Source organism: Nocardia sp. NPDC051030 (assembly GCF_040683015.1).
Classification (GTDB): Bacteria; Actinomycetota; Actinomycetes; order Mycobacteriales; family Mycobacteriaceae; genus Nocardia.
In genome coordinates this window covers 227,844-282,798 of sequence record NZ_JBFBCD010000013.1, presented here as the reverse complement: position 1 = coordinate 282,798, position 54,955 = coordinate 227,844, and the positions used below count along the sequence as shown (strand labels likewise).

The window sequence follows — 54,955 nt, the reverse complement described above, 5'->3', positions numbered from 1 at the left end:
GCCGAACTCGGCTGGATCGACGAGGTCTTCGACCCGCGCGTGCTGACCGTCGGCTTCGCCCGGCGCGTGCCTACTTATAAGCGGCTCACCCTCATGCTCCGCGATCCGGAACGACTGCGCGCCATGCTGCTCGATCCGGACAATCCGGTGCAGCTGGTGGTGGCGGGCAAATCCCATCCGGCCGACGACGGCGGCAAGGCCCTCATTCAGCAGGTGGTGCGCTTCGCCGACGACCCGGCCGTGCGCCATCGCATTGTCTTCCTGCCCGACTACGACATGTCCATGGCCCGCTACCTCTACTGGGGTTGCGATGTGTGGCTGAACAATCCGCTGCGCCCCCTGGAAGCCTGCGGCACCTCCGGCATGAAGTCGGCGCTCAATGGCGGCCTCAATCTCTCCATTCGCGACGGCTGGTGGGATGAGATGTACGACGGCGAGAACGGCTGGGCCATCCCGACCGCCGACGGCGTCCGCGACGACAATCGCCGCGACGACCTGGAGGCCTCGGCCCTCTACGAACTCCTCGAACGGTCCGTGCTGCCGCGCTTCTACGACCGCGATCACGACGACATCCCCGTCCGCTGGATGGAAATGGTCCGCCACACCCTGCGAACCTTGGGCCCGAAGGTCCTGGCCTCCCGTCAGGTTCGCGATTACGCCGTCGACTACTACGCCCCCGCCGCGGCCGCCTACGCTGCCGTCTCGCAGAACGATTTCAAGGGCGCGCGCGATCTCGCCGAGTACCGTCGCCGTATCGAATCCGCCTGGCCCACGGTCAAAGTCGTCCAGGTCGACAGTTCGGGCTTGACCGGCACTCCGGTCATCGGCTCGACCCTGTCCCTGCACGCCCGCATAGATCTCGGCGGCCTTACCCCCTCGGACGTCTCCGTGCAGGCGGTGCTCGGCCGGGTCTCACCCACCGACGACCTCTCCGACGTCCACGCCATCCCCATGGCACACACCGGAACAGACTCCGGCACACACCTTTTCACCGTAGAGACCCCGGTCCCGCTGTCCGGCGCGGTCGGCTACACCATCCGCGTGCTCCCCGACCATCCCTTGCTCGCCTCGCCCGCCGAGTTCGGCCTCGTCGCCACCCCCAGCCCGTAACGCGGCTCAGCCCGGTTGGGCGAGAATGCGTTTGAGGATCTTCCCGGTGGCATTGCGGGGCAGCGCTTCCAAGAAGGTCACGTCGCGCGGCACGGAGAAGCGGCTGACCCGGTGCCGGATGTAATTGCGGACCATATCGGAGTCGAGGCCGGAGCCGGGGCGCTTGACCACGAAAGCCGCCAGGCGCTGGCCGAATTCGTGATCGGGCACGCCGACCACCGCTACCTCGCTCACCTGCGGGAGGTGGGAGAGTGCTTCCTCGACCGCGCGCGGGAAGACGTTCTCGCCGCCGGAGATGATCATCTCGTCATCGCGGCCCGCCACGAAGAGCTTGCCGGTGGCGTCGAGGTAGCCGATATCGCCGGTATCGAGCATGCCGTCGGACTCATCGGGCGGCGTGGCGTCGGTGTAGCCGTCGAAGAGCATGTGATTGCCGACGAAGATGCGGCCCACGACGCCGACCGGCACCGGCCGCCGATTCGCGTCCAGCACACCGATTTTGGTGCCCAGCGGCGGGCGGCCCGCCGTGGTGGGGGAGATGCGCAGGTCGGCGGGATCGGCGATGGAGGCCCAGGACACCTCGGTGGAGCCGTAGACGTTGTAGAGGGTGTCGCCGAAGGTGTCCAGGAAGCGCACCACCGTCGCCCCGGCGATGGGCGCACCGCAACTGGCGACGATCTTCAGGCTGGACAGGTCATAGCGCGCCCGCACATGGGTGGGCAGGTCGAGAATGCGGTTCACCATGACGGGCACGACGACCAGCGCGGTCACCCGGTGTTCGGCGATCCGCCGCAGGCAGTCCTCGGCGTCGAAGCGGTCGCCCAGCACCACGGTCGCGCGAATGGGGGTGGAGATCTGCAAGGCCGCCAGTCCCCAGGTGTGGAACAGAGGAGCCGGAATGAACATGGTCTCGTTGGTGCCGAACGGGATTCGCGACAGCAGCGCCGCCACCGTGCCGAAGCCCTTGGGGTGCGGCCGCCGCGCACCCTTGGGCGTACCGCTGGTGCCGGAGGTGAGCACGACCAGGCGGCCCGACTTCGGCGGCTTGCGCGGCGGATCCTGCCGCATGGCGATCAGGTCCTCGATGGTGGTGCGCCCGGGTTCGGGCGGTCGATCATCGGTGGTGAAGCGCGGCAGCTCCGGCGGCAGATACCGGACCAGATGCTCGAATTCACTGTCCACGAAGACCGCCGAGAGCCCGTGCCGGTACACGATCTCCTCGATCTGCCGGGCGGCCAGACCGGTATTGAGCAGCACGCTGTCCACGCCCGCCTTGCCGACGCCGACCATGCACTCGACCATGCTGAGGTTATTGCGGCACAGCAGTCCGACCGAGCTCCCGGCGAAGCCGAGCTGGGTGAGCGCCCCGGCCAGTGCGTTGGTCCGCGCGTGCAATTGCTCGAAAGTGCTCGAGTAGCGGTCGTCCACCACGGCCAGCCGCTGCGGTGAATGCCCGGCCGCCGCCGCGTACCCGCCCGCCAGGCTGAATCCCCATTTGGCTATGCCGCCAAGCTGTTTGAGCCCCTTGTCGGGCCGGAAGGTGAGCACGACCCCGGAGGTGACCATCTGCCTGGCCACCCCGGCTTGCAGCTTGACCTGCGAATCCTCGCCATTGATGATCACCGAGGTCGGTGCGCCCGTGATCAACTCGGCGACGCGCTTCAGCCCGGCCTGTGTCCAGGCGACCACCGCCGCGTTCGGCAGCTGGGTGAGCATCGGATGCACCGGAGCGGCCTTGAAGTAGGTGACCATAATCCGCGTGTGCTCACCGTCCCCGCGCAGCCGGACGGCGGCGAAGCTGCCGGTGGCCGGGCAGTGCACCTCGAAGCTCTCGTACTCGCGCGCGATCCGCAGTTGCACGCGCAGGGTGCGAATCTCGGTGCCGTCACCGCCGACCCGCAGATTCAGGGCCGGATGCTCCTCGACGGTGTCGACTTGTTCGCAGGCCCCGATCCCGGGGAAAAGGCGCGGGTAGGTCTGCGGCTCGATGAGCACATCCCAGATTGCTTTGCGGGCGATCGCGAATTCAGCGACTGCGTCGATGACGTCAGTGACCATGCGGTGCAACTTCTTCGATGGCCGGTTCCCCAAAATCCCCCGGCGGATTACGTATTTGTAACGTCCCAGACAATTGCGGTCAAGGCCCCGTAATTACCGGCGAGTAGTTAGTTAAATTGCCCCCTGATTGCGCTGGTGAAGATCGCAAATCAAGCGTGTGGCAGGTGCGATTGCTCACGGTTCGCCAGACCGGGTGAAGTTCCGGCGAACGAGACAAGCTACCGTTCCCAGGCATCCTTCTACCCTCCCGCCGACTGGAGACACCACACCTATGAGCACCGACGTCCTCACGCGCACCAAGGGGCGCGTCGACGCGTACTTCGGCATCAGCGACCACGGGTCCACCGTCAAGCGCGAGTTGATGGCAGGCACCATCACCTTCCTCGCGATGTCCTATGTGCTCGCCGTGAACCCGCGCATCCTCGGTGACCAGGGCGACCTCGGCAGCAAGGGCATGCCGATCCAGGCGGTGTTCACCGCGACCGCCGTGGCCGCCGTCTTCGGCACGCTGGTCATGGGGCTGTGGGCCCGGTACCCGGTGGCCCTCGCGCCGGGCATGGGCCTGAACGCCTTCTTTGCCTACACGGTCATCCTGACCATGGGAATCCCGTGGGAGGAAGCACTTTCCGGCACTCTGCTGTCCGGCATCATCTTCTTCGTCCTCGCCATCACCAAGGTGCGCGAGAAGATCATCGACGCCATCCCCATGCAGATGAAGCTCGCCGTCGGCGCGGGCATCGGCATGTTCGTGGCCTTCCTCGGACTCAAGAGCGCGGGCATCGTGGTCTCCAGCCCCGCGACCTTCGTGCACCTCGGCGACTTCCACAAGGGCACCACGCTGCTGGCGCTGTTCGGCCTGCTGGTGACCGTGATCTTCCTGGTGATCGGCTGGCACGGCGCGGTGCTCTACGGCATCCTGTCCACCACCGTCCTGGGTATCGTCTGCGGGCTGGTGGAGCTGCCGGACTCGGTGGCGGCGCTGCCGCACGGGCTCGACAAGACCTTCGGCCAGGCCGTGATCCATCTGCCGGACGCGTTCACTGGGCAGATGATCATCGTGGTGCTGACCATGCTGTTCGTCGATTTCTTCGACGCCTCGGGCACTTTGATCGGCGTCGCCAATCAGGCCGGGCTGTTGACCAAGGACGGCAAGCTGGAGCGTGCCGGTCAGGCGCTGGCCGCCGACTCGGTGGGCACGGCCGCGGGCGCGATCATCGGCACCTCGACCACCACCGCGTATGTCGAGTCCACCGCGGGTGTTTCGGCGGGTGGGCGGACCGGTCTCACGGCGGTGTCCACGGCGGGCTGGTTCCTGGTCGCGCTCTTCTTCTTCCCGGTGTTCTCGGTGTTCGCGAGCGTTCCGGCGGTGACCGCCCCGGCGCTCATCGTGGTCGGCGTGCTCATGTCCCGCGCCTTGGGTGAGATCGACTGGAGCCGCCTGGAATACGCGGTTCCCGCCTTCATCACCGTGATCATGATGCCGCTGACGTACTCCATCGCGAACGGTATCGCCCTGGGCCTGCTGTTCTATCCGGTCGTCATGGTCGCGAAGAAGCGTGCGCGCGAGGTGCATCCGGTGATGTGGGTGTTGATGCTGGTGTTCCTGTCCTACTTCTGGTTCCTGGCCGAGTAGTGGGCCGATCTCCGGCGGGTTGTCCCGGAGTGTGAGATTTTCGGGCGGCGGGGGAATTCCCCGCCGCCCGCTCCAGTTGAGCCCCACTGTCGGCCGCGATACGGACTATGGTCCGCTTGAGTATCGCGCCGGAGCCGCAGCACCGACAGATGAGGATCGAAAAGCTATGACCACTGCATTTGCCACCGAAGGAGTCGCCGTGACCGAGAACGCAACGGCCGCGCCCACTTCCGCGCTCGGCTCGCAAGTGAATGCCACCGCTTCCGATATCGGCCTGCTGGCGCTGCGCGTCGGCTTCGGCGGACTGCTCGCCGTGCACGGCACCCAGAAACTGTTCGGCTGGTTCAACGGCTACGGCTGGACCGCCACCACCGCGGGCTTCGAGCAGATGGGCTACAACCCGGGCAAGGTCTTCGGCACCCTCGCGGGCCTGAGCGAGCTGACCGGCGGCGTGCTCCTGCTGCTCGGCCTCTTCACGCCGCTGGCCGCGGCGATCGCGCTCGGCACCATGCTCAATGCGGTGAACGCGACCTGGCACGGGGGACTCGCGGCCTGGGAGCCCGCGGCGCTGTTCGGAATTCTGGCCGCCGGACTGGCTTTCGCGGGACCGGGGCGGTTCTCGCTGGATGCCGGGCAGCCGTGGCAGCGGCAGGGAATCGTGTGGGGTGCGGGAGCGGTGGCGCTGGCCGTCGTGGCGGCGCTGATCACCCTCGTCTTCAAGTGGGCTCTGTAGGAAGAGGGCACCGTAAGAAGAAGTTTCGTGTCCCCGCGCCGCGTGCAGGGCTTGGCGCGGGGACTACGGATACGTCCGATGTGGGAATTGGGGGTACACCGGGGTATCGCAAGCCAATTTACTTCTGTTCGGAAGTAAGGACCACCCGTGTGACTGTTTTCACACGGGTGTTTTGTTTATGGAAGGACTTTGGGTAAGGCGCTCCAAAGCCTTTGTCACCACTTGGGGATCGGACGTTTCCCAATACGGCGGCAACGAGGATCGCAGATATCCGCCGTAGCGAGCCGTCGCGAGACGCGAATCCAGAATAGCGATAACCCCGCGATCGTCCACACTGCGCAGCAGACGGCCCGTGCCCTGCGCGAGCAGCAGCGCGGCGTGATTGGCCGCGATCGACAGAAAACCATTGCCGCCCCGCGATTCCACCGCGCGCTGCCGGGCCACCAGCAGCGGATCATCCGGGCGCGGGAACGGAATGCGGTCCAGGATCACCAGACTCAGCGACGGGCCCGGGACATCCACGCCCTGCCACAGCGAAAGCGTCCCGAACAGTGAGGTTTCCGGGTCGTCGGCGAACTTGCGGACCAGCGCGCCGGTGGCGTCGTCACCCTGGCACAGGACCGGGGTGTCCAGGCGCTCACGCAGAATCTCGGTGGCCGCCTTGGCCGCTCGCATGGAGGAGAACAGGCCCAGGGTGCGACCGTTCGCGGCATTGATGAGCCGCTCGATCTCATCCAGATAGGACTGCGGCAGGCCGTCGCGGCCCGGCGCGGGAAGATGCTTGGCCACGTACAGGATTCCGGATTTCGCATGGTCGAAGGGGGAGCCCACATCGACCGAATTCCAGCGCAGCGACTTCTCGTCCGCGGGCGCCTCCGCGCCATTGGCCAGCGCCGGATCCACCTTGCCCGGCGACTGCGGCGGTAGACCCCAGGTGACGGCCAGATTGTCGAACGAACCGCCGATCTGCAAGGTCGCCGAGGTCAAAACCACTGTGGCCGTACCGAACAGGCGGCTGCGCAATAGCCCGCCCACCGACAGCGGGGCCATATGCAGCGTGCGCCGCGGTATGCCGCGCACCTCATCGGAGGCCAGCCAGATGACATCGCGGTGTGCCGCCGGATCGGATTCCTCATAGGTGGTGAGCACTCGCACCGCGGCATCGTGCACCTCTTCGACCGCCGCGACCGCCTGATTGCGGGCCGCCGCACCCTCCGGATCGGCTTGTGCCACAGCGGCTCCCTGCGGTGCGAGCGCGGTCCTGGCATTCCACGCGGCATCGCGGATCAGCGCCAGCACCGGCGCGGCCCCATCGGGCATCCGATCCCAGCGCCCCGGCTGGAGTTCATCGAGCAGCCCGTGCCACGCCTCGGCCGCGCCTTCGAGCCGGTCCACCTCCCGCTCGTCGATCAACTTCACGCACCGCTTCGCCGCGGCCGTGATCCCCGCCGTCGACAACTCGGCCGTGGCCACCCCCGTGACCCGATCAACCAGCTCATGCGCCTCGTCGATCACCACCACATCGTGTTCCGGCAGCACCTGAATCCCGCTGATGGCATCGATGGCCAGCAGCGCGTGATTGGTCACCACCACATCGGCCTGGCCCGACTCCGCCCGCGCCTTCTCCGCGAAGCAGTCCTGCCCGAACGGACACCGAGACTTCCCGAGGCACTCCCGGGAACTCACACTGACCTGCCGCCAAGCCCGATCGCTCACCCCCGGTGTCAGCTCATCCCGATCCCCCTTCTCGGTATCGGACACCCACTCATGCAGCCGCTGCACCTCCCGCCCCAACCGAGAGATGGCAAACGCATCGAACAGCTCCGCCTCGGCAGGCTCGTCCGGAATGGCGCTATTGATCTTGTTCAAGCACAAATAGTTATTGCGCCCCTTGAGAATCGCGAACTGCGCCACCCGCCCCAGCGACTCCGCCAACGCCTCCGACAACCGAGGCAGATCCCGATCCACCAACTGCCGCTGCAAAGCAATCGTCGCGGTACTCACCACCACGGTCCGCCCCGTCCGCACCGCATGCCGCAAACTCGGCACCAGGTACGCCAGCGACTTACCCGTACCGGTCCCCGCCTGCACGGCCAGATGCTCCCCGGTATCGATGGCATGCGCCACGGCGGCCGACATAGTCTGCTGCCCCTTGCGCTCCTTACCCCCGAGCGCCTGCACTGCGGTGGCCAACAGGTTCGGGACTGGAGGGAGTTCAGGCACGGCGGCCAGCGTACTGCGCCCCGCTGACAACCTTCGCGCAAACCAGGCCGCCACCCGCAGCGAGGTCGGGAGGCTCACAGCCGAGCAGTCGCGGGTCCGCCGGTGACGGCAGCCGGGCAGCGTCGGAGGAGCGGTCAGGGCTGTGTAGTTGTTGCACATCCGCCGTGTCGTTCGGCAGCTGTTGTCGCCCGCCGGGATCCGGTGATCAGGTCTCGAGGGTTCCTGCCAGCTCGACGCCTGCCGCGCGGAGTTTGTCGAGGGCGGTTTGCAGGGTGGTGGGGGAGACTGCGGCGGTGAGGCCCAGGAGGACTCGGGTGTCGAAGCCTGCGGTGCGGGCGTCGAGGGCGGTGGCCCGGACGCAGTGGTCGGTGGCTATGCCGCAGACGTCGACCGCTTGGATATCGCGGGCGCGGAGCCAGTCGGCGAGGGTGGTCTCGCCGTCGGTGGCGGTGCCTTCGAAGCCGGAGTAGGCGGCGGTGTACTCGCCCTTGGAGAAGATTTCCTGGAAGGGGGCCGTGTTGAGGTTGGGGTGGAAGTCGGCTCCGGGGGTGCCCACCCGGCAGTGCGGGGGCCAGGAGTCGATGTAGTCGGGGGTGTCGGAGAAGTGAGGGCCGGGGTCGATGTGGAAATCGCGGGTGGCCACAACGGCGGTGTAGTCGGAGACTGCGAGGTAGTCGGTGATCCGGTCGGCCACGGCCGCGCCGCCGGTGACGGCCAGGGATCCGCCTTCACAGAAATCGTTCTGCACGTCGACGACGATCAGGGCTCGACTCATGGACGGCCTCCCGGTGCCTGCGGATGAACCACGGTGGTTCGCGCCTCGTATTGCATTGTGCCGCCCGGCCGTCGGATGGGTCCATGCCGGTGGCGGCGGGGAGTCAGCTCACGAATGTCGTCGGAATCGCCGGTTCCCCATCCGACAGTTTCAGACCTTCCCACGGAAGACTGACCAGTCCGCGGGCCACCAGGTCGCGGCTGTCTTGCAGGCTGGGGCGGTCGGAGAGGACCTCGCCCTTGGATACCAGGGGGGTCTGGAGGTCTCGGACGTCGTAGCCATTGGGCTCGGGGCGCGGGCCGGAGGCCTGGTAGACGATTTCCTCGACGATGGTGCCGGTGCGGCGGGATAGGCGAACCGCCTGCTTGGTGCCACCCCGAGATTCCTTGTGCGAGCTGCGTTTCGCGACCGGCACCCCCTCGACCTCGACCAGCTTGTACACCATTCCCGCAGTGGGAGCACCGGATCCGGTGACCAGCGACGTGCCCACACCGTAGACATCCACCGGTTCCGCGCGCAGCGAGGCGATGGCGTATTCGTCCAGGTCCCCGGACACCACGATCTTGGTGCGGGTAGCGCCCAGGCCGTCCAGCTGTTCACGCACCTGCCGGGCCAGCACCCCGAGATCACCGGAATCGATACGCACGCCACCCAATTCGGGCCCGGCCACCTCGATGGCGGTGGCCACCCCGCGCGTGATGTCGAAGGTATCCACCAGCAGCGTGGTACCCACACCGAGCGCCGCCACCTGGCTGCGGAAGGCCTCGGCCTCGTGCTGCCCGTCGGCCCCGCTGTGCAGCAGGGTGAACGCGTGCGCGCTGGTCCCCGCGCTCGGCACGCCGAAACTGCGGGCCGCCTCCAGATTCGAGGTGGCGTCCAGCCCGGCCAGGTACGCGGCCCGGGCGCTGGCGGGCGCGGCCAGCTCATGGGTTCGGCGCGAACCCATTTCGATCATGCGCCGTCCGCCCGCCGCGCTCACCATGCGGGCGGCGGCCGCGGCAATCGCGCTGTCGTGGTTGTAGATCGACAGGATCAGCGTCTCCAGCAACACGCATTCCGCGAAGCTGCCCCGCACGGTGAGGATGGGTGACCCGGGGAAGTACAGCTCGCCCTCCCGGTATCCGTCGATATCCCCGGTGAACCGGTACTCCCGCAACCACTTCAGGGTCCGCTCGTCCAGGAACTTCGCCACCACCGCGAGTTCGGCCTCCCCGAACCGGAATTCGGCCAGGGCATCCAGCAATCGCCCGGTCCCCGCCACGATGCCGTAGCGCCGCCCGTGCGGCAATCGGCGGGCGAATACCTCGAAAGTGCAGCGCCGGTGCGCTGACCCGTCGGCCAGCGCCGCCGCCAGCATGGTCAGCTCGTACTGGTCGGTCAGCAGCGCTGTGCTGGAAACACCGTCGGTGATCTTCACGATTCCCACTGTAGGCATACCCGCGCCGAGCGCCGCGCCGCTGTCCGTACACCGACACGTCGGCCGGGATCACGGCGCGCGTCGGCGTGTCACCTGGGCTGTTGTTTCTCAGGTGTCGAGTCGTACCCTGGACGTTATGGGTCTGTGTAATGAAGACGCTGTCCGGATCGCCGCCGGTCCGGTCGGCGCACTCGGGACAACGTCGGCGGCACAGAACACACTGTCGGTGGCGCAGAGCGCGATGCCAGCGGTCAAGAGCGCGATGGCCGCGCCGCAGGCGACGCCCGAGGCGGTCGAGTACACCGAAATCCTGGAGGCCGAGGATCGGCCCTGGGTAACGGTCGTTTGGGACGATCCGGTCAACCTCATGCACTACGTCACCTACATCTTCCAGAAGCTGTTCGGCTACAGCAAAGGCAAGGCAACCGAGCTCATGTTGAAGGTGCACAACGACGGCAAGGCCGTGGTGTCGTCCGGCTCGCGCGACAAAATGGAACACGACGTCCAACGCCTGCATGCGGCCGGATTGTGGGCGACCATGCAACGTGACAACTGATCCGACCGACTACGGTTACCCCGTGCGGAAGTGGAGCAGGAAGAACTCCCTGGGCGGGTTGAAACTGCGCTCGGAAATGGACGCCCACGAGGCGGAGGTATTGCGCTCGCTGGTCGGGGCAGTCACCGGTCTGCTCACCGACCGCGCTCGCTCGGCCCCCGAGGATGACCTCGCGGCCCTCACCGGGCTACAGCTGGGCAACTCCACCCCGCCCGACGATCCGCGCCTGCACCGCCTGCTTCCCGACTTCCACCGCAGCGAGCCCGGTTCCCCCGACGCCGACCGCGCCGACCTCAATAGCGCCCTGCGTAGCCTGCACGAACCGGAGATCATCGACACCAAGGTCTCGGCGGGCCTGGTCATCCTGGAAACCCTGCCCCCGCAGGGCGGCAAGATCGTCCTGACCCCCGAGCAGGCCGACTCCTGGCTCAATGCCCTCAATGACGTCCGCCTGGCCCTGGGCACTGCCCTGGACATCGATGCCGACACGCCCGAATTCCTGGACCCCGACGACCCCCGGGCCCCCAGCCTGGACGTCTACCACTGGCTCACCTGGATGCAGGACTCCCTCCTGCAGGCCCTCACTCCCTGAGAGGACGCAGCCGTGACAAGTGCTGTGGGACCACGCAATTCGATCACGGATGTCGCCGGAGTACTGGTGGGGCACCACCACAAGCTGGACCCGGGAGCCACCCTCGGATCGGGAGCAGCCACCGGTTGCACCGTGGTGCGGGTACCGGGCGGTGCGACGGCCGCGGTGGATGTGCGCGGCGGCGGACCCGGCACGCGGGAAACCGATCTCCTCGATCCGGGTAACACCGTGCGACAGGTGAATTCGGTGCTGCTGACCGGCGGCAGCGCCTACGGCCTGGCCGCCGCCGACGGTGTCATGCGCTGGCTGGAGGAGCATAAGGAAGGCATCCCGATGGATCCGGCCGATCCCTCCCGGGTGGTGCCCATCGTGCCCGGCGCGGTGATCTTCGATCTTCCGGTGGGGGACTGGGATATTCGGCCCGACAGCGATTTCGGATTTCTCGCGGCCGACGACGCGAGTGCCGACTTCGAGCGCGGTTCGGTGGGTGCGGGCGTGGGTGCGCGCGCCGGTTCCATCAAGGGCGGAATCGGTACGGCGAGTGTGCGATTCACCGATGGCCCGGCTGCGGGCATGACGGTCGGTGCGCTCATCGTCGCCAACCCTGTGGGCTCGGTATTTGATCCGCGCACCGGATTGCCTTGGGGCACCGGCACGGACGGCCCCGAATACTTCGGCTTGCGCCCCGCCTCAAACGAACAACTTGCCGCCGCCAATGCCCTCCCGGTCAAAGGCACCGTCCTCAACACCACCATCGGCGTGATCGCCACCGACGCCGCCCTGGACCCCTCGGCCTGCCGTCGCCTGGCCACCACCGCCCACGACGGCCTGGCCCGCGCCATCCGCCCCGCGCACTCCCCCCTCGATGGCGACACCCTGTTCGCCCTGGCGACCGGAAGCGCCGAGCCCGCACCCGGATTCCCGCTGCCACCCGCCTTCCCCGCCGACCTGCTGATCCTGGATCAGCTGTGCACGGCCGCCGCGGTCTGTGTGGAACGCGCGATTGTCGATGCGATCCTCTCGGCCGCCCCGGTCGCGGGCATCCCGTCGTACTCGGATCTCTTCGGCGGATAGCCGGGGGTGTGATCCGGTGTGCCGGGAATAGCCGCATATTCTGACCAGTTGACGACAGCGTTCGACCCTTACGGGTAGAGCCATGTCGGCGAGCGGAAGGATGCGACTGTGCTGGTGATCAGGGCCGACCTGGTGGAGGCGATGGTCGCGCACGCGCGCGCCGACCACCCCGACGAGGCGTGCGGCGTCATCGCCGGTCCCGAGGGTTCCGATCGCCCGGAGCGGTTCGTGCGGATGGTGAATGCCGAGCGCTCGCCCACCTTCTATCGCTTCGACTCCGGCGAACAGCTGAAGGTCTGGCGCGCCATGGACGATGCCGACGAGGAGCCGGTCGTCGTCTACCACTCGCACACCGCGACCGAGGCCTACCCGAGCCGCACCGACATCTCCTACGCCTCGGAACCCAATGCCCACTACGTGCTGATCTCGACCCGCGATCCCGAACGGCACGAACTGCGCAGCTACCGCATCCTCGATGGCGAGGTCACCGAGGAACCCGTCGAGATCGTCACCGCCTACCCCGCCGAAACAGCAGGCGCCTGAACCACTTCCGCCGGAAACAGCAAGGAGTCCCCCATGCCGGTCACCGTCTCCATCCCGACCATCATGCGTCCCCTCACCAAGGGTGAGAAGCGCGTGCAGGCCGAGGGCGCCACCCTCGCCGCCGTCATCGACGACCTGGAGGCCAACTACACCGGCCTCAAGGAGCGACTGCTCAAGGACGGCAAGCTCAACCGCTACGTCAATATCTATGTCGACGACGAGGATGTGCGATTCTCGGGCGGGCTCGAGGCCGAGGTCGGCGAGGGCAGCAGCGTCACCATCCTCCCGGCGGTCGCCGGCGGCTCGCGCTGACGTGGCCCGCTATGAGTCGCTGATCGCGACGCTCGGCAACACCCCCCTGGTAGGCCTGCGCACGCTGTCCCCGAAATGGGACGGCGACGACCATATCCGGCTGTGGGCTAAACTCGAGGACCGCAATCCCACCGGCTCCATCAAGGACCGCCCCGCGCTGCGCATGATCGAGGCCGCCGAGGCCGACGGCCGCCTCACCCCCGGCTGCACCATCCTCGAGCCCACCAGCGGCAATACCGGCATCTCCCTCGCCATGGCCGCCAAACTCAAGGGCTACAAGCTGGTCTGCGTCATGCCCGAGAACACCTCGGTCGAGCGCCGCCAGCTGCTCACCATGTTCGGCGCGGAAATCATCGACTCTCCGGCCGCGGGTGGCTCCAATCAGGCTGTGGCCCTGGCCAAACAGATCGCGGCCGAGCACCCCGACTGGGTCATGCTCTACCAATACGGCAACCCCGCCAACGCCCTCGCCCACTTCGAGACCACCGGCCCCGAAATCCTCGCCGACCTCCCCGAGATCACCCACTTCGTCGCGGGCCTGGGCACCACCGGCACCCTCATGGGCGTAGGCCGCTTCCTCCGCGAGAAGCTCCCCGCCATAGAAATCGTGGCCGCCGAACCCCGCTACGGCGAACTCGTCTACGGCCTCCGCAACCTCGACGAGGGCTTCGTCCCCGAGCTCTACGACGAGTCGGTCCTGACCTCCCGCTTCTCGGTAGGCCCCTACGACGCCGTCCGCCGCACCCGCGAACTCATCCTCGAGGAGGGCATCTTCGCGGGCATCTCCACCGGCGCGATCCTGCACGCCGCCCTGGGCGTAGCCAAAAAAGCCCAAAAAGCAGGCAAGGCAGCCGATATCGCCTTCGTAGTAGCCGACGCAGGCTGGAAATACCTCTCCACAGGCGCCTACGACGGCACCCTCGAGGAAGCCGAAGACCGCCTGGACGGCCAACTCTGGGCGTAATCCCCGCGAGTGTTCAATGGTGCAGCCGCTTCTCGGCGTTTCCCTGCACCATTGAACACTCGACGCGGAATTACGCTGTGGGGAACTCGAGTTGGGGTTCTTGGTCTGTGGTCAGCAGGAAATACGCCAGGAAGGTGACGTCCGTGTCCAGGGCGTCGAAGCGGGCTATGCGGACTGCTTCGGGTTCGAAGAAGGCGTCGCCGGGGGCCAAGATCTGTACGGGTTCGCCTTCGATCTGATAGGCCACACTGCCTTCGACAATGCTGCCCACGACGGGGCCATTGTGGATATGCAGACCGGCGATCATGCCTGCGGGCATGTGGATGCGGCGGATCTCCACTCGTTCGACGGTGGGCGCCGGGGATAGTTCGGCATTCATCACGATGGTGCGGGTGAGCCCGGACAGTCGATCCTTGGTCATACAGGTCAGCGTATGGCGGCGGTACGCTCGGGGCAGGCCCATGAGAGAGGTGCTTGCGATGAGCGGTGGCGTGGGGTCCTCGTTCGACCCGGATCGGATTTCGCGGTTGCGGGGGCAGTTGGCGAATCCGGGGGCGACTTCTCAGGGGACCAGTGCCGTGAAGCTGCTGTGGCAGCGGGCGATTGCGATCATTCTTGCGTTTACGGCGCTGTTGTACGGGGTAGAGGCGGCGGATTCAGTCTCGGGCGGCGAGCTGGACCGCAATGGCGGGGTGCAGCCGCGATCGGTCGAGGGGCTGGACGGGATCGTGTTCGGGCCTGTGCTGCATGCCAATTGGGAGCACCTGATCGGGAACACGCTGCCGGTGCTGGTGCTCGGGCTGCTGACCTTGCTGACCGGGATCGGGCGCGGGCTGGCGGCGACCGCGATCATCTGGGTGATCGGGGAGTCCGGGACCTGGTTGATCGGGCCGAGCAACTCGGTGCATGTCGGCGCCTCGGTGCTCGTGTTCGGGTGGCTGACCTATCTGATCTCGCGCGGATTGTTCGCGCGCAATGTGGCGCAGATCGCCATCGGGCTGGTCGTGGGGTTGCTGTACGGCTCGATTCTGTGGGGAGTGCTGCCGGGACAGCCCGGAATCTCTTGGCAAGGACATCTTTTCGGGGCGGTGGGTGGCCTGATTGCCGGGTGGGTACTCTCTGGGGATGAACGTCGTCATCGTCGCGGGGCTGACGCCGGCCGTCGCGTGTCGTAGGGGTGGCGCTGGACGCGGTCGGCGATTTGGGGGATCCCTCCTTGACTGAGACAGCAGCGTGGCAGCATGGGGGAATGCGCCTCACCGTAATCGGGTGCTCGGGCAGCGTGTCCGGCCCTGATTCCCCAGCGTCGGGGTACCTGCTCACCGGCCCGGATATGACGCCGACGGTCATCGATTTCGGCCCCGGAGTGCTCGGCGCGTTGCAGCGCTATCTCGATCCGGGTGAGGTGGACATCTTCCTGACCCACCTGCATGCCGATCATTGCCTGGACCTGCCCGGTCTGCTGGTGTGGCGGCGCTATCACCCCAATCCGCCGACCGGTAAGGCCATTGTGCACGGCCCCTCCGACACGTCGCTGCGCATCGGCAATGCCTCCGCGGAGATCGGCGGCGAGACCGACGACTGGTCCGACGTCATCGATATGCGCACCTGGGTCACCGACGAGCCGATTCCCTTCGGCCCCGGCCACACCGTCGAAGCGCGCCGCATGTTCCACCCCCCGGAGTCCTACGGCCTGCGCATCAATACCGCCGCCGGTCGCACCTTCGTCTACACCGGCGACACCGCCCTCTGCGACGACGTCTACGAACTGGCCCGCGGCGCAAACGTTCTCCTCGCCGAAGCCTCCTGGACCCACGACCCGGCCAACCGCCCCCCGGGCATCCACCTCTCCGGCCACGAAGCAGGCCTCATCGCCGCCGAAGCCGGAGTAGGCGAACTGTTGCTCACCCACATCCCCCCGTGGACCTCCCGCGAGGATGTAATCGCCGAGGCCAAAGCCGTATTCACCGGCCCCGTCCACGCCGTCTCGCCCGGCGAGACCTTCGATATCTGACGTTCGAATCGCTGAGGGAGCGATGGTGGCGGTAATCGGTCGCAAAGGCCGCCACCATCGCTCCTTCGCCATCTCTGTGGGCAGTGGACATTCGCTATGAGTTCCCGGTTAGGCTGAGGCACGTGTCTAAACGAGCCGATGGCAGGGCGGATGACGAACTCCGCGAGGTACGGATCACCCGTGGGTTCACCACGCATCCGGCGGGGTCGGTGCTGGTGGAGTTCGGGGGGACTCGAGTGATGTGCACGGCGAGCGTCACCGATGGTGTGCCGCCGTGGCGGCGGGAATCCGGATTGGGCTGGCTGACCGCCGAATACGCGATGCTCCCCGCGGCCACGCACACCCGGTCGGGGCGAGAGTCGGTGAAGGGCAAGGTCGGTGGGCGCACCCAGGAGATCTCCCGGCTGATCGGGCGCTCGCTGCGGGCCTGCATCGACCTGTCGACCATCGGCGAGAACACCATTGCCGTGGACTGCGATGTGCTCCAGGCCGACGGCGGTACCCGCACCGCCGCCATCACCGGCGCGTATGTCGCGCTCTCGGATGCCATCACCTACCTCGGCGCGGCGGGCAAGCTGGCCGATCCGCAGCCGATCTCCTGCGCCATTGCCGCGGTGAGCGTCGGTGTGGTGGACGGCCGGGTGCGCCTGGACCTTCCCTATGAGGAGGATTCGCGCGCCGAGGTCGATATGAACGTGGTCGCCACCGACACCGGCACCCTGGTCGAGATCCAGGGCACCGGCGAGGGCGCGACGTTCCCGCGCTCCACCCTGGACAAGCTCCTGGACTCCGCTCTCGCGGGCTGCGAGCAGATCTTCGCCATCCAGAAGGCGGCGCTTGCCCTCCCGTACCCGGGCATCCTCCCGGAGCCGGTCGAATCGAAGCGGAAGTAATGCCGCGCCGCGTCCTGGTCGCCAGCCGTAATGCCAAGAAGCTGAACGAGCTGCGCCGCATCCTCGACGAGGCGGGTATCGCGGGCATCGAAATCGTCGGCCTGAACGACGTGCCGCCCTACGACGAGGCGCCCGAAACCGCCCCGGACTTCGAGGGCAATGCCCTCGCCAAGGCCCGCGACGGCTTCGCTGCCACCGGAATGCCGTGTGTCGCAGACGATTCCGGCATCTCCGTGGACGCCCTCAATGGCATGCCGGGCGTTCTCTCGGCCCGCTGGTCCGGCACCCACGGCAATGACGAGGCGAACAACACCCTCCTGCTGGCCCAGCTCGGCGACGTCCCCGACGACCGCCGCGGTGCCCAGTTCGTCTCCGCCTGCGCCCTCGTCGCCGACGGCGTGGAGGTCGTGGTTCGCGGCGAATGGCCGGGCACCATCGCCCGAAAGCCGGTGGGCGACGGCGGTTTCGGCTACGACCCCCTCTTCGTCCCCGAAGGCGGCACCGTTTCCTCCGCCCAACTCACCCCGGCCGAAAAGGACGCCGCCTCCCACCGAGGCCGCGCCCTCCGCCAGCTCCTCCCAACCCTGGCGGCCCTGGCCGAAGGCTGAATCCGCTTCCGCTACAACAAGAAACGCGCTCCCTTCCGGACCGGAAGGGAGCGCGTTCTCGTTGTGTGAACTGTGCGGCTCAGAGGCCGAAGGCCGTCTTCACTTCGCGGGTGCGCCAGTGCTCGAACACGAAGGACAAGAAGGGGATGGTTCCCGCCAGGCAGGTGAGGGCCGTGGTGGCGGGCTTCCAGCGCGCCTTGATGCCGAGGTCGATGGTGAAGACCAGGTACAGCATGTAGAAGAGGCCGTGGATCTGGCCGATGTAGAACAGCCAGTGCGGGGCGGTACTGCGGTCATCGAGCAGGATGTACTTGTAGATCATCTCGCCGGTGAGGACCAGCAGCCAGAGGCCGGTGATCCACGCCAGGGTGCGATAGCGCAGCAGTGCGCCGCGAATCTTCTCGGGCGCGGCCGCGCCGAGCGGGCGGGGTGCGAGGGTGGTTTCGGAGTTGTCGCGGGCGGTCACCCGGCGCTCCTCTCGGGGTCGGGGGTGCGCAGCCCGGCGGTGCGGACCTGCTCGTCCATATCGGAAGCGTGCAATTCGGCCAGGTACCTGTTGTATTCGGCGAGTTCGGGATCATCGTCCGGGACCGCCTTGGGCCGCTCCGGCAGCAGTCCCGCCGGAATCTCGCGCGGCGCGACCGGCTTCGGCCGCTTGGGTCGCGGAGCCGATGCCGACTCGTCCACGGGTTGCGGGTGGGCTTCCTGCTCGGCGTCCTTCTCCAGACGCACGAACCGCAGATACGCCCACACCACGAAGCCCGCGAACAATGGCCACTGCAAGGCGTAGCCGAGATTCTGATACGTGCCGCCGCCCGATTCGAAGCGGGTCCACTGCCAGTACCCCAGGCCCAGGCAGGCCGAGAATGCCACGACCACGAACACGATCAGGGCCGGGCGGCGATGGGGAGCGGACACGCCCTCAACGGTACCTCCCTACTACGGCCCGCGTAGTAGGGAGGTCCGACCTGCTCAGAACTTGTAGGCGACCCCGGTCAATCGCTCCGATTCCTCCCACAGCCGCCGCCACAATTCCCGATTCTGCGACAGCTTGGAGGATGCCGCCGGTTCGACCGGACCCTGCATGCCGCGCAGCCGGTTCGGGCCCCAGTAGACGGTCGGATCGGCGTCGGGCTCGGTGGCCGCGAACAGTGAGGAGTGCGCGGCGTGGGCGGGGGAGTGGCCCACCAGTCGCACGAACGGCTTGGAGATCTTGTCCAGCGGAGTCTCGGTGCGCGCGAACAAATCGGTGGCCGCGACGCCCGGGTGCACCCCGTAGGAGCGCTTGGCGGAACCGGCCTCGGCGAGCCGCCGCTGGAGTTCACGGGCGAACATGAGGTTGGACAGCTTGGACTGCGCGTAGGCGAGATTGCGCTGGTAGCGCCGGTTCTCGTAATTGAGGTCGTCGATCCACAGCTTGGGGGTCTGCTTATGCGCGATGGACGCGAGGGTGACCACGCGGTCGCGCATCTTGTCCAGCAGCAGCCCGGTCAGCGCGTAGTGGCCGAGATGGTTGACGCCCCACTGGGTTTCGAACCCGTCCTTGGTGCGCGAGAACGGAATGTTCATCAGCCCGGCATTATTGATCAGCACATCGAATTCGCCGGTGGACTCGGCGAACTTGCGCACCGAGGCGAGGTCGGCGAGGTCCAGCCCCGCGACCCGCACATCACCCTCGATGCCGTCGGCCACTTCCTGCGCCGTGGTGGTATTGCGGCAGGCCATGATCACGGTGGCGCCCTTGCCCGCGAGCTCCTTGGCGGTGTGCTTGCCGATCCCGCCATTGGCTCCGGTGATCACGAAGGTGCGCCCGGACTGGTCCGAGATTTCGCTTGGCTTCCATGCCATGGCTGTTGACCTCACAGGTTCGGCGGCGACGTGCTTGTTCGCACTCGTTTCCGCTGACCTTACTCCAGAGTAAGTTCCGGCGGTAGATCAGGCGGTATAGGTCGCTGGAAGAGTCAGCCCAGTAGGTCTTCCAGCACCTTGGCGCGGGCCGGTTGCCGCAGCTTCTGCATGGCCTTCGCCTCGATCTGCCGGATCCGCTCCCGGGACACGCCGAACAGTCGGCCCACCTCTTCCAGGGTGCGTGGATCGTAACCGTCCAGACCGTAGCGCAGGCTGATCACCTGCGCCTCGCGCTCGGGCAGTGTGGCGAGCGCCCGGCCGAGCTGGCCGCCCAGTGCCGCCTCGGTCACCGTCACCGACGGGTCCGGTGCGCTGTCCGCGATCAGCGCGCCGAGTTCGCCGTCGCCGTCCTCGCCGACCGGGGTGTACAGCGAAATCGGTTCGCGCCCATGCTTGAGCACGTCGCGCACCTGCTGGGCCGGTAGGTCCAGTTCGGCCGCCACCTCTTCGATGCTGACGTCGCGCCCGAGCTGCTGGGTCAGCGCCCGCTGGGTGCGCAGGGCCCGGTTCAGCACCTCCACCACATGCACCGGGATGCGAATGGTGCGGGCCTGATCGGCCAGCGCCCGGCCGATGGACTGCCGGATCCACCAGGTGGCATAGGTGGAGAACTTCAGCCCGCGCCGATGCTCGAACTTCTCCACCGCCCGCATCAGTCCGAGCGTGCCCTCCTGCACCAGGTCCAGCAGCGACATGCCGGTGGGGGTCGGGTAGTGCTTGGCGATGGAGACCACGAGCCGCAGGTTGGCGCGCACCATATGGTCCTTGGCCTGCCGTCCGTCGGCCGCGGTGCGTTGCAGCGCCCGGCGCTCAGCGTCGGTGAGAGTGCTTGCCGCGCTGTCGTTCTCGTCGTTCTCGTCGAGCCGCTGCTGGGCGAGCAGCCCCGCCTCCATGCGCTCGCCGAGCGCGTATTCGTCTTCACCGGTGAGCAGTGCGGTGCGCCCGATCGCCCGCAGGTAGTCCTTGATGCCGTCTTCGCTGACAGTGGCGGTGCTGTTGGTCATGGAGGTGGTTCCCTTCTGGCCGGTGAAGACAAAATTAGATCAAACCTAAAAATATGTCAACGATGAATTTGGGACGGAATCATCTATGATCGTCGACATGAGCGCACAGACCTCCATGGCGTCCTCGGGCGAAACCACTCGCACATTGGGCCTGCGCGAGCGGAAGAAGCAGCAAACCAGGCAGAACATCTCGAACACCGCCACCCTGCTCTTCCTCGAACGCGGCTTCGACAACGTGACCATTGCCGAGATCGCAGCCGCCGCGGACGTGGCCAAGATGACCGTTACCAACTACTTTCCTCGCAAAGAGGACCTCGTGCTCGACCTTCACGATGTCTTCGTCACCGGACTCGCCCGTACGGTCCGCGAACGGCCGCCCGGCGAGTCCGCCTTCACGGCGCTACGCAGCGCCTATCTGGCCGCCGCCGCGGAAAAGGATGCCGTGGCGGGCTTCTCGGGACCGGAGTTCGCCCGCCTGCTGACCGGCAGCCCGGCCCTGGTGGGGCGTCTCCGCGAATTCCACGAGGAGCGCGAGCGACTACTCGCCGAGCAGTTGACCGATGAAACCGCCGCGCCCGCAGGCGACTTCACGCCCCGCATCGCCGCCGCACTACTCGGCAGCGTGCACCGCGCGCTGTTCGAGGAGACCCTGCGCCGCACCGTCGCCGGTGAATCCAATGACACGATCGCGTCCGCGATCACCGGCTATATAACCGTCGCTTTCGACACTCTCGAACCGTCGCTGGGCACCTACGCGGTGCGCGCCGACTGACTTGGTTTGCCGTGTCGTTGCCGGATCGTCGCTGGTGAGCGCCTGATACTGGGCCGATGACCGGTGCCAGCGCAGTCGCCCCCGCCCCCTCCGCACCGCAGACGCTGAGCCGGGCCCGGATCAATGTCATCTTCGGGACCGTGGTGCTGGGCATGCTCATGGCGGCCCTGGATTCCACCATCGTGTCGACCGCTCTGCCGACCATCGTCGCCGACCTCGGCGGCGCGGGACACATGGCCTGGGTGGTCACCGCTTATCTGGTGGCGGAGGCCATCGCCACCGCGCTCGCGGGCAAGTTCGGCGATCTGTTCGGGCGCAAGCTCATCTTCCAGCTGAGCGGCCTGATCTTCATCGTCGGCTCGATGATCGCCGGTCTCTCCCACGGCATGACGCTGCTGATCGCGGCCCGCGCGGTGCAGGGACTGGGCGCGGGCGGACTCATGGTCACCTCCATGGCCCTGATCGCCGATGTCATCCCGTTGCGCGAACGCGGCAAATACCAGGGTGGGCTCGGCGCGGTCTTCGGCGTGACCACGGTGATCGGCCCGACGCTGGGCGGCCTGTTCACCGACCACCTCAGCTGGCGCTGGTGCTTCTACGTGAACGTGCCCATCGCGATCATCATGATCGTGGTGGCGGCCCGCACCATTCCGGTGGTGCGCACGGCGATCAAGCCCATCGTCGACTACGTCGGCATCGCACTCATCTCGATCGCCGTGACCTGCCTGATCCTCGGATTGGAATGGGGCGGACAGGAATACGCGTGGGGCTCGCCGATGATCATCGGACTGTTCGCGGCCTCGGCCGTGCTGACTGTCCTGTTCGTGGTGGTGGAATTCCGTGCCGAGGAACCCATGCTGCCCATGCATCTGTTCCGCAGCAATGTGTTCACCGTCTGCTCGATCCTGAGCTTCATCGTCGGGTTCGCCATGCTGGGCGCGATGACCTACCTGCCCGCGTTCCTGCAATACGTGATGGGTGTGTCGGCGACCGCGTCCGGCGTGCGTACGCTGCCGCTGGTGGTCGGCCTGTTCACCACCTCGATCTTCTCCGGCACGGTCGTCGGCCGGACGGGCAGGTACAAGATCTTCCCGATCGTGGGCACCGCCATTATGGCGTTCGGCCTGTTCCTCATGTCCACCATGGACGCGGCCACCAGCGTCTGGATGCAGTCGCTGTTCATGCTGGTGCTGGGTCTGGGCATCGGCCTGGCCATGCAGGTGCTGACCATCGCGGTGCAGAACAGCGTGCCGTACACCGATCTCGGCACCGCCACCTCCGGCGTGACCTTCTTCCGCACGATCGGCAGCGCCTTCGGCACCACCGTGTTCGGGACGCTGTACTCGAACCAGATCGGGCCGAATCTCGGTGCGGCGCTGCGGGAAACGCGGGTACCGCCGGAGACCGCGCAGAACCCGGAACTCCTGCGGAATCTGCCCGCGGAGCTGGCCCGGCCGATCATCGACGCCTACGCCACCTCCATCGACTACGTCTTTCGCTGGGTGGTGCCGGTCGCGCTGCTGGGATTCGTCATCGCCTGGTTCCTGAAGGAGGTTCCGCTGCGCGACAGCGCGCGGGCCGAAGCCAAGGATGTGGGTGAGGGTTTCGCGGTCCCGGACTCCGGGGACCGGGTGCAGCATGTGGAACGCGCGGTGGCGGGCGTGCTGCGCAAGCTGCGTGACAATGCCGTGCCGGATCCGGGAATCCTTGCGGCGGCGGGTAGTTCGCTCTCTCGCGATGAGGCGTGGGCGCTCGGCCAGGTGCGAATGTACAGCCGCTTGCGAGGCACCGTCACGGTGGCTGATATTGCCAAAACGCATTGGGTACCACCGGAATTGATCGAACCGGTGTTCGCCAAATCGGAGCGTGAGGGCATGCTCCGCCGCGACGGCGACGAACTCACCCTCACAGACAAGGGCATCGGCGAGGTCGACCGAGTCCGGACGGCCTGGCGGAGCTGGGTCGAATCCCAGCTCGACGACTGGGATTGCACCGACCCGAAGGATCGTGCCCTCCTGGATCGGGCCATGGACAATATCGCCACCAAACTCCTGGACGAGGCCGACCGCCCGGACGCACTCCCGGCTCGCGTCTGACGCCCATCGAAAGACCCTCCGCCCCTGCGTAATACGCAGGGGCGGAGGGTCTTCTTCTTAATGCTGTCAGGCCCGTCAGGCGTTCGCATGCACCGGCTGTACCGGCGCATCGAAGTCGATCCGGAAGCGCTGTTCGTGTCCGTACAGCTTCTCCGGGTTCATCTTCTTGAACATGATCGGCATCATCACCTGCATGGCCGCGCGGGCGATCGGGCCCGCCGCCTTGTGGCTGTTCATGCGCGCGACCCGGGCCGCGACCGCCTCCACCCGAGGTCGCCGCATGGCCTCGTAGGTGGCGAACGCCGTTTCCGGATCCGGGATGTCACGCAGACAGCGAGCCAGTTCGACGGCGCTTTCGATGGCCATGGACGCACCCTGCCCGGAGGTATTGCTGGGTGCGTGGATGGCGTCACCGATGAGCACCATGCGCCCCCGATACCAGTGCGGCACCGACGGCATGATGTGCAGCGCGCCCACCGTGATCAACTGTTCCGCGGTGGTATTGCGGGCCAGTTCCGCGCCGGGTGTGTCGTCGGCGTAGGTCTCACGCAGGATGCGCAGCCAGTGCTCGGCGGGCACCGAGCGCGCCTCGGTGAGCGAAAGGTATTTCTCCTGCGGCAGATTCGCGCCCCAGGCGACCGTGCCGTCCGGCATCGCCCAGTACAGGTAGTAGGCCCGTTTGCCGAAGGCGAAGGTCATGCTGTCCGGCGGCACGTCGAAGGAGCAGTCGGTGTACGCGCCGAAACCGAGCATGCCCAGATAGGTCGGTCCGGGTGCGTTCGGGTCGACGAGGGTGCGCACGGTGGAGCGAATGCCGTCCGCGCCGATCAGCACGTCCGCCGTGGCGGTGCTGCCGTCCGCGAATACCGCGGTGACGCTGTCGGCGTTTTCGTCGACGCTGACCAGACGCTTGTTGTACTCGAATTGCACGCCGGCGGCCGCCGCGGTGTCGTGCAGCACCTGGTGCAGATCGGGCCGATCGACCTGCCGCAGCGGCTCGACGCCGACGAGTCCGGGCAGGTCGATGAGCTTCTTCCCGACGGACATGGTCTGGCGCGCGAGCGGCAGGGCATTGGCGCGCACGCCGTCCGCCGCGCCGACGATCTCCAGTGCCGCCATCCCGTTCGGGGCGAGTGCGAGGTTGGAGCCGATGCCGTAGGCCGGGCCCGGGTAAGCCTCATAGACACGGGCTTCGATGCCTGCCCGGTGCAGTGCGGCGGCGGCCACGGGGCCGGAAATACCGCCGCCGATAATGATCGCGGTACGAATTGACTTGGACATGATGGGTTGTCTCCCTGAATTGTTCGAGGTGTATGAACCCCGAACCGGTGCGCGCGCGAAGAACCCAGTTATCCTGTAGTTGCCAAACTCGGTGCCAAGTTCGCCTGCACGGACGCGGTTCGAGAGGGTGTTTTCCCGGGTCTCGGCGGTGGTGTTGCAGCACCTTCGCCGGGGCCCGGTTCTAATTCGGTCGATTAGTCCGGCTGGCTGCGCGGAACGGGCGATCCCCCTTCCAGCTGTGTGATCTCGCTGGGTGCGATGCCGCCGTCGCGGTGCCAGCGCCGCCAGCTTTCGAGATCCGGAAAGCTGCCGTCGGCCAGCGCATCGCGGAGCGATCGCGTCCACGTGGTTTCGGCTTCCAGAATGGTCAGCTCATAGTCGTCTTCGACCATGAACAGGCGCGGCAATGAGCCTGTCAGAGCGGCCATTTGGGCGCGGTATTCGGTAATGGTGGCTTCGAGCTGGGTGATTCGCTGGGTGAGCAGTTCGACGACCTCATCGGGTGGCAGTACGGAAAGTACGGACAGCCCGGCCCGGAACGGCCGCTGCTCGACCATCGGGGTGGCGATGAGTTCCCTTGTCCAGTCGGCGAGTTCGTCGTGGCCGGACGGGGTGATCCGGTAGATGGTGCGCTCGGGGCGGGCCCCGTCGCGTTCACTGCCGGTGATCTCCACGAACCCGGCCTTGGTGAGGTTGTCCACCACGGTGTACAGCGAACCCCATTTGATGGCCATGTCTTTGTCTTTGCCCCACGCGTGCAACTTCGCAGCGATCTCATAGCGATGCATGGGCTGCGTGGCGAGCACGGACAGGACCGCAAGGGCCATCAGATTGGAGACCTTGCGTTTGCGGGCCATCTCTCGCACCTCCTTACTCGTCTACGAATATACGTCTACGAGTATATGGCCACAAGTGCTCGATTCGGCCATATGCGAAGGGCCCCGCTCCGGCCGTAGCGACTGCTTGCAGGTCGCTCGAAATGGTCGGCAGCGACTGCTTGCAGGTCGCTCGAAATGGTCGGCAGCGACTGCTTGCAGGTCGCTCGAAATGGTCGGCAGCGAGGCCCGGGATCGGCCGAGTTCGTGCGGTTATGCGGAGGTGAAACGCGACCGCAGGTAATCGGCCGTGGGCTGGTCGGCGGGCAGGAACGCCTCCAGATGCAGTTCGGCGAGGGTGATATCCGTGGCGGTGGCGAAGGAGGTGAGAGTGGTGATGAGCCGCAGTTCGCCCGCGTCACTGCGCAGCCGCAGCGGAACCGCGAAACCCAGGTGATGCGGGCCCGGGTCGACCGGCGGCAGATAACTCTCGAGCTCGTCGATCAGGGTCTGCAAGTCCGGGTCCGGGCTGCGATTCGCGCGATTGCGCAGGCTGTCGGTGATGTGGCGGCCCCACTCGGGCAGGTTCAGCACGCGCCGGGCCAGGCCGTCGGGATGCAGGGCCAAGCGCAATACATTGATCTGCCCGTCGAGGAGCTCCGGCGCGCAGCCCTCGGCCAGCATTTCGAAGGCGGCATTGGCGGCCACCAAGACCCCGTATGGGCGGGTGACGACCGCGGGATACGGCAGGTGGCCGTGCAGGATGGTGTCGAGCGCCTGGCGCACCGCACCGAGTTCCGGTGCGTCCAAAGCGGATTCGGGGAAAGCGGGGGCATAACCGGCGGCCAGCAGCAGGCTGTTGCGCTCGCGCAGGGACAGGCCGAGGGATTCCGCCAGTCGCACCACCATCGTGCGCCCCGGGTGGGAGCGGCCCTGCTCCAGGAAGCTCAGGTACCGCTGGCTGGTCTCGGCCTGAATTGCCAGGTCCAGCTGGCTGATTCGGCGCATCGAGCGCCAGCGCCGCAACTGCTGCGCGAACGGATTCGCCGTCTCTGCCACCGCCATCGTCATACCTCCACTGTGAGGGTAGGCGTACCGCATCGCGATTCCCTCGAGGGTATGACATGCGCGGCCGCAAGAGCATTCCCTCGAGGGAATCGCGACGTGTGCCCGCACCGAACAGACTCTGTGCCATGAGCAACCGACTCGATGACAGCGGCGCCCTCACCCTCCTCGCCGAGGAGTACGCCGAAGCCCATCGAATCACTTCAGGAGAATTACCATGAATGCCATTGCCTACCAGATGGATCCGCTGCGTGGCCTCGCCGGACTCAGCACTCGGACGCAGGAGATCCCCGTCGCCGGACCGCATCAGGTCGTGGTGAAGGTGCGGGCAGCTTCGATCAATCGCCGCGACATCATGCTCATGGAGGGCAAGTACCCGGTGACAATGCGGCCCGGTGTGGTGCCGCTGGTGGACGGGGTTGGCGAGGTCATTGCCGTGGGCGACGGTGTGACCCGCGCCCGGATCGGTGATCGGGTCACCGGCACCTACTTCGTCGGCTGGGTCGACGGGCCGCAGACGCAGGCGCTCGGCTCGCAGCAGTACGGCGCGAATCACGACGGATGGCTGGCTGAATATGCTGTGCTGCAAGAGGAGTCGGTGGTGCACGTACCGGCGTACCTGACCGACGAAGAGGCCGCCAGCCTCACCTGCGCAGGCCTGGTGGCCTGGGCGGGGCTCACCAAGCCGGTCCCGCCGTCACCGGGTGCGACAGTGCTCACGGTCGGTACCGGCCCGGTCGGCCTGTTCGCCATCCAGCACGCCAAAATGCTTGGTGCGCGCGTCATTTCGATCACCTCCTCGCCGGACAAGGCGGAGCGGCTCCGCAAGCTGGGCGCGGACGAGGTGATCGACCGCAAGCAGACCCCGGACTGGGAGAACGCCGTCCTGGATCTCACCGGCGGTGACGGCGCGGATCACGTCATCGATGCGGTCGGCATGATCACCCTGCCCAAATCCATTGCCGCGGCGGCATACAACTCACAGGTCACCCTGATCGGCGCGTTCCCGGCCCCGGCGGGCGCGCCGACCGGAGACCCGCTGGGCGGCAAGTACCTGGCGCTGCGCCGCGTCGCGGTCGGCAGCCGCACCGATCTGGAGGATATGAATCGCGCCCTCGCCGAGCACGGCGTGCGGCCGGTCATCGACCGGGTATTCCCGTTCGAGCAGGCAGCGGAGGCCTACCGCTACTTCGAGGAGGGCGACCCGTTCGGCAAGGTCGTCATCAGTCTTCGTTCGTGACAATGGTTGCGGCACGGGCGAATTCGCGAATACGAGCGGATTCGCCCGCCGACAGCCACAGGAGCGCCCATTCGATCGGCGGAGAGTCCTTCAGGGGGATGTAGGCCACGTCCGGACGCGGGTGATAGCGCGGGGTGTGGGCCGGTACGAGCAGCGCGCCGCTGCCCGCGCCGACCAGCATCAGTTGCTCGTTGAGCGTCGCGGTGGGCGATCCGGTCAGCAGGGTGGTCCGGGCAATATCGTCGGCCGTCACCGAACGGCGTTTCGCCAGTGGATGATTCACCGCCACGGCCACCACCTGGGCCTCCGAGGCGAGCATCGAACTCGTGGCGATATCGGGGTCGGTGACCGGCAGGACGCCCAGTGCGATATCGATCTCATCCGCCCGCAACCACGGAATCACCTGTGCCGGTGGCACTTCCCGGATCAGCACGGTGTACTCGGGTAGCCGCGAATGGAACAGTGCGGCCGTGCGGGCGAGCAATTGACTGGTGGCGGCGTCGATGAAGCCGACGGTCAGGGTGCCGCTCTTGCCGCGGCCGATATCGATGGTGCGCTGCACCGCCGTGCCGATCCGGTCCCAGGCCGGGCGCAGTTCGGCATACAGCTCGCGGCCCGCGGGGGTGGCGGTGACCCGGCGGCTGGATCGCTCGAAGAGCGGAACCCCCAGTCGCCGTTCGAGTTTGGCGATCACCTGGCTGGCCCGGGCGGTGGATATCCGCAGCCGTTCCGCGGTGCGGCCGAAGTGCAGCTCCTCGACGAGTGTCAGGAAGACCTCGAGTTCGTGCCGTTCCAGCACGCGGGGGCTCCCTTCGGATCGTTAATCGAGACTTCATGATCGTTGCACACTTCGACGTTGATACCCCAGGTGGCAGGGGTCAAAGTAGAGAAGTTCGCACAGAGCTGGTTTAAAGAGCGATGAAGGAGTTACCGTGTTCGTCACCGAGAAGTTCGCAGTGTCCGCCCCCGCCGCCGATACGGACGCCGTGGTGCGGGAACTGCGCGATCGCGCCGAGATCGCCGACGCCCTCTACCGATTCGGGCTCGGGCAGGATTTACAGGACAAGGAGCTGTTCGCCTCCTCCTTCGCCGCCGATGCCGAACTCGACTTCCGGCCCGCCGCCGCCAAGTGGGGCGGGGTCGTCCCGGTGATGGTCGGCCGTGAGTTCATCGTCGACACGATCCTGAGCGGGTTCGCGGGCCGGGTCGACACCACGCACCAGGTCACCAATCTCCGAATCGTCATCGACGGTGATACCGCCCGGGCGACCGCGCTGGTGGAGGCGCAGCATCTGCTGACCGCCGAGCACGACACCTTCGCACTGCTGAAGAACCCGTACGACGTGGAGCTGGTGCGCGAGGGCGAGCGGTGGGTGCTGCGCCGGATCCGGATCGAGAACACCTGGTACCAGGGTGACCCGACGGCCATCTTCGGCTAGCGGTTACTACTTGGCAATCGTCATCAATAGTTGCTGACCTGGAACATTACCCATGCGTGTAGCCCATTCAGGTTTGTAGCAAAGCTGTGTAGCGTGCCTGAAGGATGAGCTTTTCGGATCGGTGGCAATCGGCTTCGAATCGAAGGAGTTCCCCGGTGGCAGTCGGCGCAGTGCGGGAGAAACCCGCACCGGCACTCAGTGACGACACACCCGGCGTGACCGCGCCGGGGGAGATGTCGCCGCTGATGCTGGCGCTACTCGTCGTGGTGGGTTTCGCGGTGGTCGTCGGCCTGATCGGCAGCAATCTGCGCGACGACTTCGGCAATTCGGGCGGCGCGGCCGTCACCGGCGTACCGGGCTCGAGCACTCATCAACAGCCGACCAATGCCGCCCCGGCCCCCGCGCCGCCGCCCCGTCCGGCCCCCGCGCCCCCGGTGCAAATGGCCCCGGCGGTGGCTCCGGTGGAGGTCGCGCCCGCGCCGGTGCAGGCCTCCGATCCCTCCTCCCAGGCCGCCGCTCCGCCCCCGCCCCCGGCTCCGATCCCGATCCCCGACATTCTCGCGCCGATTCTCCCGTTCCTGCTGCCGCCACCGCCCCCACCGCCGCCACCCGCGCCGTAGCGGGCCGTGTCCCGGAATCCGAAGGAGGACAGCCATGCTCGGTAGCGTCGAGGACGTCCGGTCATCGCGCGAGGGCGATATCAACCCGCGCAGTCTCGCCGTGGTGGTGCTCATCTCGGGTCTCATGACCCTCGCCATCGGCGCGGGCATGCTGCTCACCGGTTCCGGCGATAGCGGTCAGTCGGCGAATCCCCCTGGTTCCCCGGAGTTTTCGAAGTCACGCACTCGCGAAGAACGGTTTGCGGTGCCCCCGCAGCCCGTCGTCGCGCCCGCGCCCGCGGCCAATGTCGTTCCCGCCCCGCCCAATATCGTGCTGCCGCCGGTGCCCCCGCATGCGGTGCAGGTGCCGGTCATCGTGGCCGATGAGCCGGTCGCGCCGCATGTCTATCCGCAGTCGCCGCCTCCGCCGCCCGCGCGCTAGATTCCGGCTAGATTCCGGAAACCCCTGCGAGCTGGCCGATTCCGTAGGTGACTGCCATGGCCAGCGCGCCACCGAGCACCACGCGCAGCACCGCGCGCCGCGGATTGCTGCCGCCCAGCCGGGAACTCACACTGCCCGTCAACGCAAGGGCCACCAGCACTGCCGCGAAGGTCACCGGAATCCGCCAGGACACCGGCGGCAGCAGGATGGCCAGTAGCGGCAGCAGCGCGCCGATGGTGAAGGACACGGCCGAGGAGAGCGCCGCATGCCAGGGATTGGTGAGATCCGTGGGATCCAAACGCAATTCGGCCTCGGCGTGCGCGGCGAAGGCATCGTGTGCGGTGAGCTCGGCGGCCACCTGGCGCGCGGTTTCGTCGGAAAGTCCCTTGTCCCGGTAGATCTGGGTGAGCTCGGCGAGCTCGTACTCGGGTTCCTCGGCGAGCTCGCGCCTTTCCTGGGATAGCAGCGCCTGCTCGGAATCGCGCTGGGTGCTGACCGAGACGTACTCGCCGACCGCCATGGAGATGGCTCCCGCGGTGAGTCCGGCAATCCCGGCGGTGAGGATCGCCGAGGTCTCGGTGCTGGCGGCGGCGACGCCGACCACCAGCCCGGCCGTGGAGACGATGCCGTCATTCGCGCCGAGTACACCGGCGCGCAGCCAGTTCAGCCGCGAGGACAGGCTCTCGTCGTGTGGTTCGTGCGGATGCGTTTCGGCCACTCTCGCAGCGTATGACACGGCACCCACAACTCCTGGAACCCCGGCCGGTCGGTCAGCGTGCGGCGGGCTTGGTCGCGGGCTTGAACTTGAAGGAGATGGCTTCCATGATCGGCTTGTGCTGGGTCTTCTGCACGGCCGCGATCAGCCACCGGCCTTCGCCATCGCGAATCACGGTGTAGGTGGCGACCTTGCCGAGCTTCTTCGGCTCCTTCTTCGAGGATTCGCCACGGGTGACGACCACGGCGGTGTCGCTGCCGTAGAGGCGGATCTCGAGGATCTCCACCCACAGCCGGGAGCCCTTCAGAAAGCTGTCGAACAGCGCCTGGTGTGCGCCGCCGATCTCGTCGCCACCGTGGTAGATGGTGCCCACATAGGTGGCATCGGTGGCGTCGGCGGTGAAGCAGGCCCCGTAGGCGGTGCCGTCGCCGCGGTTCCAGGCATCCTGGCTGCGCTCGATGAGGGCCCGGATGGCGGTGGTGTCGGTGGTGGTCATGAAAATCAGCCTCCGTGTTAGTCTTCTTCCTGGAAGAGCTTTCTTCGTTTAGGAAGTCTCTTCGTTGAGGAAGACAATAACGAAGGGAGTTCGGTGGTGTCAATACCTGCCGGAGCGCATGGTCATGACGTGTATCGCCGGTACCTGAGTGCCGTGGTCCTATATGCGCTGGCCGGGGCCAGGGCGGTCGGGCTGGGTGCGACGGATCTGCAAGCGCTCAATATCCTCGAGCTGAACGGGGCCATGACGCCGGGCGAACTCAGTACCCGGACCGGACTCACCACCGGCCCGACCACCCGGCTCATCGATCGACTGGAAGCCGCGGGTTATGTGCGGCGCGGTTCCGATCCGGGTGATCGCCGCAAGGTCATCGTCGAGCCGATCGACCGGCCCGCCGACCTCGACGAGACTCTCGTGTCCGTGCGCAAGGCCGTCGGCGAGATCATCGGCGGCTACACCCCTGAGCAGCGCGAAGTGCTGTTCGACTACTTCGCGCGGGCGGCCGAGGCCTTCCAGGTGGCGGCCGAACAGGTCGACTGAGCGTCGCCCGATCGTCTGATAGACACGGCGGCGCGGCCGAGGCATGGCTCTCGTTTTGCGGTGAATGCGAACAATTTGCTGGAACGATGGCAGGCATGGTCCGTTTCTGCGTGCGCTACTGGTCCGCCCTAGTCCCTCTGCTGGCCGCCGTCGTATTGGCCGCCTCCTGGGGGCGTGACCTCGGGCCGATCGTGGTGACACTGGTGACCTTGGCACTGGTCGGCGCGGTGCTGTCCGCGGTGCATCACGCCGAGACCGTGGCGCATCGGGTCGGTGAGCCGTTCGGGTCGCTCATCCTCGCGGTGGCGGTGACCATAATCGAGGTCGGCCTGATCGTGACGCTCATGCTCTCCAGTGGCGAGAAGGCGGCCTCGCTCGCGCGGGACACCGTCTTCGCGGCCGTAATGATCACGTGCAATGGTATTTTCGGCCTGTCGCTGCTGGTTGGGGCGCTGCGACGGCGCGTGGCCGTCTTCAATGCCGAGGGCACGGGTGCGGCCCTGGCCACCGTCGCCACCCTCGCCACCCTGACCCTGGTGCTGCCGACCTTCACCACCAGCGAGCCGGGCCCGGTGTTCACGGCATCGCAGCTGATCTTCGCGGCGGTGGCGTCGCTGGTGCTCTACGGCGTCTTCGTCATGGTGCAGACGGTCCGGCACACCGACGACTTCCTCCCCGTGGAAAGCTCTTTCGCCGATGCCGAGGGCGGGCATGGTGAGCCCCCGACCAAGCGTCAGACCTGGCTCAGCCTGGGTTTGCTACTGGTTGCCCTTATCGGTGTGGTCGGGCTGGCGAAGGTGGTGTCGCCGTCCATCGAATCCGGGATCGCGGCAGCCGGATTGCCGCCCTCCGCGGTCGGTGTGGTGATCGCGCTACTGGTGCTGCTGCCGGAAACCATTGCGGCCGTGCGCGCCGCGCGCCGCGATCAGGTGCAGATCAGCCTGAATCTGGCGCTCGGTTCGGCCATGGCCAGCATCGGCCTGACGATTCCGGCCATCGCGGTGGCGTCGATCTGGATCGAGGGCCCGCTCATGCTCGGCCTCGGGGCCACGCAAATGGTGCTGCTGGCGCTGACCGTGGTGGTCGGCGTGCTCACGGTGGTGCCCGGCCGCGCGACGCTCCTGCAGGGCTGTGTGCACCTGGTGTTGTTCGCGGGCTTCGTCTTCCTGGCGGTCAGTCCCTAGTACTTCGGCGGCACGGGGTTTCACGAGTTCCAGCGATAGACCTGTTCATCGCGCAGTTCGTAGCTGGTCGCGGGTTTTTGAGAAGGGCCCCGCGTTCCGCCGCGGCCGGACAGCAGCGCCATGACCCGGGTGCGCCCGCGCGTGGTGTGTTCGTCCTCGGTCCAGTGCACATAGGGGTGCACCAGTTTCGCGAATTCGGTCCAGTCGCCGGCTTCGATCGCGCGCATGACTGCCGACACGGTGTGGTCCACGGGGCCAGTGAACACCCGGGGGGTGAACTGCGCGTGGGTTCGATGGAAACCGGCATGGAAGAGCACTCGGACTAATCGGGCAAATTGGATTGCTGCTAGTTCACTCATTTTTCTTTTGGGTATAGCTCAACCCTTCGGCAGAGCCTCGCCAAGGGTTCGCCGAGCAGGTGTCGGAGGTCATATTGATAGCCAATCCGCTCTGATAACACGTTGCAGAATGCCCGGTCACTTGGGTAAATGTCCCGTTGACCGGGATCGGAACCGTGGGTACTGACAGGTAGCTCGGAGGCCTGGATCACACCCCAAACGGATTTGTTGTAACCCTGCGTAACCATTAGCTTTGAGGGCAGGCAGTGTTGCTGATCACGGAGAAGAATTTGAAGCTCGTCACCCAGAAGGACACCGCGCTGCGAATCGTGCGCGACAACTTCTCCACGACCGCGGTGGCCTCGCTGCGCACCTTCGGCCGCGCGGCCCGGATCGCCGAGGAAGCGGTCGTCGGCACCTTCGCCGATATCGCGCGCCGCGAGTTCCAGTGGAAAGAAGCCATTCTCCAGGCCTGGCGGCTCATCACCGTCACCGCGATTCCGGCGATCCTCATGGCCATTCCCTTCGGCGTGATCGTCTCCGTACAGGTCGGCAATCTCATTCACACCCTCGGCGCGGACTCGCTGCTCGGCGCGACCGGCGGCCTCGGCGTCATCAAGCAGGGCGCGCCCCTGGCCACCGGCTTCCTGCTGGGCGGCGCGGGCGCGGCGGCCCTGGCCGCGGATCTCGGCGCGCGCACCATTCGCGAGGAGATCGACGCGATGCACACCATGGGCATCAGTCCGATTCACCGCCTGGTGATTCCGCGTCTGGTCGCCATGGTCTTCGTGGCCCCGCTGCTGAATGTGCTGATCATCTTCGTGGGTGTGCTCGCGGGCTATGCGGTCGCCATCGGCGGGCAGAACGTCACGCCGGGCAGTTACTGGGCCACCTTCGGGTCGTTCACCACGACCGCCGATGTGTGGGTGTCGCTATTGAAAGCGGTCATCTTCGGTTTCCTCGTGGTGATCATCGCCTGCCAGCGTGGCCTCGAAGCCAAGGGCGGACCGCGCGGTGTGGCCGATGCCGTGAACGCCGCGGTGGTGCTGTCGGTGGTGTCGATCGTGACCGTGAACCTGGTCGCCACCCAGATCACCGCCATGTTCCTGCCGACAAGGCTGGCTTGATGTCCGCTACGTATGTGCCCAAGGGGCTGGGCTGGTTCGCGCGCTTCTATCGCAGGCGTGGCCTGTTGCTGCGCCGGGTCGAGGGCTTCGGCTTCGTGCTGTCCTTCGTCTGGCAGGTGTTGTCGTCGATTCCGTTGACGCTCAAGCGGTATCGCGACGAGACCATGCGGGCCATCACCAATATGACCTGGGGTCGCGGCTCGATCATCGTGGGCGGCGGCACCGTGCCGATGATGATCGTGCTGGGCATGGTCATGGGTGCGTCGGTGGCGGTGGAGTCGTACGCGACCCTGGACATGCTGGGCATGGGTCCGGTAACGGGCCTGGTGTCGGCGTACGCGACCACCCGTGAGCTCGCGCCCATCGCGGCGGCCATCGGTTTCGCGGCGCAGGCGGGCTGCCGCATGACCGCGGAGATCGGGTCCATGCGCATCTCCGAGGAGATCGACGCGATCGAATCCCTCGGCCTGCGTTCGGTTCCCTTCGTGGTGACCACCCGCGTGCTGGCCGGCGCGGTCGCCATCGTGCCGACCTTCCTGATCGCGCTGATCCTGTCCTACGCGTCCTGCCGCGGGCTGATCACGCTGGTGCACGGTTCGTCGGCGGGCGTCTACGACCACTATTTCTTCCAGTTCGTCTCCGGCTTCGATGTGATCGCCGCGGTGGTGAAGGTGGCCATCTTCGCGGTGGTCGTCATCCTGATCCACTGCTACTACGGCTTTTTCGCCACCGGCGGCCCGGAGGGTGTGGGTATCGCCTCGGGTAAGGCGGTGCGCGCCAGTTCGGTCGCGATCATCGCCATGGACATGGTGCTGTCCCTCGGGCTGTGGGGCTTCAACTCGGCGATTACGTTCACGGGGTAGGGGATGCCGAATTACGCAATGCCGGGTGTGGCCGTCGATCGTCGTCGTTCGATGATGGTCGGTGCGATCGCACTCGCGCTGGTGGTGGCCGTGGCCGCCGCTTGGATGCTGTATCGCACGCAGAAAACCGAGGAGGGGCTGGCGCTTTCGCTGCGCACCGAGCAGATCGGCGACGGCGTGCTGGTCGGTACCGATGTGCGCGCCAATGGCGTGCTGATCGGCAAGGTCACCGAGATCTCGCCGGATCAGCATGGCACTCAGCGAATCGGGTTGCGGCTCGATGACGCGGCGCGCACCGTCGGGCTGGACGACAGCATGCTGGTGGATTACGCGCCCGCGAACCTGTTCGGTATCAGCGAGATCGAGCTGCGCAAGGGTGCGGGCGGAGCGCCGCTGCGTGACGGTTCGACCATCGATCTGACCGGTAAGAATGCCGCGGCCGTGTACGACGCGACCATGGGTTCGATCCTGCGCAGCATGTCGCAGGTCGGTGGTTCGGTGCTGACGCCGCAGATGGCTTCGGTGATCGCGCAGGCCGCGGCCGACACCCAGGCGTTGACGCCGCTGGTGCAGGCATTGATCGCCGCGCAGACCACCATCGCGAACAACCAGAAGATGCCGATGTCGGACCTGTTCGGCGAGCTCGGCCCGGCCTTCGACGGCGGCGGCAAGTTCGCGGGCGCGACCGTGCAGGTGGTGGATCTGATCCGCAGCATTCAGCGCTTGCAGGGTGACCGCGAATCCTATGACAAGGGTGTCGCCATCGTGACCGGTCAGTTGCTGCCCGCGCTGGCGAACAACCTGTCGCAGGCCGGAACTCAGCTCTCGGGGACCACCGACATGCTGATGCCGGTGCTCAGCGCGCTCGCGCGGATGGTGCCGAATCCGCAGCAGTCCGGGATCGACCTGAAGACGCTGCTGGCGCGCTTGCGCTCGGCCATGCCGGACACCGGGCAGGGGCCGGTGCTCAATGTCGAGGTGGAACTGCGCGGCGTGCCCGCCATCGCGGTGCCGCTGCTGGGAGGAGCGCGATGACAGTCAAGGCCGCAGCGTGGCGGCTGGTGTTGTTCGCGGGCGTGATCGTGGTGGTACTCGTGCTGGTGCTCACCGCGATTCAGCGGCCGGTGTCCGGCTCCACCGAAACGCATGACGCACTGTTCGCCGACGCCAATGGCCTGAAGGTCGGCGATGACGTGCGCATGTACGGCGTGCAGGTCGGCAAGGTGAAGTCCATCGACCTGGAGGGGACGAAGGCGCGCGTGCAGTTGTCGGTCAAGACCGATGCGCCCGTCTACGACAACAGCAAGCTGGCCATCCGCTACCAGAATCTGACCGGGCAGCGGTACATCGATTTGCAGCAGCAACCGCAGCCGGGCACTCGGATCGCGGCGGGCGTGCGCATCGATATCGACCACACGATTCCGTCCTTCGATGTGACGAGCCTGTTCAATGGCTTGAAGCCGGTGCTGGCCACCATTTCTCCGGAGGCCATCAACCAGTTCAGTGCGAGCATGGTGGCATTGATCGAGGGTGACGGCAGCGGTGTCGGCCCGGCCATGGACGCCATCGGCAAGCTGGCGTCGTATGTGGACAATCGGCAGCAGGTGATCGGCACGCTGATCCGCAATATGTCGGATCTGTCGGACCGATTGAGCGGCCGCGTGCACTATCTAGTGCCGCTGCTCGCACAGCTCTCCAATATTTTCGAGGCCCTGCAGCAGAACATCGGCGGGCTGGCGCAATTCGCGCTGACCGCGCCGTCGGTGCTGCGGCCCATCGACAATCTGCTGCGCACGCTGGGCATCAGCAGCGGCAGTGATGTGGATGCGTTGATCCGCAAGATCTTCCCCGATGCGAAGGAAGCGGTGGACGTGTTCGGCCGCCTGCCCGCCGTGCTGGCCGCCGCCGACGCATCGCTGCCGAACAGCCCGAGCGGCTGGAAGCCGGTGTGCAGCAAGGGTAATGCCGAGGTGCCCTCCATCGTGAAGGTGCTCATGTCGGGACAGCAGGTGGCGGTATGCAACGGATGAGAGTGCCGCGCCTGTTCGTTCGTGACGACCGCGTCATCGACGACGAGACCAAAAAGAAGCGGGAACTGCGGTACGGCGTCATCGGCGCGGTGCTGGTCGCCATCGGCCTGCTGGCCGCCGGTGCGCTGTACGTGATTCCGTTCGGCAAGCACACCTACACCGCGGAGCTGTCCGAGGCGCAGTCGGTGAAGGCGGGCGACGATGTGCGCGTCGCGGGCATCTCGGTGGGCGAGGTGAAGTCCCTCGAACTGAAGCCGGACAAGGTCGTCATGCGCTTCACCGTGGATTCCGATGTGTTCCTGGGTGATCAGACCTCCCTGGACATTCGCATGCTGACCATCGTGGGCGGCCACTATGTGGCGTTGTTCCCGGCCGGGGACAAGCCGCTGGGCTCCAAGGCGATTCCCTCGGATCGAGTTCGCTTGCCCTACAGCCTGGTCGAGACCTTCCAGGACGCGGCCATCCCGCTGGCCAAGATCGACGGCAATTCGCTGAACCAGAACCTTGCGGCACTGGGTGATTCGATGCACGGCGCGCCGGACAGCCTGCGCACCACCTTGCAGACCGTCGCCAATTACGTGGACGCACTGGAACGTCAGCGCGGCCAGGTATCCAATGCCGTGGCGGTTGCCGACGAGTACGTGACCATGTACGACGGCGCGAAGAAGGACCTCGGCCGGTTGATGGACAATGCCAACCTGCTGGTCACCGTGCTCGACGATAAGCACACCGAAATGGCGGAGGCCATCCGGCTGCTCAGCGATGTGGTGGGCCGCCTGGCCGGTGCCGCGCCCGCGTGGGACGAGTCGCTCAAGCCCAAGATCAATGAGGCGATCACCCAGCTGGAGCAGCTCGGCGCACGGTTCGAGCCGACGCTCACGGCCGCGCAGGGCTTGCAGAAGAAGCTGTCGGAGTTGGTGATTCCGGAGGGCGGCGTGACCGTCGACCAGTCGAATCAGACCGTGACGCTGCCTTCGGTGTGCATTCCCATGCCCGGGAAGGACTGCTGATGCTCAAGCGGATGCTCGGATCCCAGGCGTTCATGTCGGTCGCCGGTGCGGTGCTGGTGGCCGTGCTGGGTGTTGTCGGCTATTTCCTCTACTTCGATCCCATGAAGAAGACCGAAACCTATTGCGCCATCATGCCGGACGCCGTCGGCCTGTACGCGGGCAATAAGGTGACCATGCGCGGCATCCCGGTGGGCACGGTGGATTCCATCGAGGCCGACGGGGCCAAGGTGAAGGTCAAGTTCACTGTCGACGCCGAGTACCCCGTGTACGCGGACGCCGCCGCCACCACGGTCGCCGATTCCATTGTGGCGGACCGGAATCTGGCGGTGTTGTTCAGCGGTAAGAACACCGCGCACTGGGACAATTCGCAGTGCATCACCAAAACCCTGACGCCCAAGAGCATTACCGAGACCCTGACCGCACTGGCGAGCCTGTCCTCGCAGTTGCAGCAGGCCTCGGCCCCGGATGCCTTGGAGCGCGGTCTGTCCGGGCTCGATGCGGCGACCGCGGGGTCCGGCCAGCAGATCAATGACATCGTCAAGAAGCTGGGTTCCTCACTGTCGCAACCGGATGCGGACATCGGCCATCTGGCGGGCATCTTCGATGCCTTCGCCTCGGTCGGTCAGAAGGTGGAAGAGCATTGGGGCGACCTGCGCTCCATGCTGCTGCGCCTGGCTCCCGCCCTGAACAATGCCAGCACCGAATTGATCGGCCCCGGTGCGGAATTGATCGACCGGCTCGGCGAGGCCCTGCCGATGCTCAATGACCTGGTCACCATTGTCGGTGACCCGATCATGCGAGCCCTGGACGACACCCTTCCGCTGGTTCGACTCCTGCGCGCCAACGTCGGCTCCCTGTCGGAGATCATGCTCAAGCTCCCGGCCCTGACCAATGCCGCCCAGTCCTTGATGGGCTCCGGCATGACCTACGGCTCGCCCCGCGCCGCCCTGCCCGCGCCGCAGGCCGAGCAGGTCTGCGCGGCGATGAACGCGATCACGCCGGGCCGCTGCACGGACGCCGCCAATGGCCTGGTGAACGTGCCGCTGGTCCCGCTGGTGCTCGGAATGGCAGGTGCGCGATGAGAATCGGACGCTGGGACTTCATCCTCGATACCGATGCCCAGGCACGGACCGAACCTGCGATGAGGGCAGGTTCCGGTCGTGCGCGGGCCAAGCGCGTCGGTGCCGCCGTGCTGGCGGCCGGGCTGCTGGCCGGGGTCGGCGGCTGTGCGTTCGATCCGGCGCAGGTGCCGGTGCCCGGAACCACGGTGTCGGGGCCGACCTATCGCGTGCACATCGAGTTCGGGAATGTGCTGAACCTGCCCGCGCGAGCCAAGGTGATCGCCAATGGCGCGCAGGTCGGAACGGTTTCCGGTGTGCGCGTGGTGGATTCGGCGCATTCGGGTGGCAAGGGCGGCTTCGTGGTGGTCGATGCGGACATCTCCACCAAGGTGCAGCTGCCCACGAATACGATCGCGGAGCTGCGCCAGAACACCGTGCTCGGTGATATCCACCTGGCGCTGACCACCCCGCCGGATGGCTTCTCCTCGCTGCTGAAGGACGAGGGCACGATTCCGCAGGAGCGGACCCGTCCGCCCGTGCAGCTGGAGGACACCATGGCCGCGCTGGCCGCCTTCACCCAGGGCGGTGCGATCAGTCAGTTGCAGGACATCATCAATCGGTTCAATGCGGTGCTGCCCGCCGATCCGAACGAGACCAAGCGGATCGCGCAGAGTGCCGCCGGGAATGCCACGGACCTGGCCGCGAATCTGGACAAGGTGGATTCGCTGCTGAACGGTCTGGGCGTGAACGCGCAGGTGCTGCACGATCGCTCGGACTTCCTGGATCACCAGCTGAACCAGGAATCGGTGGACACCATGACCGGTGTCACCAATTCGATTCGCGGCGTGACCCAGATCTTCGCGGTGCTCGGGCAGCTGGGTCAGTCGCTGGTGTGGCTGGCTCCGCTCGCGAACTCCGGTGACGCGGCGGTGCAAGCCTTTGCGCCGCTGGCACTTTCGGGTAAGCCCCTGGACCTGTCGGTTCCGTCGAACCTGTCGACGCTGACCGCGCTCTTGCGGGACAAGCTGATTCCGTTCATCGAACAGGGTCCGAAGGTGAATATCACCGGCGTGCACGCGGATTCGGTGTCCCGCGACGATCAGGTGAGCAATATTCTGGCCGGGCTGCGCATGATCGGAGCGGTGCGATGAAGTGGGGACCGCTGGCGTCGCTGGGCGGTATCGCCGCCGTCACCCTGGTGGGTGCGAGTTACCTGACTTTCGGTGTGGTGCGGGCGGATCCGTTCGCCGAGTACACGCACGGCTCCATGGTTCTCGCGAACTCCGGTGGCCTGAGCGTCGGTTCGCCGATCCTGCTCACCGGCATGCGGGTCGGGAAGATCACCTCGGTGGACAGCAATGGCGGCAGCGTCGAGGTCGGCTTCCGCATCGACGCCGACCGCAAGCTGCCCACCGACAGCGTGATCAGCATCGAGCAGCTGTCGGCGCTGGGCGAGCCGTATGTGGAGTTCCGGCCCAAGACCGGGGGAGCGCCCTACCTGAAGGACGGCCAGCGCCTGGACACCGCCACGGTGCAGTCGCCGCTATCCATTCCCGAGGTATCACGCCTGGTCAACAAGGTCATGAACCAACTCGACCCGAAGGTGGCGGCCTCCCTGGCCAGCACCCTGGGCACCGCCTTCCGCGACACCGATTCGGCCATGCCGCCGCTGACCCGCGCCGGTGACCTGCTGGCCCAGGCCATCATGAGCCGCGAGCCCAAGATCGCGCAGCTGCTGAACAGCTTCCAGGCCGCGGCCTCGAATATGGACGGCATCGGCGAGGCCACCGCGGCGGCCGCACCGGCATTCGTGCAGTTCGAGCAGTCACTCGAGGCGCTGATCAACGCGGTCGGTAGACTGACGGACCGCGCCCCGGGCCCGCAGGTCTACATCCAAGACAACGGGCTGGCGACCTTCCTGGCGAAGCTGACCGACTGGGTACAGCAGGCCGGACCCGAATTGAAGACCCTCGCACCCGCCTTGCAGCCCCTCGCGGATGCGGCACAGTCGGCGGGACCGCAAATCAATATCAGCAGCCTGATCTCGCAGGCGCTCGCCGGTACCTCCGACGGTGCCGTGCGCGTGCACGTCAACGTCAAGTAATACCCGGAAAGAAGGAGATGCGGATGTCTCAGGACACCGAACCGAAGCGGGCAGTCGACGCGGAGGCATCTGCTGTCTCCATCGAGAAGACCCCGCAGACCGAAGCCCCCAAGTCCGAAGCCCCCGCGGCCAAGACCGTGCAGCTGAAGCTGTCCACGCTGGCCTTCGCGGCCGCCGCCGTGGTGCTGCTGGCCGCGCTGGTCACGACCACCACGCTGTGGCTGAACGCGCGCGGCGACGTCCGGGACGCCAAGGCCGGGAGCGTCGACGACAAGCACGCCGAGCAGGTCGCCACCGATTACGCCATGGGCGCGGCCAACCTGAACTACTCGGACTTCAATGCCTGGACCGCGCGCCTGAAGTCCAACACCACGCCGACGCTGGCCAATAAGTTCGACGCCACCTCTTCGAAGCTCCAGGAGATCCTGGTCCCGCTCAAGTGGACGTCGAGCCCGACCCTGCTCAGCTCGCAGGTGATCGGCCGCGATAACGGCGTCTACAAGGTGAACGTGTACCTGAATGTCACCTCCACCAACGCCCAGAACCCCGACGGCGTGCTGACCACCATCTACTACACGGTGAATGTCGACCCGAAGAGCGATTGGAAGGTCACCGACGTGGGCGGCATCGACCTCCCGCTGCCCAAGCAGTAGATCGCCGCTACGCGGACGCCTGCAATGTCTTCGCGATCGAGGAGTTCGCGAAAGTACTGGTCCCGCAGTCGACTTCGGTGTAGTCCGGGTGCGAGCCGCGCGCGGTGGGTATGATCGCGCGCGCTTGCTTCACCACCTGGAGGACACGTGCCCGCGAACCCCACCGCCGCCGAACTGCTGGCGACCGTCGAAGCCTCACCGCGGGCGGTGGGCGTGCACGACCGCGCCGCCTGGGTCGGCCTCTTCGCCGAGAACGGCAGCGTGGAGGACCCGGTGGGTTCGCGCCCGCATATCGGACGCGCGGCCATCGAGCGCTTCTACGACACCTTCATCGCGCCGAACGGCATCGCTTTCGACGTGACCAATGACGTGGTGTGCGGCATGACGGTCTTCCGGGATCTGACCATTGCCACCACCATGGGTTCGAACGACCCGGCGACCGGCGTCACCCTGCACGTGCCCATGCACCTGCGCTACGACCTGGCCGAGTCGGACGGTGTGCTGAAAATCCGTGCGCTGCGGGCGCATTGGGAACTGCCCGGCATGATCGCGCAGCTGATGGGGTCCGGCGTGCAGGGCTTGGTGGCGGGCGCGAAGCTGGGCCCGCAGCTGATCGCCAATCAAGGCGTCGGCGGCGCAATCGGTTTCATGCGCGGCATGCGCAGTGTCGGCGCGAACGGTAAGCAGGCCGCCGGGCGGCTGCTGGATGCGGTGGGCCGCAGCGAGATCGGGAATGTGCGTGCCGATCTGGCCCCGGTGCCGCGCCTGGACTGGGCGACCGACGGCGCTATGTCGCTGGAGGACTTCATCACCCGCGCCAAGGGACTGCGCTGGACCAAGCTCATCGCGGCGGGTCGCACGGTGACCGCCACGGTGGAGACGCGCGACGGCCGTGGCATTGCCGAGCTGGACTTCACCGATCGCGGTGCGCGGATCGAGGCCGTGCGGATCTTCGTGCCCCCGAGCTAATCCCGCGCGCCCGACAGCCCGGCCAGGGGATTGGTGTGGCTGAACGTACTACCCCCGGCCGTGCCGACCACCTTGCCGTGCACGCTGATCAGCCACTTCCCGCAGACGCACCGCAGATATTGCGGGCGGTTCGAGGAGACGGACGTGGGGGAGGGCCAAGCGCAGGAAGGGCATTCGGCGATCATCGGCCCATCCTGCGCGCGTAGGACGAATCTCGCATCAGCGACACGCGGCAACCCGCAAACTCTTTGCGACATTGGTCTGGTTCGTTCGGTCTCGAGTTGCCAATCGGCTCAAGCGAACTCGTGGCACTTCAGATGAGCGGCCCTCAGTTCGCCGGGGCGCGGCCCTTGCGCACCGCGGTCGGCGTGGCATCCCACCAGCGTTTGCAGCAGCGGGTGAACACGGACTGTTCGGACAGTCCGATCAGCGAGGCCACCTGGCTCATGGGCATATCGGTGGTGGTGAGATAGCGCCGCGCCTCGGTCCGGCGCACCTCGTCCAGGAGCTCCGCGAAGGTGGTGCCCTCGGCTGCCAGCCGTCGTTGCAGGGTGCGCGGGTGAATGGTGAGCAGCCGTGCGACAGTGCCGATTTCGGGTGACGCCGTCCCGAGCACATTCTGCAAGGCGATGCGCACCTGCGGAGTGACGGCCCGCGCCGCACCGCCGGAGAGCTCGGCCAGGAACGCCAGCGCCAGTCGGTGCAGATTCTCGTCGCCGCCGGACAGTGGCCGGTTCGGCAGGGTGGCAGGCACCCGGAGCAGTGCGGCCGGTCGCATGATTCGCACTGGGGCACCGAAGAATTCCTCGTACAACTGGATCGGCGCGGCGGGCCGGTAAGGCAGTTCCACCGAGCGCAGGCCATAGCGTTCGTCGGCCAGGCGCTGAATCATGTGGTGTACGAACGCCAGTCCGAGATCGGTGCCCTGGACCGAGGTGGGCATCCCCGGCGGGGCGTCGATATAGCGGAGCGCGATAACGCCGCGATCCCCGTACGGGTCCGGCACGGCGGTCACGCTGAGCGAGCGGGCATGCACGAACAGATAGCGGGAGGTGCACTCCAGCACCTCGGCGAGGGTGGCCGCATTGCGGATGGCGAGGGCGAGCGGCCCGAGCATGTCCAGTTCCTGCCGATGCGAAATGCGCAATCCCAGATCCGGGCAGTTCAGCCGGTGCGCGGCGAGTTCCAGCACCGCACCCACGGCCTGATCGGGAACCAGCAGATCGTCGGTATCGAGTGCGGCGATGGGCAGCCCGCAGGCGGTCACGAGCTCTTCCGCATCGCCGCCCAGCTCGGCGACGGTGGCGCGGAATCCGCGCAGTCCGGCGGACCTGATTACCGACATGTCGTCCAGAATCAAATACTTGTCGCGCAGAGTCAAGAAGTGTAGTGACGACCGCAACAGACTGGAGGTCATGAGCGCCGCGACCTCCCTCCCTGTCGAGCACCTCGATGTCGTGATCGTCGGAGCCGGGCTCTCCGGCATCGGCGCGGCCTATCGACTGCAGACCGAGCAACCCGGCCGCAGCTACGCCATTCTGGAATCGCGCGCGGTGCTCGGCGGCACCTGGGACCTGTTCCGCTATCCCGGCATTCGCTCGGACAGCGATATGTTCACCCTCGGCTATCCGTTCAAGCCGTGGCGCGACGCCAAATCCATTGCGGACGGGCCGTCCATCCTGCGCTACATCACCGAGACGGCCGCCGAGAACGGCATCGACAAGCACATCCGCTACGGCACCAAGGTCGTCGGCGCGGAATGGGACAGTGCGGAATCGCACTGGACGCTGACCCTGGAGGTACGCACCGCCGGGGTCGACGGCGCGGCCGACAGCGTCGAACAGCGCACGCTCACTTGCGGATTCCTGTACTCGTGCTCCGGCTACTACAACTACGACCACGGCCACGAACCCGAATTCCCGGGCATCGAGGACTTCACCGGGCAGGTCGTGCACCCGCAATTCTGGCCCGAGGACCTGGATTACGCCGGTAAGCGCGTGGTCGTCATCGGCAGCGGCGCGACGGCGGTCACCCTGGTCCCGGCCATGGCCGAACAGGCCGGACTGGTGACCATGCTGCAGCGCAGCCCCACGTGGATCTCCGCCGTCCCCGGCCGCGACAAGATCGCCGACAAGATTCGTGAACTGCTGCCGCCGGAGCTGGCGCATCGCGTGGTCCGCACCAAGAACATTCTCTTCAATGTCGGCTTCTACCAGTACTGCCGTCGTCGCCCCGAGGCCGCCCGCAAGATGCTCACCGGGCTCACCACGCGAATCCTGAAGGACGAGAAGCTCGTCGAAGAGCACTTCACGCCGTCCTACAACCCGTGGGATCAGCGCCTGTGCGCGGTGCCGGACGCCGACTTCTTCAAGGCCATGCGCAAGGGCAAGGCCGAGGTTGTCACCGACCGCATCGAAAGCTTTGTGCCCGAGGGCATCCGGCTGGAATCCGGCAAAGTCCTGGAGGCCGATATCGTCATCACCGCCACCGGGCTGCAACTGCTCGCCTTCGGCGGCATCACGCTCCAAGTGGACGGGAAGCCGGTCGATCTGGCCGAACAGTTCGTCTGGCAGGGCACCATGATCACCGGTGTGCCCAATTTCGCGGTGTGCATCGGCTACACCAATGCCTCCTGGACGCTACGCGCCGACCTCAGCTCGCGGCTGGTCTGCCGCGTGCTCGGCTACATGGATCGCAATGGGTACAAGGCGGTTGTGCCGCAGCCGGACCGAGCGCTGAACGAGCGGCCGCTGCTGGATCTGGCCTCCGGGTATGTGCAGCGGTCCATCTCCGCCTTCCCTCGCCAGGGGGATAAGCATCCGTGGCAGGTGCGGCAGAACTATCTGATCGACTCCGCGACGACGCTGCGCACGGATCTGCGGAAGACCCTGCGCCCGGTCTCGACGGCCAAGGTGTTGCAGCCGGTTCGCTGAGTCGCTGCACTCGGGTAGCCATGGCAGCATCGGGGGCATGAGTTTGTCGCGCACGACGGTGGCGGCCGTGGCCGTCGCGGTTCTCGGATCCGTGTTCTGGCAGGTCCCCGCTGTCGCGGCACCGCCCGCCGCCGTCAACGCCCCGCAGGATCTGTGGACCATTCCCACCGCGCCCGCCGAGTCGGCGACGCTGATCGTGGCCTACAGCTTCGGCAATCGCATTCCGGCGGGCGTGGATCCGGCCACCACCATCGGTGAACCGGGACCGGTGAACGCGGACCTCGCGGCCACCGTCATGGCCGCGCGCGGCGATCGGAACACTCCGGTGTACGCGCAGACCGAGATCGCCGAGGTGCTGAAGTCGCGCTACGGCCTGACCGATGTGATCGTCATCGATCCCGAGCGGCAGCCGGACGGCACCCTCGTCTACCTCTCGACCGATGGCGTGGCGGCCAAGGTGGCCGAACTGCGCGGTGCGGCGGTGTCCACCGATGCCGTGGCCGTGGTGGCGTTCCGGGATCACCTGTGGCGGGCCACGGCCACCACCGCCAAGCACGGTTTCAATGCCTTTGCGCCGCAGGGGCTGCCGATGCCCGATACGTACGATCCACTGTCGGGCCAGGCGTGGACCACCAGCCCGTTCCTGTATCTGCCCACCGATTTCGCCGGGCGGCTGGCGCTCCTGAAGTAGCCGACACGCCGGTGTCGGCCGTGCGAGGCTGCGAGAGGCCGGGTCCGCTCACCCTCGTGCGTGCCATGCTGCGGCAATGAGATTCGACGGTGGCTTCCTGCTGCCCGCACCGGAGTCGGAACCACCGCTCGGCCCATGCCGTCGGGCACGGGCCGTGCCTACCCGTCCGCAGTCCGTTCCGGCGCACAATCGCCCGCCACGGAAATCGGCCTCCGGGCGCTCCGGAAGTGCTGGGCTGCAACGGGTATTACGGTCTTCGCATGCTGCGAAAACGCGCACTTCCGGCGAACCCGGCACGACCGCGCGGCAATTCGCCGGAGCGGCCCTGCGCGCGGCCCTGGAGGTGCTCGACGGGCGCAGATCGGCGAAACAGCTGTGCCACTTCGCCGATCCGGCGGTGATCGCCGCGCTGCATACTCTGGCGTGCGCGGGCGCGCCGGGCCGTGAGCTCGGCGGCGCGACGCTCACCAGGGTCGATGTGATGATGTCGGAGTCCCGGGTCGGGGAAGTATGCGCGGCTTACGACCGGGGAACGCGGCATTTCGCACTCGCCGCCCGTATTGTGCGCGGTCGTTCGGGGTGGCGGTTGACCGCATTCCGGGTGTGCTGAAGACCGTCCGGTCTCTGCGGTAATAGCGAAATAGTCTGATCTCGCCGAATTCAATTCGCGCCTGGTTTGAAACCTAACTCTTCTGGCATTAGCATTTCGGCGAATAGCGGCACTCACACGTGGAAGGGCAGTCCATGGCAAAGAAAGTCACCGTAACTCTGGTGGACGACTACGACGGCGAATCGAAGGCCGACGAAACCGTCTTTTTCTCGATCGACGGCAACGAATACGAGATCGACCTGTCGATCAAGAACGCCGGCAAGCTGCGGGAGTCGCTGGAGCCGTGGACCGACAAGGCCCGCAAGGTGGGTCGTTCCAAGCGCAAGGTGACGGCGGCCGGCGGCCGTACGCGCCCGGCCGTGGATCGGGAAGAGAGCACCGCCATCCGCGAATGGGCGCGTGCACAGGGGCACCAGGTTTCCTCGCGCGGCCGTATCCCGGCCGAGATCGTCGAGGCTTACCAGCGGGCGAAGTAAAAACGGACGGCAAATCCCGTCCACGGTGAAATTCGACTGGAGCCGGTGACCCTTGGTCACCGGCTCCAGTCATATCCGGATCCGCTATTTTCTGGCTAAGCAGCTCTGAGCAGCGTGTTTCCGGTGTCGGGCAACTCCGTCCGGATTCTTTCCAGCAGTTCCCCGGCCCGTTCGCGATGGATCGCGGCCGCTTCGGAATCGCCGAGCGCCTCGGCCAGATCGGCCAGCACCGTGTCCATCGGGCCGAACTCGGTCATGCCGGTTTCGACGCCGATGACCGTGCCGGTGTACGGGGACAGAAATTCGTATAACTCACGAATCGCCTCGATATCGCCGAGTTCGAGGGCCGTCCGCGCCCGCACCGCGGACATGAGCACCGGATACATCACGTTGTGCGCCCGGCCCGCCTGCTCGTACACCTTGCGGCCGCCTTCCCGGTCGCCCGCGTGCAGCAGTGCCAGCGCGTGCGCCTGCGACAAGGTGCTGGGCAGGACCGGGGTGGTGTCGCCGAGCCGGTCGGCCAGCCCCGAGAGGTCCCCGCGCGCCCACCCGACCGCCACCGCGCAGAACAGCTGAGCCTCACGCACGTTCGCGATCCCCGCCCGGGTGATCCGCTTTCCGAACTGTTCATACAGCCGCTCGGCCAGATCCACATCGCCACGCAGTAGCTCCATGGTGGCCCCGAAGCAGCTCACCATGTCCAGTAACGGCTGCAACTGCCCCTCGTCCGCGCACTCCACCGCATGCGCCGCCCGCCGCGCCGCCTCCCGCAGATCGGCATGCGCCACCGCCGCCCGATACCCCAGATAGTGCGCCAGCGCCTCATACTCCGCGAGCCCCGCCTCCATGGCCACCCCCTCCAATTCCCCGGTGAGCGCCCAGAACTCGTCCCCATAATCAAACTCCAGATAAGCCACCGCATTCAGCGCCGCACAGATCGACTCGGCATCCCCACTCGCTCGAGCCACCCCCAACGCCCGCCGAGCCATCCCCTGCCCCTCCGCATACCCATCCAGCCCGGTCTCGAAGGTCGCGGTAACAAGCAACCGCACCAACATCTCCGGCGACCGCCCCTCGGTCCACAAGTCCTCTTCGTCGCCGGTGCCGTAGCGGGCTAGGGCGCGGGAGAGGGCTTGGCGGATGCGGTGATCGGGTTCTCGCCATTCGCGGATGGGCCAGATCACGGGGGCTCGCCAGCAGGTGAGGGCCTGGGCTATGAGGGTTTCGTCGGCTAGTTGTTCGGCCAGATCGAGGGCGAGGGTGCGGGCGTCGCGGGCCTCGCGGTGGCGGTTGGCGTAGGCGAGGGCGCCGACCAGGGCGCAGCGGGTGTCGAGGAGGGCGATGCGGTCGGTTCGGTCGGCGTGGGGGGCATCGTGTCCGGCGAGCTCGTGCAGGTCCATGGCGGCGCGCAGCAGGCGGACGGTTTCACCGCGCATGTGGCGGTTCATGCGGCGGCAGGCTGCGGCGCGCACGTATCCGAGCGCCGCCCTGGCGGTTTCGGCGCTCGCGCCCAGCATGGCGTGGCGGGCCAGTACGTCCGGGTCGCGGGCCAGGGCGGGGTAGGAGTCGGCGTGCGAGGTGAGCAGTTCCAGTGCGGCCCAGTGCATTCGGCCGCGGCGCAGGACCGGGATGCCGAGGTAGACGGCGTCGCGGATGAGGGCGTGCTCGAAGGAGACGCGGCCCGCGCGGCCGGTGCTCACCAGTCCGGCGACCTCGGCGGCGGCGATCAGGTCGATGAGGGTGTTCTCGGCCATGCCGGAGGCCAGGGCGAGGATGCCGAGTTCACTGCCCGCGCCCCAGATCGAAATATGTTGTAGCACTTCGGTGACGCCCGCGGGCAGCTGCGCTATCCGATCGTCGATGAGCTCCCGGATCGAGTCCGGCACCTCGTCCAGATTCCCCTGTGTGGCAGTGAGTTTCGCCAGCTCCCGAACGAACAGCGGGTTGCCGCCGGTGCGTTCGTGTAGCCGGGCCAGTAGCTCGTCACTCAGCGGCAGGCCCGCCTCCAGTGCGACCTGCCGGGTGCCCGCCAGGTCGAGGCCGTGTAATTCCATCCAGGACGCGGTGTACTGGGCGAGCGCGGCCGCGGTGTTGTGCGCGCCGGGCCCCGCCTCGGACCGCCGCGCCGTGACCAGAATGAGCACCGGTTCCTCGCGCAACCAGTTCGTCACCTGTCGCAGCACCTGCAAGGTGGCCGCGTCCGCGCGGTGCACATCCTCCAGCAGCAGCGCGACGGGTTCGGAAGTGGTTGCGCGCCTACATCGTTCGGTGACGGTGCGCGAGATGCTGAACGCATCGCCGGAATGCAGTGCCGCGCCGGTCGCGGCGACGGTGTCCAGGTCGGCGAGGATCTCCGACCAGCCCCAGGCCGGTGGCGCGCCGTCGATCTCGGGGCAGCTGCCGGTCGCCACCGTCCATCCGCTCGCCGCCAGCCCGGACAGCGCGGCCTCGGCCAGCGTGGACTTGCCGATGCCCGCCTCGCCCGCCACCCAGACCAGTCGCAAGCTCCCGCCGCGCGCCGCGTCGGCAAGGGTGAGCAGTTGGGACAGTTCGGCGATATAGCCGGTGGCGGTCGGTGTTTCGGTGATCATCGGCCCGGAGCCGGACAGGACTACGGACCGGTCGTCGATCGCGGGCTCCAGCGGTGTCGTCGCCCCACCGGCCGTCGCCAGTTCCGCCGAGTGATTGAGGATGGCGGTTTCCAGTTGCCGCAGCGCCGGTCCCGGATCGATGCCGAATTCGTAGCTGAGGAATTCACGGGACCGCCGAATTGTGGTGAGCGCCTCCAATTGCTGTCCCAGTTGGTATTGCGCGAGCGCCAGTAGCCGGACGATGCCCTCGCGCCCCGGATGGTCCTCGAACTGCTGCCGGAGTTCGAGCACGACTTGGCCGGAACACCCCAGTTCGAGTTTGGTGTGGGCGTCGAGTTCGACGGCGGTGAGATAGAGGTCGGTGAGCCGATCGGCCTCGGCATGTGCCCAATCGGTCTCGGTGAAGGCCTCCAGCGCGGGCCCGTGCCATTGGGTCATGGCGGTCTCCAGCAGGATTCGGCGCTGGGCGGGATCGGGCCGAGTTTCCGGATTGCCGACAAGTTCCTGATAGCTGCGCAGCTGTTCTTCGAAATGCCAGGCATCGACGGCGTTCTCGGCCATCTTCAGCGCATATCCGGACGATTCGGACACGATGTACCGTGAGGGCGCGCGCCGCGGGCGATCCGGTTCGAAGAGCCGCCGCAGATTGTGGATATGCACCTGCAAGACCGCAATGGCCTTGGCTGGGGGCTGCCCCGCCCAGAGGTCGTCGATCATCCGCTCGACGCTGACGACCTGGCCTCGGGCCACGATGAGGCGGCCGAGCACGGCCCGCTGCATGGGTGTTCCGAATACGGCTTCGCGTCCGGCGACCGACAGGCGCAGGGGCCCGAGCACCCTCAGCTCAGCTCCCGACATCTGCCCTCCTCGTCGTCCATTTGCCCTGGAAAGCAAACTGGACGTTCGCCGCAAGAAGAGCACTATCCCTCAAAAAGTTCGATATGCCAAAAGGTTGCTGAACAGTTGTCGAATAGTTATCGCCGAGCTGGAACCGCCTACAAACCGCGTGGTACGCAATCGGCTTCACATAGCTGAACGTGTGCCGGACTCGGGCAACTCCGCCAGAAGTGAACCGGAAGAGCGATACCGGATACTTTCGAGTGGAAGCAACCTGAGGAAGGGGTTGATAGGTATGGTGCAGAATTTCCCCAGGGGATTCGGAGAAACCGGAATCGAGCCCGCGAAGGACGGATTCTACGTCGACCGCGATGGCGATATCTGGGAGAAGCAAGGCCACGGCTGGCGTCTACTCCTGCAACGCGGCGTAGCCGTCGACCCCATGTCCCTCTGGGATTGGACCGAGGGCCACGTCCGCGACTACGCCCCCTTCGCACCGGTCATCGGCGCAAGCCACTGAAGCGATAGTCCCGCCCCCTATTCCGGGTTCAGTGCGCCATTGAGGTGGTCGTAAGCCACCTAGGCTGATCATCGCGGGCTGGCTTCTTTCGCGAATCTGGATTAACTTTTTGGAATGGAAGATCGCATCGCGGCACCGCTGCCGCTCGGTGACCTGCTGGTTGAGGGCCCGTTCCCGCCGCATCACGGCGGTTGCTTCGGCTGCGGCCCGTCGAATCCCGCCTCACCGCGGATTGTGTTCGAGCGGCGCGGAGATGCCGTGCGCGGCACATTCACCATGGATGAGCGGCATCAGGGAGCGCCGGGCGTGGCGCACGGCGGCATTATCGCGGCGGCCCTGGACGAGGCCTCGGGTGCGGTCCTCATGCCACTGCGACTGCCCGCGGTGACAGTCAAACTGGACGTCAGCTTTTCGTCCCCGGCCCGACTGCATCAGGAACTGATCGTCACTTCCGTGCTCAGTGCCCGTGCGGGCCGCAAGCTCTTCATCGACACCGAGCTGACCGATGGCGATACCGTCATCGCCACCGGCCGGGCCATCTTCGTGGAGGTCGCGCCCGAGCACTTCCAGCGCTACGGCGCGACCCCGGGCGAACTCTCCAGCGTCGGAGCCTGAGTCAGCTCAGGCGGCGGATATCGCCGCGCACGCGGTAGAAGCCGCCGCGCGCCGATTCGGCCACCGCGTCGACCACGTAGCGCGCGCCCGCCTGGCGAATATCTCTGGGGAACTGCACATTCCAGCCGCGCTGGTAGCCGGGGGAGACCACGTGCACGCGCAGGTTCGTGCCGTCCTGCACGCATTCGACCACAATGCCATTACCGGCGTCGGCGACCACTTCCACTGTGGTGCTGGGGATTACGGCAGAGATCTCTGGTGCTTCACCGAAACCGTCTGCGGCAGCACGCCTTGCTCCGCATCGCGGATGGCGCCCTCGCTCACATCAAGGCAGGCCAGTTTGCCGCTGGTGGTGACCAAGTACAGCTTCTCGTCGTGATACTGCATGGAGTACGCGGACCCGCATCCGGTGCCCAGCTTCCACAGCCGCTGTCCGGCCGAGTCGAAGCAGTAGACCGACGAGTGATTGTCACCGGCGAAGACATAGCGGCCGTCCGGTGAAGTGGCGCAGGAGAATACGGCCGCATCGCAGCGGTAGGCGCGATCGGCCTGCCCGTCCTTGGCCACCATGCGCACCTCGCGGGTGCTGGTGCCCGCGTACACGGCGTCGGACTCCTGCCAGCCGAACAGCACCGGCCCGCCGGTGCGCGAGTGCCACTGGTGATTACCGCTGACCAGGTCGTATTTGGTGACGCCGTCGGAGTGGCCGTGGTAGACGCCATCGCGGTCGATGCGCACCATCCACCCGGCATTGCCGGTGCTGCGGCGCGTCCACAGCGACTCTTCCTCATGGTCGATGACGGTGAGCCCGCCCTCGCGGTCGGAGACGCCGAGGATGCCGTCGTGAATATCGAGCCAGTAGATATCGACATTGGCGGCGATATCGTAGGCGGCACGCGGCACCTTGCCGGACAGGTCGTAGACCCGGCCGTCATCACATCCGGCGTAGATCCAGAAGTCGTCGGCCACAATGCATTTCACCGCATCCGGGAGCCGGAATCGCCCGGTCACCTCGCCGCCGGGCGTCAGCGTTTCCGACAGCTCCAGATAAGTGGTAACCGCGTCGCTCATGCGCCCTGCTCCGTGCTTCCGTCAACCAGTTTGTGCCGCGAAAGCTAGCAATGCCCACCGACATTCGGTGTTCGTGCGCAGGTCGGACAATGAAAAACCCCGGCCTCGCGCGGCCGGGGTTCGGGTGGTTCAGGTGGCTACAGGAACACCTGCGCGGCGAGCCCCGCGAGGATGCCGCCGACGAGGGGGCCGAGGACCGGCACCCAGGCGTAGCTCCAGTCGGCGTTCTTGCGCTGCGGCTGCAGATGCGCGCCCGGGCTCTCGTCGATGACGCGCTGCGCGGAACCGCCCGCGCTCACATCGGCCGGAATCCGTTCCGGCACAACAGTGGCCGAGTGCCGGGTCGGAAGCAGCGCATAAGCGATACGCGGCCCCAGGTCGCGGGCGGGGTTGATGGCGTAACCGGTCGGACCGCCGAGGGATGCGCCGATGCCGACGACCAGCAGCGCCGCCGCCAGCGGGCCGAGGCCGCTCGGGGTGTGCCCGAAGGCGAGGATCACGTAGACCAGCGCGAAGGTGGCGATCACCTCGGTGACGAAGTTCCACGAGTACGAGCGAATGGCCGGGCCGGTCGCGAAGATGCCGAGCTTCTTGCCTTCGTCGGGTTCCGCGTCGAAGTGCTGCTTGTACGCGAGGTAGGCCACGCACGCGCCCAGGAATGCGCCGACGAGCTGTCCGCTCAGATAGGCGAGGGTATTGGCGAAGTTGACAGCGATGCCGGGAGCGTATTCGTCAGCCCCGCTGACGAGTGTGCCGATGGTGACGGCCGGATTCAAATGTCCGCCGGTCTTGTACGCCGCGTACACGCCAGCGAATACGCCGAATCCCCAACCGAAGGTGATGAGCAACCAGCCACCGTCGAAGCCTTTGGATTTTGTCAGCAATACATTGGCGACCACACCCGCACCCAGCAGGATGAGTATCCCGGTGCCTAGCGCCTCACTGACGAATATCGAGCTGAAGTCCATTGATGCGCCTCCTGGTGGGCGGTCGCTGCCACTCTGAGCGAATTCTGTGTCATTCAACTCAGCTAATCTCTGGGAAACACGCTAAGGGGTATAAGCGCGCGACACAAGTCCGCCGCCCCGGATATCTGTGTGATCTGGAAACAGCAGCGTCGCGCCGGAAATGCTTCCGGCGCGACGCATCTCGTGTTTTTGAATTGACTCAGTGTATTTTGGATATGACTCAGCGCCACGCCGGAATTCGATTCCGGCGCGGCGCTGAGCGAACTATCGGATCAGACGACCGCCGCGACCAGACGCGCCGCATTGGCGGCCTCGTCGTCGAAGGCCTCGTTCGCGGCCAGTTCGGCGTGCACGCGGTCGTAGTAGCGGTTGATCTCGTCATTGGTG

The 54,955-nt window shown here is 66.6% G+C and carries 60 protein-coding genes (2 of these 60 only partly in view); 37 read left to right on the top strand and 23 right to left on the bottom strand.

What is annotated here, in order from left to right:
* Positions 1-1,110, top strand: the final stretch of a protein-coding gene (gene glgP / locus AB0N05_RS36875; protein ID WP_364703175.1) for an alpha-glucan family phosphorylase. 1,458 nt of this gene lie to the left of the window's left edge; 1,110 of the gene's 2,568 nt are visible here — the last part of the coding sequence; its start codon lies off the left edge, out of view; its stop codon occupies positions 1,108-1,110.
* A 6-nt stretch (positions 1,111-1,116) separates the two neighbouring features.
* Here the strand turns inward: glgP and AB0N05_RS36870 are convergent, their stop codons facing one another.
* Entirely contained in the window at positions 1,117-3,168 is a 2,052-nt protein-coding gene (locus tag AB0N05_RS36870) for an AMP-binding protein (RefSeq protein WP_364703172.1), read from the bottom strand.
* Between the two features lie 271 nt (positions 3,169-3,439).
* Between AB0N05_RS36870 and AB0N05_RS36865 the strand changes: the two genes are divergently transcribed.
* Together AB0N05_RS36865 and AB0N05_RS36860 are read left to right on the top strand one after the other, a co-directional pair.
* Positions 3,440-4,801, top strand: a complete 1,362-nt coding sequence (locus AB0N05_RS36865) for an NCS2 family permease (RefSeq protein ID WP_364703169.1) — start codon at positions 3,440-3,442, stop codon at positions 4,799-4,801.
* Between the two features lie 199 nt (positions 4,802-5,000).
* A complete protein-coding gene (locus AB0N05_RS36860) occupies positions 5,001-5,534 on the top strand; it encodes a DoxX family protein (RefSeq protein ID WP_364703167.1) in 534 nt (177 codons plus the stop codon).
* A gap of 159 nt (positions 5,535-5,693) precedes the next feature.
* Here AB0N05_RS36860 and AB0N05_RS36855 read toward each other — a convergent pair whose 3' ends face one another.
* The 3 genes from AB0N05_RS36855 to AB0N05_RS36845 all read right to left on the bottom strand — a co-directional run bounded on the left by AB0N05_RS36855 (position 5,694) and on the right by AB0N05_RS36845 (position 9,967).
* On the bottom strand, positions 5,694-7,757 hold the full coding sequence (locus AB0N05_RS36855) for an ATP-dependent DNA helicase (protein WP_364703162.1): 2,064 nt from the start codon (positions 7,755-7,757) through the stop codon (positions 5,694-5,696).
* Positions 7,758-7,962: 205 nt separating this feature from the next.
* Positions 7,963-8,532, bottom strand: coding sequence for a nicotinamidase (locus AB0N05_RS36850; RefSeq protein ID WP_364703160.1), 570 nt, complete (start codon positions 8,530-8,532; stop codon positions 7,963-7,965).
* Positions 8,533-8,635: 103 nt separating this feature from the next.
* Entirely contained in the window at positions 8,636-9,967 is a 1,332-nt protein-coding gene (locus tag AB0N05_RS36845; RefSeq protein WP_364703158.1) for a nicotinate phosphoribosyltransferase, read from the bottom strand.
* Between the two features lie 244 nt (positions 9,968-10,211).
* On the opposite strand from AB0N05_RS36845, the gene clpS reads away from it, so the two are divergent.
* The 6 genes from clpS to AB0N05_RS36815 all read left to right on the top strand — a co-directional run bounded on the left by clpS (position 10,212) and on the right by AB0N05_RS36815 (position 13,990).
* On the top strand, positions 10,212-10,505 hold the full coding sequence (clpS, locus tag AB0N05_RS36840; RefSeq protein WP_364703260.1) for an ATP-dependent Clp protease adapter ClpS: 294 nt from the start codon (positions 10,212-10,214) through the stop codon (positions 10,503-10,505).
* Positions 10,506-10,527: 22 nt separating this feature from the next.
* Complete coding sequence (locus tag AB0N05_RS36835; RefSeq protein ID WP_364703155.1) at positions 10,528-11,097, top strand: DUF2017 domain-containing protein; 570 nt, start codon at positions 10,528-10,530, stop codon at positions 11,095-11,097.
* A 12-nt stretch (positions 11,098-11,109) separates the two neighbouring features.
* Positions 11,110-12,171 carry a P1 family peptidase gene (locus AB0N05_RS36830; RefSeq protein WP_364703152.1) on the top strand — a complete coding sequence of 354 codons (1,062 nt, stop codon included), beginning with the start codon at positions 11,110-11,112 and terminating at the stop codon, positions 12,169-12,171.
* A 108-nt stretch (positions 12,172-12,279) separates the two neighbouring features.
* Complete coding sequence (locus tag AB0N05_RS36825; RefSeq protein WP_364703149.1) at positions 12,280-12,714, top strand: M67 family metallopeptidase; 435 nt, start codon at positions 12,280-12,282, stop codon at positions 12,712-12,714.
* Between the two features lie 33 nt (positions 12,715-12,747).
* Positions 12,748-13,026, top strand: coding sequence for a MoaD/ThiS family protein (locus AB0N05_RS36820; RefSeq protein ID WP_364703147.1), 279 nt, complete (start codon positions 12,748-12,750; stop codon positions 13,024-13,026).
* A gap of 1 nt (position 13,027) precedes the next feature.
* Positions 13,028-13,990: a cysteine synthase gene (locus AB0N05_RS36815; protein ID WP_364703144.1), complete on the top strand. Its 963-nt coding sequence runs from the start codon at positions 13,028-13,030 to the stop codon at positions 13,988-13,990.
* Positions 13,991-14,060: 70 nt separating this feature from the next.
* Here AB0N05_RS36815 and AB0N05_RS36810 read toward each other — a convergent pair whose 3' ends face one another.
* On the bottom strand, positions 14,061-14,411 hold the full coding sequence (locus AB0N05_RS36810) for a hypothetical protein (protein ID WP_364703142.1): 351 nt from the start codon (positions 14,409-14,411) through the stop codon (positions 14,061-14,063).
* Positions 14,412-14,469: 58 nt separating this feature from the next.
* Here AB0N05_RS36810 and AB0N05_RS36805 point away from each other — a divergent pair, with 58 nt between their 5' ends.
* The 4 genes from AB0N05_RS36805 to AB0N05_RS36790 all read left to right on the top strand — a co-directional run bounded on the left by AB0N05_RS36805 (position 14,470) and on the right by AB0N05_RS36790 (position 17,505).
* Complete coding sequence (locus AB0N05_RS36805; protein WP_364703139.1) at positions 14,470-15,165, top strand: rhomboid family intramembrane serine protease; 696 nt, start codon at positions 14,470-14,472, stop codon at positions 15,163-15,165.
* A 74-nt stretch (positions 15,166-15,239) separates the two neighbouring features.
* Positions 15,240-16,004, top strand: coding sequence for a cyclic nucleotide-degrading phosphodiesterase (locus tag AB0N05_RS36800; RefSeq protein WP_364703136.1), 765 nt, complete (start codon positions 15,240-15,242; stop codon positions 16,002-16,004).
* A 122-nt stretch (positions 16,005-16,126) separates the two neighbouring features.
* Positions 16,127-16,897 (top strand): ribonuclease PH, encoded by a 771-nt coding sequence (gene rph, locus AB0N05_RS36795; protein WP_364703134.1) that lies wholly within the window; start codon positions 16,127-16,129, stop codon positions 16,895-16,897.
* Positions 16,897-17,505, top strand: coding sequence for a non-canonical purine NTP pyrophosphatase (locus AB0N05_RS36790; RefSeq protein ID WP_364703131.1), 609 nt, complete (start codon positions 16,897-16,899; stop codon positions 17,503-17,505). Before rph ends, AB0N05_RS36790 begins: the two co-directional genes overlap by 1 nt.
* Before the next feature lie 79 nt (positions 17,506-17,584).
* On the opposite strand, the gene AB0N05_RS36785 is transcribed toward AB0N05_RS36790, so the two are convergent.
* From AB0N05_RS36785 to AB0N05_RS36770, 4 genes are all read right to left on the bottom strand, one after another.
* A complete protein-coding gene (locus tag AB0N05_RS36785; protein WP_364703257.1) occupies positions 17,585-17,902 on the bottom strand; it encodes a DUF3817 domain-containing protein in 318 nt (105 codons plus the stop codon).
* A gap of 65 nt (positions 17,903-17,967) precedes the next feature.
* Entirely contained in the window at positions 17,968-18,423 is a 456-nt protein-coding gene (locus AB0N05_RS36780; RefSeq protein WP_364703128.1) for a transcriptional regulator, read from the bottom strand.
* 54 nt (positions 18,424-18,477) lie between these two features.
* A complete protein-coding gene (locus tag AB0N05_RS36775; protein ID WP_364703126.1) occupies positions 18,478-19,353 on the bottom strand; it encodes an oxidoreductase in 876 nt (291 codons plus the stop codon).
* Between the two features lie 113 nt (positions 19,354-19,466).
* Positions 19,467-20,417, bottom strand: a complete 951-nt coding sequence (locus AB0N05_RS36770) for a sigma-70 family RNA polymerase sigma factor (RefSeq protein WP_364703124.1) — start codon at positions 20,415-20,417, stop codon at positions 19,467-19,469.
* 97 nt (positions 20,418-20,514) lie between these two features.
* Here AB0N05_RS36770 and AB0N05_RS36765 point away from each other — a divergent pair, with 97 nt between their 5' ends.
* Positions 20,515-21,189, top strand: a complete 675-nt coding sequence (locus AB0N05_RS36765; protein ID WP_364703121.1) for a TetR family transcriptional regulator — start codon at positions 20,515-20,517, stop codon at positions 21,187-21,189.
* A gap of 56 nt (positions 21,190-21,245) precedes the next feature.
* Positions 21,246-23,285, top strand: a complete 2,040-nt coding sequence (locus AB0N05_RS36760; protein ID WP_364703119.1) for an MDR family MFS transporter — start codon at positions 21,246-21,248, stop codon at positions 23,283-23,285.
* Between the two features lie 75 nt (positions 23,286-23,360).
* Here AB0N05_RS36760 and AB0N05_RS36755 read toward each other — a convergent pair whose 3' ends face one another.
* The 3 genes from AB0N05_RS36755 to AB0N05_RS36745 form a co-directional block, all read right to left on the bottom strand.
* A complete protein-coding gene (locus AB0N05_RS36755) occupies positions 23,361-24,566 on the bottom strand; it encodes an FAD-dependent monooxygenase (protein WP_364703116.1) in 1,206 nt (401 codons plus the stop codon).
* Positions 24,567-24,760: 194 nt separating this feature from the next.
* Complete coding sequence (locus AB0N05_RS36750) at positions 24,761-25,423, bottom strand: PadR family transcriptional regulator (RefSeq protein WP_364703113.1); 663 nt, start codon at positions 25,421-25,423, stop codon at positions 24,761-24,763.
* Positions 25,424-25,654: 231 nt separating this feature from the next.
* Positions 25,655-26,452 carry a helix-turn-helix transcriptional regulator gene (locus AB0N05_RS36745; RefSeq protein WP_364703111.1) on the bottom strand — a complete coding sequence of 266 codons (798 nt, stop codon included), beginning with the start codon at positions 26,450-26,452 and terminating at the stop codon, positions 25,655-25,657.
* Positions 26,453-26,663: 211 nt separating this feature from the next.
* Between AB0N05_RS36745 and AB0N05_RS36740 the strand changes: the two genes are divergently transcribed.
* On the top strand, positions 26,664-27,686 hold the full coding sequence (locus AB0N05_RS36740; RefSeq protein WP_364703109.1) for an NAD(P)-dependent alcohol dehydrogenase: 1,023 nt from the start codon (positions 26,664-26,666) through the stop codon (positions 27,684-27,686).
* Here the strand turns inward: AB0N05_RS36740 and AB0N05_RS36735 are convergent.
* A complete protein-coding gene (locus tag AB0N05_RS36735; RefSeq protein ID WP_364703106.1) occupies positions 27,670-28,485 on the bottom strand; it encodes a LysR substrate-binding domain-containing protein in 816 nt (271 codons plus the stop codon). The two genes, AB0N05_RS36740 and AB0N05_RS36735, sit on opposite strands and share 17 nt — an antisense overlap.
* A 133-nt stretch (positions 28,486-28,618) precedes the next feature.
* Between AB0N05_RS36735 and AB0N05_RS36730 the strand changes: the two genes are divergently transcribed.
* The 3 genes from AB0N05_RS36730 (at position 28,619) to AB0N05_RS36720 (ending at position 30,166) form a co-directional block, all read left to right on the top strand.
* Positions 28,619-29,125, top strand: a complete 507-nt coding sequence (locus AB0N05_RS36730) for a nuclear transport factor 2 family protein (RefSeq protein WP_364703103.1) — start codon at positions 28,619-28,621, stop codon at positions 29,123-29,125.
* Between the two features lie 155 nt (positions 29,126-29,280).
* Complete coding sequence (locus tag AB0N05_RS36725; RefSeq protein ID WP_364703101.1) at positions 29,281-29,745, top strand: hypothetical protein; 465 nt, start codon at positions 29,281-29,283, stop codon at positions 29,743-29,745.
* Between the two features lie 34 nt (positions 29,746-29,779).
* Complete coding sequence (locus AB0N05_RS36720) at positions 29,780-30,166, top strand: hypothetical protein (RefSeq protein ID WP_364703099.1); 387 nt, start codon at positions 29,780-29,782, stop codon at positions 30,164-30,166.
* Between the two features lie 7 nt (positions 30,167-30,173).
* Here AB0N05_RS36720 and AB0N05_RS36715 read toward each other — a convergent pair whose 3' ends face one another.
* Both AB0N05_RS36715 and AB0N05_RS36710 read right to left on the bottom strand, forming a co-directional pair.
* Positions 30,174-30,884 (bottom strand): VIT family protein, encoded by a 711-nt coding sequence (locus AB0N05_RS36715; protein ID WP_364703096.1) that lies wholly within the window; start codon positions 30,882-30,884, stop codon positions 30,174-30,176.
* A gap of 52 nt (positions 30,885-30,936) precedes the next feature.
* Positions 30,937-31,377 carry an SgcJ/EcaC family oxidoreductase gene (locus AB0N05_RS36710; protein ID WP_364703093.1) on the bottom strand — a complete coding sequence of 147 codons (441 nt, stop codon included), beginning with the start codon at positions 31,375-31,377 and terminating at the stop codon, positions 30,937-30,939.
* A gap of 96 nt (positions 31,378-31,473) precedes the next feature.
* Here AB0N05_RS36710 and AB0N05_RS36705 point away from each other — a divergent pair, with 96 nt between their 5' ends.
* On the top strand, positions 31,474-31,917 hold the full coding sequence (locus tag AB0N05_RS36705; RefSeq protein ID WP_364703091.1) for a MarR family transcriptional regulator: 444 nt from the start codon (positions 31,474-31,476) through the stop codon (positions 31,915-31,917).
* 95 nt (positions 31,918-32,012) lie between these two features.
* Positions 32,013-33,101 carry an ionic transporter y4hA gene (locus tag AB0N05_RS36700; RefSeq protein ID WP_364703254.1) on the top strand — a complete coding sequence of 363 codons (1,089 nt, stop codon included), beginning with the start codon at positions 32,013-32,015 and terminating at the stop codon, positions 33,099-33,101.
* Positions 33,102-33,121: 20 nt separating this feature from the next.
* Here AB0N05_RS36700 and AB0N05_RS36695 read toward each other — a convergent pair whose 3' ends face one another.
* Positions 33,122-33,460, bottom strand: a complete 339-nt coding sequence (locus AB0N05_RS36695; RefSeq protein ID WP_364703088.1) for a hypothetical protein — start codon at positions 33,458-33,460, stop codon at positions 33,122-33,124.
* 269 nt (positions 33,461-33,729) lie between these two features.
* Here AB0N05_RS36695 and AB0N05_RS36690 point away from each other — a divergent pair, with 269 nt between their 5' ends.
* The 10 genes from AB0N05_RS36690 to AB0N05_RS36645 all read left to right on the top strand — a co-directional run bounded on the left by AB0N05_RS36690 (position 33,730) and on the right by AB0N05_RS36645 (position 43,256).
* Positions 33,730-34,566 carry an ABC transporter permease gene (locus AB0N05_RS36690; RefSeq protein WP_364703085.1) on the top strand — a complete coding sequence of 279 codons (837 nt, stop codon included), beginning with the start codon at positions 33,730-33,732 and terminating at the stop codon, positions 34,564-34,566.
* Entirely contained in the window at positions 34,563-35,429 is an 867-nt protein-coding gene (locus AB0N05_RS36685; protein ID WP_364703082.1) for an ABC transporter permease, read from the top strand. The genes AB0N05_RS36690 and AB0N05_RS36685 overlap by 4 nt, the downstream gene beginning before the upstream one ends.
* Positions 35,430-35,432: 3 nt before the next feature.
* Positions 35,433-36,464 (top strand): MlaD family protein, encoded by a 1,032-nt coding sequence (locus AB0N05_RS36680; protein ID WP_364703079.1) that lies wholly within the window; start codon positions 35,433-35,435, stop codon positions 36,462-36,464.
* Positions 36,461-37,459 carry an MCE family protein gene (locus AB0N05_RS36675; protein ID WP_364703076.1) on the top strand — a complete coding sequence of 333 codons (999 nt, stop codon included), beginning with the start codon at positions 36,461-36,463 and terminating at the stop codon, positions 37,457-37,459. Before AB0N05_RS36680 ends, AB0N05_RS36675 begins: the two co-directional genes overlap by 4 nt.
* Complete coding sequence (locus tag AB0N05_RS36670; protein ID WP_364703074.1) at positions 37,447-38,469, top strand: MlaD family protein; 1,023 nt, start codon at positions 37,447-37,449, stop codon at positions 38,467-38,469. The genes AB0N05_RS36675 and AB0N05_RS36670 overlap by 13 nt, the downstream gene beginning before the upstream one ends.
* On the top strand, positions 38,469-39,551 hold the full coding sequence (locus AB0N05_RS36665) for an MlaD family protein (protein ID WP_364703072.1): 1,083 nt from the start codon (positions 38,469-38,471) through the stop codon (positions 39,549-39,551). The genes AB0N05_RS36670 and AB0N05_RS36665 overlap by 1 nt, the downstream gene beginning before the upstream one ends.
* Positions 39,548-40,681, top strand: a complete 1,134-nt coding sequence (locus AB0N05_RS36660; RefSeq protein ID WP_364703069.1) for an MlaD family protein — start codon at positions 39,548-39,550, stop codon at positions 40,679-40,681. The genes AB0N05_RS36665 and AB0N05_RS36660 overlap by 4 nt, the downstream gene beginning before the upstream one ends.
* Positions 40,678-41,634, top strand: coding sequence for an MlaD family protein (locus tag AB0N05_RS36655; protein WP_364703066.1), 957 nt, complete (start codon positions 40,678-40,680; stop codon positions 41,632-41,634). The genes AB0N05_RS36660 and AB0N05_RS36655 overlap by 4 nt, the downstream gene beginning before the upstream one ends.
* Before the next feature lie 23 nt (positions 41,635-41,657).
* A complete protein-coding gene (locus AB0N05_RS36650) occupies positions 41,658-42,287 on the top strand; it encodes a hypothetical protein (RefSeq protein WP_364703063.1) in 630 nt (209 codons plus the stop codon).
* A gap of 147 nt (positions 42,288-42,434) precedes the next feature.
* On the top strand, positions 42,435-43,256 hold the full coding sequence (locus AB0N05_RS36645; RefSeq protein WP_364703061.1) for a nuclear transport factor 2 family protein: 822 nt from the start codon (positions 42,435-42,437) through the stop codon (positions 43,254-43,256).
* On the opposite strand, the gene AB0N05_RS36640 is transcribed toward AB0N05_RS36645, so the two are convergent.
* Together AB0N05_RS36640 and AB0N05_RS36635 are read right to left on the bottom strand one after the other, a co-directional pair.
* Positions 43,253-43,441 carry a hypothetical protein gene (locus AB0N05_RS36640; RefSeq protein ID WP_364703058.1) on the bottom strand — a complete coding sequence of 63 codons (189 nt, stop codon included), beginning with the start codon at positions 43,439-43,441 and terminating at the stop codon, positions 43,253-43,255. The genes AB0N05_RS36645 and AB0N05_RS36640 overlap by 4 nt on opposite strands.
* 143 nt (positions 43,442-43,584) lie before the next feature.
* A complete protein-coding gene (locus AB0N05_RS36635) occupies positions 43,585-44,673 on the bottom strand; it encodes an AraC family transcriptional regulator (protein WP_364703056.1) in 1,089 nt (362 codons plus the stop codon).
* Between AB0N05_RS36635 and AB0N05_RS36630 the strand changes: the two genes are divergently transcribed.
* The 4 genes from AB0N05_RS36630 to AB0N05_RS36615 all read left to right on the top strand — a co-directional run bounded on the left by AB0N05_RS36630 (position 44,672) and on the right by AB0N05_RS36615 (position 47,966).
* Entirely contained in the window at positions 44,672-46,189 is a 1,518-nt protein-coding gene (locus AB0N05_RS36630; RefSeq protein ID WP_364703053.1) for an NAD(P)/FAD-dependent oxidoreductase, read from the top strand. The two genes, AB0N05_RS36635 and AB0N05_RS36630, sit on opposite strands and share 2 nt — an antisense overlap.
* Positions 46,190-46,226: 37 nt before the next feature.
* Positions 46,227-46,880: a hypothetical protein gene (locus AB0N05_RS36625; RefSeq protein ID WP_364703050.1), complete on the top strand. Its 654-nt coding sequence runs from the start codon at positions 46,227-46,229 to the stop codon at positions 46,878-46,880.
* A gap of 76 nt (positions 46,881-46,956) precedes the next feature.
* A complete protein-coding gene (locus AB0N05_RS36620) occupies positions 46,957-47,490 on the top strand; it encodes an Rv3235 family protein (RefSeq protein WP_364703047.1) in 534 nt (177 codons plus the stop codon).
* Positions 47,491-47,624: 134 nt separating this feature from the next.
* On the top strand, positions 47,625-47,966 hold the full coding sequence (locus AB0N05_RS36615) for an Lsr2 family protein (protein ID WP_364703044.1): 342 nt from the start codon (positions 47,625-47,627) through the stop codon (positions 47,964-47,966).
* Between the two features lie 95 nt (positions 47,967-48,061).
* On the opposite strand, the gene AB0N05_RS36610 is transcribed toward AB0N05_RS36615, so the two are convergent.
* A complete protein-coding gene (locus AB0N05_RS36610; RefSeq protein ID WP_364703041.1) occupies positions 48,062-51,415 on the bottom strand; it encodes a BTAD domain-containing putative transcriptional regulator in 3,354 nt (1,117 codons plus the stop codon).
* 274 nt (positions 51,416-51,689) lie between these two features.
* Here AB0N05_RS36610 and AB0N05_RS36605 point away from each other — a divergent pair, with 274 nt between their 5' ends.
* A complete protein-coding gene (locus AB0N05_RS36605; RefSeq protein ID WP_364703038.1) occupies positions 51,690-51,914 on the top strand; it encodes a hypothetical protein in 225 nt (74 codons plus the stop codon).
* A gap of 114 nt (positions 51,915-52,028) precedes the next feature.
* Positions 52,029-52,529 (top strand): PaaI family thioesterase, encoded by a 501-nt coding sequence (locus AB0N05_RS36600; RefSeq protein WP_364703035.1) that lies wholly within the window; start codon positions 52,029-52,031, stop codon positions 52,527-52,529.
* 1 nt (position 52,530) lies between these two features.
* Here the strand turns inward: AB0N05_RS36600 and AB0N05_RS36595 are convergent, their stop codons facing one another.
* From AB0N05_RS36595 to glpD, 4 genes are all read right to left on the bottom strand, one after another.
* On the bottom strand, positions 52,531-52,755 hold the full coding sequence (locus AB0N05_RS36595; protein ID WP_364703032.1) for a hypothetical protein: 225 nt from the start codon (positions 52,753-52,755) through the stop codon (positions 52,531-52,533).
* 14 nt (positions 52,756-52,769) lie between these two features.
* Positions 52,770-53,600: a PQQ-binding-like beta-propeller repeat protein gene (locus AB0N05_RS36590; RefSeq protein ID WP_364703030.1), complete on the bottom strand. Its 831-nt coding sequence runs from the start codon at positions 53,598-53,600 to the stop codon at positions 52,770-52,772.
* Between the two features lie 137 nt (positions 53,601-53,737).
* Positions 53,738-54,568: an MIP/aquaporin family protein gene (locus AB0N05_RS36585; RefSeq protein WP_364703028.1), complete on the bottom strand. Its 831-nt coding sequence runs from the start codon at positions 54,566-54,568 to the stop codon at positions 53,738-53,740.
* Positions 54,569-54,840: 272 nt separating this feature from the next.
* Positions 54,841-54,955: the final stretch of a glycerol-3-phosphate dehydrogenase gene (gene glpD, locus AB0N05_RS36580; RefSeq protein ID WP_364703025.1), read on the bottom strand. Its footprint extends 1,568 nt past the window's final position; the window shows 115 of its 1,683 coding nt (coding positions 1,569-1,683); its start codon lies off the right edge, out of view; the stop codon is at positions 54,841-54,843.

Excerpts from the sequence above, each read along its gene's own strand:
- AB0N05_RS36870 (WP_364703172.1), bottom strand. The coding sequence starts at position 3,168 with ATGGTCACTGACGTCATCGACGCAGTCGCTGAATTCGCGATCGCCCGC.
- AB0N05_RS36865 (WP_364703169.1), top strand. The coding sequence starts at position 3,440 with ATGAGCACCGACGTCCTCACGCGCACCAAGGGGCGCGTCGACGCGTAC.
- AB0N05_RS36850 (WP_364703160.1), bottom strand. The coding sequence starts at position 8,532 with ATGAGTCGAGCCCTGATCGTCGTCGACGTGCAGAACGATTTCTGTGAA.
- AB0N05_RS36845 (WP_364703158.1), bottom strand. The coding sequence starts at position 9,967 with ATGCCTACAGTGGGAATCGTGAAGATCACCGACGGTGTTTCCAGCACA.
- clpS (WP_364703260.1), top strand. The coding sequence starts at position 10,212 with ATGGCCGCGCCGCAGGCGACGCCCGAGGCGGTCGAGTACACCGAAATC.
- AB0N05_RS36820 (WP_364703147.1), top strand. The coding sequence starts at position 12,748 with ATGCCGGTCACCGTCTCCATCCCGACCATCATGCGTCCCCTCACCAAG.
- AB0N05_RS36810 (WP_364703142.1), bottom strand. The coding sequence starts at position 14,411 with ATGACCAAGGATCGACTGTCCGGGCTCACCCGCACCATCGTGATGAAT.
- AB0N05_RS36805 (WP_364703139.1), top strand. The coding sequence starts at position 14,470 with ATGAGCGGTGGCGTGGGGTCCTCGTTCGACCCGGATCGGATTTCGCGG.
- AB0N05_RS36800 (WP_364703136.1), top strand. The coding sequence starts at position 15,240 with ATGCGCCTCACCGTAATCGGGTGCTCGGGCAGCGTGTCCGGCCCTGAT.
- AB0N05_RS36790 (WP_364703131.1), top strand. The coding sequence starts at position 16,897 with ATGCCGCGCCGCGTCCTGGTCGCCAGCCGTAATGCCAAGAAGCTGAAC.
- AB0N05_RS36775 (WP_364703126.1), bottom strand. The coding sequence starts at position 19,353 with ATGGCATGGAAGCCAAGCGAAATCTCGGACCAGTCCGGGCGCACCTTC.
- AB0N05_RS36770 (WP_364703124.1), bottom strand. The coding sequence starts at position 20,417 with ATGACCAACAGCACCGCCACTGTCAGCGAAGACGGCATCAAGGACTAC.
- AB0N05_RS36765 (WP_364703121.1), top strand. The coding sequence starts at position 20,515 with ATGAGCGCACAGACCTCCATGGCGTCCTCGGGCGAAACCACTCGCACA.
- AB0N05_RS36760 (WP_364703119.1), top strand. The coding sequence starts at position 21,246 with ATGACCGGTGCCAGCGCAGTCGCCCCCGCCCCCTCCGCACCGCAGACG.
- AB0N05_RS36755 (WP_364703116.1), bottom strand. The coding sequence starts at position 24,566 with ATGTCCAAGTCAATTCGTACCGCGATCATTATCGGCGGCGGTATTTCC.
- AB0N05_RS36750 (WP_364703113.1), bottom strand. The coding sequence starts at position 25,423 with ATGGCCCGCAAACGCAAGGTCTCCAATCTGATGGCCCTTGCGGTCCTG.
- AB0N05_RS36745 (WP_364703111.1), bottom strand. The coding sequence starts at position 26,452 with ATGACGATGGCGGTGGCAGAGACGGCGAATCCGTTCGCGCAGCAGTTG.
- AB0N05_RS36740 (WP_364703109.1), top strand. The coding sequence starts at position 26,664 with ATGAATGCCATTGCCTACCAGATGGATCCGCTGCGTGGCCTCGCCGGA.
- AB0N05_RS36720 (WP_364703099.1), top strand. The coding sequence starts at position 29,780 with ATGCTCGGTAGCGTCGAGGACGTCCGGTCATCGCGCGAGGGCGATATC.
- AB0N05_RS36710 (WP_364703093.1), bottom strand. The coding sequence starts at position 31,377 with ATGACCACCACCGACACCACCGCCATCCGGGCCCTCATCGAGCGCAGC.
- AB0N05_RS36700 (WP_364703254.1), top strand. The coding sequence starts at position 32,013 with ATGGTCCGTTTCTGCGTGCGCTACTGGTCCGCCCTAGTCCCTCTGCTG.
- AB0N05_RS36695 (WP_364703088.1), bottom strand. The coding sequence starts at position 33,460 with ATGAGTGAACTAGCAGCAATCCAATTTGCCCGATTAGTCCGAGTGCTC.
- AB0N05_RS36680 (WP_364703079.1), top strand. The coding sequence starts at position 35,433 with ATGCCGAATTACGCAATGCCGGGTGTGGCCGTCGATCGTCGTCGTTCG.
- AB0N05_RS36675 (WP_364703076.1), top strand. The coding sequence starts at position 36,461 with ATGACAGTCAAGGCCGCAGCGTGGCGGCTGGTGTTGTTCGCGGGCGTG.
- AB0N05_RS36670 (WP_364703074.1), top strand. The coding sequence starts at position 37,447 with ATGCAACGGATGAGAGTGCCGCGCCTGTTCGTTCGTGACGACCGCGTC.
- AB0N05_RS36665 (WP_364703072.1), top strand. The coding sequence starts at position 38,469 with ATGCTCAAGCGGATGCTCGGATCCCAGGCGTTCATGTCGGTCGCCGGT.
- AB0N05_RS36660 (WP_364703069.1), top strand. The coding sequence starts at position 39,548 with ATGAGAATCGGACGCTGGGACTTCATCCTCGATACCGATGCCCAGGCA.
- AB0N05_RS36655 (WP_364703066.1), top strand. The coding sequence starts at position 40,678 with ATGAAGTGGGGACCGCTGGCGTCGCTGGGCGGTATCGCCGCCGTCACC.
- AB0N05_RS36650 (WP_364703063.1), top strand. The coding sequence starts at position 41,658 with ATGTCTCAGGACACCGAACCGAAGCGGGCAGTCGACGCGGAGGCATCT.
- AB0N05_RS36640 (WP_364703058.1), bottom strand. The coding sequence starts at position 43,441 with ATGATCGCCGAATGCCCTTCCTGCGCTTGGCCCTCCCCCACGTCCGTC.
- AB0N05_RS36630 (WP_364703053.1), top strand. The coding sequence starts at position 44,672 with ATGAGCGCCGCGACCTCCCTCCCTGTCGAGCACCTCGATGTCGTGATC.
- AB0N05_RS36635 (WP_364703056.1), bottom strand. The coding sequence starts at position 44,673 with ATGACCTCCAGTCTGTTGCGGTCGTCACTACACTTCTTGACTCTGCGC.
- AB0N05_RS36625 (WP_364703050.1), top strand. The coding sequence starts at position 46,227 with ATGAGTTTGTCGCGCACGACGGTGGCGGCCGTGGCCGTCGCGGTTCTC.
- AB0N05_RS36620 (WP_364703047.1), top strand. The coding sequence starts at position 46,957 with ATGAGATTCGACGGTGGCTTCCTGCTGCCCGCACCGGAGTCGGAACCA.
- AB0N05_RS36615 (WP_364703044.1), top strand. The coding sequence starts at position 47,625 with ATGGCAAAGAAAGTCACCGTAACTCTGGTGGACGACTACGACGGCGAA.
- AB0N05_RS36610 (WP_364703041.1), bottom strand. The coding sequence starts at position 51,415 with ATGTCGGGAGCTGAGCTGAGGGTGCTCGGGCCCCTGCGCCTGTCGGTC.
- AB0N05_RS36605 (WP_364703038.1), top strand. The coding sequence starts at position 51,690 with ATGGTGCAGAATTTCCCCAGGGGATTCGGAGAAACCGGAATCGAGCCC.
- AB0N05_RS36600 (WP_364703035.1), top strand. The coding sequence starts at position 52,029 with ATGGAAGATCGCATCGCGGCACCGCTGCCGCTCGGTGACCTGCTGGTT.
- AB0N05_RS36590 (WP_364703030.1), bottom strand. The coding sequence starts at position 53,600 with ATGAGCGACGCGGTTACCACTTATCTGGAGCTGTCGGAAACGCTGACG.
- AB0N05_RS36585 (WP_364703028.1), bottom strand. The coding sequence starts at position 54,568 with ATGGACTTCAGCTCGATATTCGTCAGTGAGGCGCTAGGCACCGGGATA.